The 55,564-nt window shown below is 47.6% G+C and carries 61 protein-coding genes and 3 tRNA genes (2 of these 64 cut by a window edge); 34 read left to right on the top strand and 30 right to left on the bottom strand.

The annotated features are described in order from the left end of the window. The 5 genes from QSJ47_RS02380 to QSJ47_RS02360 form a co-directional block, all read right to left on the bottom strand. A protein-coding gene (locus tag QSJ47_RS02380; RefSeq protein WP_285602297.1) for an efflux RND transporter permease subunit crosses the window boundary here: on the bottom strand, positions 1-1,499 show its 5' end (the start). The gene continues 1,552 nt to the left of window position 1, outside the view; only the first 1,499 of its 3,051 coding nucleotides appear in the window; its start codon is at positions 1,497-1,499; the stop codon falls past the left edge of the window. A 9-nt stretch (positions 1,500-1,508) separates the two neighbouring features. Then, the gene (locus QSJ47_RS02375) at positions 1,509-2,207 is read right to left on the bottom strand and encodes an efflux RND transporter periplasmic adaptor subunit (RefSeq protein WP_430886781.1); all 699 of its coding nucleotides are present in this window, start codon (positions 2,205-2,207) and stop codon (positions 1,509-1,511) included. Between the two features lie 6 nt (positions 2,208-2,213). Next, positions 2,214-3,581: a TolC family protein gene (locus tag QSJ47_RS02370; protein ID WP_285602296.1), complete on the bottom strand. Its 1,368-nt coding sequence runs from the start codon at positions 3,579-3,581 to the stop codon at positions 2,214-2,216. A 26-nt stretch (positions 3,582-3,607) separates the two neighbouring features. Continuing rightward, positions 3,608-3,684: transfer RNA gene (locus tag QSJ47_RS02365), tRNA-Arg, on the bottom strand. A 68-nt stretch (positions 3,685-3,752) separates the two neighbouring features. Further along, on the bottom strand, positions 3,753-4,073 hold the full coding sequence (locus tag QSJ47_RS02360) for an HU family DNA-binding protein (protein WP_285602295.1): 321 nt from the start codon (positions 4,071-4,073) through the stop codon (positions 3,753-3,755). Between the two features lie 182 nt (positions 4,074-4,255). Between QSJ47_RS02360 and gap the strand changes: the two genes are divergently transcribed. The 3 genes from gap to corA are packed head-to-tail and all read left to right on the top strand — an operon-like array spanning position 4,256 to position 7,460. Continuing rightward, on the top strand, positions 4,256-5,263 hold the full coding sequence (gene gap, locus QSJ47_RS02355; RefSeq protein WP_285602294.1) for a type I glyceraldehyde-3-phosphate dehydrogenase: 1,008 nt from the start codon (positions 4,256-4,258) through the stop codon (positions 5,261-5,263). Further along, positions 5,247-6,467: a phosphoglycerate kinase gene (locus QSJ47_RS02350; RefSeq protein WP_285602293.1), complete on the top strand. Its 1,221-nt coding sequence runs from the start codon at positions 5,247-5,249 to the stop codon at positions 6,465-6,467. The genes gap and QSJ47_RS02350 overlap by 17 nt, the downstream gene beginning before the upstream one ends. Positions 6,468-6,506: 39 nt before the next feature. After that, entirely contained in the window at positions 6,507-7,460 is a 954-nt protein-coding gene (corA, locus tag QSJ47_RS02345; protein WP_221272111.1) for a magnesium/cobalt transporter CorA, read from the top strand. On the opposite strand, the gene QSJ47_RS02340 is transcribed toward corA, so the two are convergent. From QSJ47_RS02340 to QSJ47_RS02330, 3 genes are read right to left on the bottom strand one after another with little or no spacing between them, the layout of a single operon-like run. Continuing rightward, positions 7,457-7,981 carry a PepSY domain-containing protein gene (locus QSJ47_RS02340; RefSeq protein ID WP_285602292.1) on the bottom strand — a complete coding sequence of 175 codons (525 nt, stop codon included), beginning with the start codon at positions 7,979-7,981 and terminating at the stop codon, positions 7,457-7,459. The two genes, corA and QSJ47_RS02340, sit on opposite strands and share 4 nt — an antisense overlap. Beyond that, the gene (locus QSJ47_RS02335) at positions 7,981-9,153 is read right to left on the bottom strand and encodes a glutathionylspermidine synthase family protein (RefSeq protein ID WP_221272109.1); all 1,173 of its coding nucleotides are present in this window, start codon (positions 9,151-9,153) and stop codon (positions 7,981-7,983) included. The genes QSJ47_RS02340 and QSJ47_RS02335 overlap by 1 nt, the downstream gene beginning before the upstream one ends. A gap of 9 nt (positions 9,154-9,162) precedes the next feature. Further along, entirely contained in the window at positions 9,163-9,885 is a 723-nt protein-coding gene (locus QSJ47_RS02330) for a UPF0323 family lipoprotein (RefSeq protein WP_221272108.1), read from the bottom strand. Between the two features lie 54 nt (positions 9,886-9,939). On the opposite strand from QSJ47_RS02330, the gene rnhB reads away from it, so the two are divergent. Beyond that, positions 9,940-10,515 (top strand): ribonuclease HII, encoded by a 576-nt coding sequence (gene rnhB / locus QSJ47_RS02325; RefSeq protein WP_285602291.1) that lies wholly within the window; start codon positions 9,940-9,942, stop codon positions 10,513-10,515. Here the strand turns inward: rnhB and QSJ47_RS02320 are convergent. Continuing rightward, positions 10,493-11,275, bottom strand: coding sequence for a sulfite exporter TauE/SafE family protein (locus tag QSJ47_RS02320; RefSeq protein ID WP_285602290.1), 783 nt, complete (start codon positions 11,273-11,275; stop codon positions 10,493-10,495). The genes rnhB and QSJ47_RS02320 overlap by 23 nt on opposite strands. A 52-nt stretch (positions 11,276-11,327) precedes the next feature. Here QSJ47_RS02320 and QSJ47_RS02315 point away from each other — a divergent pair, with 52 nt between their 5' ends. From QSJ47_RS02315 to rpe, 3 genes are all read left to right on the top strand, one after another. Next, positions 11,328-12,464 (top strand): FtsW/RodA/SpoVE family cell cycle protein, encoded by a 1,137-nt coding sequence (locus tag QSJ47_RS02315; RefSeq protein WP_285602362.1) that lies wholly within the window; start codon positions 11,328-11,330, stop codon positions 12,462-12,464. Beyond that, positions 12,426-12,502: transfer RNA gene (locus QSJ47_RS02310), tRNA-Ile, on the top strand. Before QSJ47_RS02315 ends, QSJ47_RS02310 begins: the two co-directional genes overlap by 39 nt. A gap of 21 nt (positions 12,503-12,523) precedes the next feature. Next, entirely contained in the window at positions 12,524-13,156 is a 633-nt protein-coding gene (rpe, locus tag QSJ47_RS02305; RefSeq protein WP_285602289.1) for a ribulose-phosphate 3-epimerase, read from the top strand. A 389-nt stretch (positions 13,157-13,545) separates the two neighbouring features. Here the strand turns inward: rpe and QSJ47_RS02300 are convergent, their stop codons facing one another. Both QSJ47_RS02300 and QSJ47_RS02295 read right to left on the bottom strand, forming a co-directional pair. Further along, positions 13,546-13,716: a hypothetical protein gene (locus QSJ47_RS02300; protein WP_285602288.1), complete on the bottom strand. Its 171-nt coding sequence runs from the start codon at positions 13,714-13,716 to the stop codon at positions 13,546-13,548. A 45-nt stretch (positions 13,717-13,761) separates the two neighbouring features. Beyond that, the gene (locus QSJ47_RS02295) at positions 13,762-16,422 is read right to left on the bottom strand and encodes an ATP-dependent Clp protease ATP-binding subunit (RefSeq protein WP_285602287.1); all 2,661 of its coding nucleotides are present in this window, start codon (positions 16,420-16,422) and stop codon (positions 13,762-13,764) included. Between the two features lie 193 nt (positions 16,423-16,615). Between QSJ47_RS02295 and QSJ47_RS02290 the strand changes: the two genes are divergently transcribed. The 10 genes from QSJ47_RS02290 to QSJ47_RS02245 all read left to right on the top strand — a co-directional run bounded on the left by QSJ47_RS02290 (position 16,616) and on the right by QSJ47_RS02245 (position 25,541). Then, entirely contained in the window at positions 16,616-17,656 is a 1,041-nt protein-coding gene (locus QSJ47_RS02290; protein ID WP_260321622.1) for a SurA N-terminal domain-containing protein, read from the top strand. Positions 17,657-17,668: 12 nt separating this feature from the next. Then, positions 17,669-18,715 carry a tetratricopeptide repeat protein gene (locus tag QSJ47_RS02285; RefSeq protein WP_221272103.1) on the top strand — a complete coding sequence of 349 codons (1,047 nt, stop codon included), beginning with the start codon at positions 17,669-17,671 and terminating at the stop codon, positions 18,713-18,715. Positions 18,716-18,724: 9 nt separating this feature from the next. After that, positions 18,725-19,162 carry a ribonuclease HI gene (gene rnhA / locus QSJ47_RS02280; protein ID WP_221272102.1) on the top strand — a complete coding sequence of 146 codons (438 nt, stop codon included), beginning with the start codon at positions 18,725-18,727 and terminating at the stop codon, positions 19,160-19,162. Further along, on the top strand, positions 19,156-19,824 hold the full coding sequence (gene rnc, locus QSJ47_RS02275) for a ribonuclease III (protein ID WP_285602286.1): 669 nt from the start codon (positions 19,156-19,158) through the stop codon (positions 19,822-19,824). Before rnhA ends, rnc begins: the two co-directional genes overlap by 7 nt. Next, complete coding sequence (gene aroC / locus QSJ47_RS02270; protein WP_285602285.1) at positions 19,821-20,897, top strand: chorismate synthase; 1,077 nt, start codon at positions 19,821-19,823, stop codon at positions 20,895-20,897. The genes rnc and aroC overlap by 4 nt, the downstream gene beginning before the upstream one ends. Positions 20,898-20,932: 35 nt before the next feature. Continuing rightward, on the top strand, positions 20,933-21,433 hold the full coding sequence (locus QSJ47_RS02265) for a DUF2603 domain-containing protein (protein WP_221272099.1): 501 nt from the start codon (positions 20,933-20,935) through the stop codon (positions 21,431-21,433). A 2-nt stretch (positions 21,434-21,435) separates the two neighbouring features. Further along, a complete protein-coding gene (gene hemN / locus QSJ47_RS02260) occupies positions 21,436-22,803 on the top strand; it encodes an oxygen-independent coproporphyrinogen III oxidase (RefSeq protein ID WP_285602284.1) in 1,368 nt (455 codons plus the stop codon). Positions 22,804-22,813: 10 nt separating this feature from the next. Continuing rightward, positions 22,814-24,112, top strand: a complete 1,299-nt coding sequence (locus QSJ47_RS02255) for a (Fe-S)-binding protein (protein ID WP_285602361.1) — start codon at positions 22,814-22,816, stop codon at positions 24,110-24,112. A gap of 80 nt (positions 24,113-24,192) precedes the next feature. Then, entirely contained in the window at positions 24,193-24,921 is a 729-nt protein-coding gene (locus tag QSJ47_RS02250) for an outer membrane protein (RefSeq protein WP_221272097.1), read from the top strand. 32 nt (positions 24,922-24,953) lie between these two features. After that, on the top strand, positions 24,954-25,541 hold the full coding sequence (locus QSJ47_RS02245) for a hypothetical protein (RefSeq protein WP_221272096.1): 588 nt from the start codon (positions 24,954-24,956) through the stop codon (positions 25,539-25,541). Positions 25,542-25,611: 70 nt separating this feature from the next. Here QSJ47_RS02245 and ccoG read toward each other — a convergent pair whose 3' ends face one another. Next, positions 25,612-27,045 (bottom strand): cytochrome c oxidase accessory protein CcoG, encoded by a 1,434-nt coding sequence (gene ccoG, locus QSJ47_RS02240; protein WP_221272095.1) that lies wholly within the window; start codon positions 27,043-27,045, stop codon positions 25,612-25,614. Between the two features lie 159 nt (positions 27,046-27,204). Between ccoG and QSJ47_RS02235 the strand changes: the two genes are divergently transcribed. From QSJ47_RS02235 to QSJ47_RS02220, 4 genes are all read left to right on the top strand, one after another. Further along, positions 27,205-28,374 (top strand): MFS transporter, encoded by a 1,170-nt coding sequence (locus QSJ47_RS02235; protein WP_285602283.1) that lies wholly within the window; start codon positions 27,205-27,207, stop codon positions 28,372-28,374. Positions 28,375-28,409: 35 nt separating this feature from the next. After that, positions 28,410-30,014: an ABC-F family ATP-binding cassette domain-containing protein gene (locus tag QSJ47_RS02230; RefSeq protein ID WP_285602282.1), complete on the top strand. Its 1,605-nt coding sequence runs from the start codon at positions 28,410-28,412 to the stop codon at positions 30,012-30,014. A 12-nt stretch (positions 30,015-30,026) separates the two neighbouring features. Then, on the top strand, positions 30,027-31,142 hold the full coding sequence (locus QSJ47_RS02225; RefSeq protein ID WP_285602281.1) for a metallophosphoesterase: 1,116 nt from the start codon (positions 30,027-30,029) through the stop codon (positions 31,140-31,142). A gap of 110 nt (positions 31,143-31,252) precedes the next feature. Beyond that, a complete protein-coding gene (locus QSJ47_RS02220) occupies positions 31,253-32,047 on the top strand; it encodes an HpaA family protein (protein ID WP_221272091.1) in 795 nt (264 codons plus the stop codon). 531 nt (positions 32,048-32,578) lie between these two features. Here the strand turns inward: QSJ47_RS02220 and QSJ47_RS02215 are convergent. The 13 genes from QSJ47_RS02215 to QSJ47_RS02155 form a co-directional block, all read right to left on the bottom strand. Continuing rightward, positions 32,579-33,031: a DMT family transporter gene (locus QSJ47_RS02215; protein WP_221272090.1), complete on the bottom strand. Its 453-nt coding sequence runs from the start codon at positions 33,029-33,031 to the stop codon at positions 32,579-32,581. 62 nt (positions 33,032-33,093) lie between these two features. Further along, positions 33,094-33,414: a single-stranded-DNA-specific exonuclease gene (locus QSJ47_RS02210; RefSeq protein ID WP_285602280.1), complete on the bottom strand. Its 321-nt coding sequence runs from the start codon at positions 33,412-33,414 to the stop codon at positions 33,094-33,096. Continuing rightward, entirely contained in the window at positions 33,411-34,715 is a 1,305-nt protein-coding gene (locus QSJ47_RS02205; protein ID WP_221272088.1) for a DHH family phosphoesterase, read from the bottom strand. The genes QSJ47_RS02210 and QSJ47_RS02205 overlap by 4 nt, the downstream gene beginning before the upstream one ends. Then, complete coding sequence (locus QSJ47_RS02200) at positions 34,715-35,443, bottom strand: 7-carboxy-7-deazaguanine synthase QueE (RefSeq protein ID WP_285602279.1); 729 nt, start codon at positions 35,441-35,443, stop codon at positions 34,715-34,717. Before QSJ47_RS02200 ends, QSJ47_RS02205 begins: the two co-directional genes overlap by 1 nt. Then, on the bottom strand, positions 35,440-36,066 hold the full coding sequence (locus QSJ47_RS02195; protein ID WP_285602278.1) for a 6-pyruvoyl trahydropterin synthase family protein: 627 nt from the start codon (positions 36,064-36,066) through the stop codon (positions 35,440-35,442). Before QSJ47_RS02195 ends, QSJ47_RS02200 begins: the two co-directional genes overlap by 4 nt. A gap of 1 nt (position 36,067) precedes the next feature. Further along, positions 36,068-36,718, bottom strand: a complete 651-nt coding sequence (locus tag QSJ47_RS02190; protein WP_285602277.1) for a hypothetical protein — start codon at positions 36,716-36,718, stop codon at positions 36,068-36,070. 21 nt (positions 36,719-36,739) lie between these two features. After that, the gene (gene surE / locus QSJ47_RS02185; RefSeq protein WP_285602276.1) at positions 36,740-37,504 is read right to left on the bottom strand and encodes a 5'/3'-nucleotidase SurE; all 765 of its coding nucleotides are present in this window, start codon (positions 37,502-37,504) and stop codon (positions 36,740-36,742) included. Next, positions 37,501-38,415, bottom strand: a complete 915-nt coding sequence (locus QSJ47_RS02180; RefSeq protein ID WP_502875106.1) for a polyprenyl synthetase family protein — start codon at positions 38,413-38,415, stop codon at positions 37,501-37,503. Before QSJ47_RS02180 ends, surE begins: the two co-directional genes overlap by 4 nt. Then, positions 38,402-39,436 carry a DUF7488 domain-containing protein gene (locus QSJ47_RS02175; protein ID WP_285602274.1) on the bottom strand — a complete coding sequence of 345 codons (1,035 nt, stop codon included), beginning with the start codon at positions 39,434-39,436 and terminating at the stop codon, positions 38,402-38,404. Before QSJ47_RS02175 ends, QSJ47_RS02180 begins: the two co-directional genes overlap by 14 nt. Before the next feature lie 24 nt (positions 39,437-39,460). After that, positions 39,461-39,763, bottom strand: coding sequence for a YbaB/EbfC family nucleoid-associated protein (locus tag QSJ47_RS02170; RefSeq protein WP_221272082.1), 303 nt, complete (start codon positions 39,761-39,763; stop codon positions 39,461-39,463). Continuing rightward, entirely contained in the window at positions 39,757-40,116 is a 360-nt protein-coding gene (panD, locus tag QSJ47_RS02165) for an aspartate 1-decarboxylase (RefSeq protein ID WP_221272081.1), read from the bottom strand. Before panD ends, QSJ47_RS02170 begins: the two co-directional genes overlap by 7 nt. Beyond that, positions 40,116-42,344 carry an AAA family ATPase gene (locus QSJ47_RS02160; protein ID WP_285602273.1) on the bottom strand — a complete coding sequence of 743 codons (2,229 nt, stop codon included), beginning with the start codon at positions 42,342-42,344 and terminating at the stop codon, positions 40,116-40,118. Before QSJ47_RS02160 ends, panD begins: the two co-directional genes overlap by 1 nt. Next, the gene (locus QSJ47_RS02155; protein ID WP_221272080.1) at positions 42,344-42,760 is read right to left on the bottom strand and encodes a universal stress protein; all 417 of its coding nucleotides are present in this window, start codon (positions 42,758-42,760) and stop codon (positions 42,344-42,346) included. Before QSJ47_RS02155 ends, QSJ47_RS02160 begins: the two co-directional genes overlap by 1 nt. A gap of 114 nt (positions 42,761-42,874) precedes the next feature. Between QSJ47_RS02155 and bioD the strand changes: the two genes are divergently transcribed. The 4 genes from bioD (at position 42,875) to cmoA (ending at position 45,721) form a co-directional block, all read left to right on the top strand. After that, a complete protein-coding gene (bioD, locus tag QSJ47_RS02150; RefSeq protein ID WP_285602272.1) occupies positions 42,875-43,534 on the top strand; it encodes a dethiobiotin synthase in 660 nt (219 codons plus the stop codon). Positions 43,535-43,605: 71 nt separating this feature from the next. Beyond that, the gene (gene sodB, locus QSJ47_RS02145) at positions 43,606-44,247 is read left to right on the top strand and encodes a superoxide dismutase [Fe] (RefSeq protein WP_285602271.1); all 642 of its coding nucleotides are present in this window, start codon (positions 43,606-43,608) and stop codon (positions 44,245-44,247) included. Between the two features lie 2 nt (positions 44,248-44,249). Then, the gene (locus tag QSJ47_RS02140; RefSeq protein WP_285602270.1) at positions 44,250-45,026 is read left to right on the top strand and encodes a thiazole synthase; all 777 of its coding nucleotides are present in this window, start codon (positions 44,250-44,252) and stop codon (positions 45,024-45,026) included. Next, positions 45,023-45,721, top strand: coding sequence for a carboxy-S-adenosyl-L-methionine synthase CmoA (gene cmoA, locus QSJ47_RS02135; protein ID WP_285602269.1), 699 nt, complete (start codon positions 45,023-45,025; stop codon positions 45,719-45,721). The genes QSJ47_RS02140 and cmoA overlap by 4 nt, the downstream gene beginning before the upstream one ends. Here the strand turns inward: cmoA and QSJ47_RS02130 are convergent. After that, entirely contained in the window at positions 45,718-46,749 is a 1,032-nt protein-coding gene (locus tag QSJ47_RS02130) for a bifunctional 3,4-dihydroxy-2-butanone 4-phosphate synthase/GTP cyclohydrolase II (RefSeq protein ID WP_285602268.1), read from the bottom strand. The genes cmoA and QSJ47_RS02130 overlap by 4 nt on opposite strands. Before the next feature lie 97 nt (positions 46,750-46,846). Between QSJ47_RS02130 and modA the strand changes: the two genes are divergently transcribed. The 9 genes from modA (at position 46,847) to QSJ47_RS02085 (ending at position 53,711) form a co-directional block, all read left to right on the top strand. After that, positions 46,847-47,569 (top strand): molybdate ABC transporter substrate-binding protein, encoded by a 723-nt coding sequence (gene modA, locus QSJ47_RS02125; protein ID WP_285602267.1) that lies wholly within the window; start codon positions 46,847-46,849, stop codon positions 47,567-47,569. After that, positions 47,544-48,242, top strand: coding sequence for a molybdate ABC transporter permease subunit (gene modB / locus QSJ47_RS02120; protein ID WP_502875101.1), 699 nt, complete (start codon positions 47,544-47,546; stop codon positions 48,240-48,242). The genes modA and modB overlap by 26 nt, the downstream gene beginning before the upstream one ends. Positions 48,243-48,289: 47 nt before the next feature. Next, on the top strand, positions 48,290-48,961 hold the full coding sequence (locus QSJ47_RS02115) for an LPP20 family lipoprotein (protein WP_221272072.1): 672 nt from the start codon (positions 48,290-48,292) through the stop codon (positions 48,959-48,961). Between the two features lie 16 nt (positions 48,962-48,977). After that, positions 48,978-49,601: an HP0838 family lipoprotein gene (locus QSJ47_RS02110; RefSeq protein ID WP_260321618.1), complete on the top strand. Its 624-nt coding sequence runs from the start codon at positions 48,978-48,980 to the stop codon at positions 49,599-49,601. Positions 49,602-49,610: 9 nt separating this feature from the next. Beyond that, positions 49,611-51,329: an OmpP1/FadL family transporter gene (locus QSJ47_RS02105; protein ID WP_285602265.1), complete on the top strand. Its 1,719-nt coding sequence runs from the start codon at positions 49,611-49,613 to the stop codon at positions 51,327-51,329. Positions 51,330-51,395: 66 nt separating this feature from the next. Further along, positions 51,396-51,566: a hypothetical protein gene (locus QSJ47_RS02100; RefSeq protein ID WP_221272070.1), complete on the top strand. Its 171-nt coding sequence runs from the start codon at positions 51,396-51,398 to the stop codon at positions 51,564-51,566. 148 nt (positions 51,567-51,714) lie between these two features. Next, positions 51,715-52,506, top strand: coding sequence for a phosphatidate cytidylyltransferase (locus QSJ47_RS02095; RefSeq protein ID WP_285602264.1), 792 nt, complete (start codon positions 51,715-51,717; stop codon positions 52,504-52,506). Beyond that, positions 52,503-53,600: a 1-deoxy-D-xylulose-5-phosphate reductoisomerase gene (gene dxr, locus QSJ47_RS02090; RefSeq protein ID WP_221272068.1), complete on the top strand. Its 1,098-nt coding sequence runs from the start codon at positions 52,503-52,505 to the stop codon at positions 53,598-53,600. Before QSJ47_RS02095 ends, dxr begins: the two co-directional genes overlap by 4 nt. A 33-nt stretch (positions 53,601-53,633) precedes the next feature. Next, positions 53,634-53,711 (top strand) — tRNA-Pro (locus QSJ47_RS02085). 97 nt (positions 53,712-53,808) lie between these two features. On the opposite strand, the gene QSJ47_RS02080 is transcribed toward QSJ47_RS02085, so the two are convergent. The 4 genes from QSJ47_RS02080 to QSJ47_RS02065 form a co-directional block, all read right to left on the bottom strand. Beyond that, complete coding sequence (locus tag QSJ47_RS02080; protein WP_221272067.1) at positions 53,809-54,015, bottom strand: hypothetical protein; 207 nt, start codon at positions 54,013-54,015, stop codon at positions 53,809-53,811. Positions 54,016-54,166: 151 nt separating this feature from the next. Further along, the gene (locus tag QSJ47_RS02075) at positions 54,167-54,301 is read right to left on the bottom strand and encodes a hypothetical protein (RefSeq protein WP_260321617.1); all 135 of its coding nucleotides are present in this window, start codon (positions 54,299-54,301) and stop codon (positions 54,167-54,169) included. Positions 54,302-54,539: 238 nt separating this feature from the next. Next, on the bottom strand, positions 54,540-54,722 hold the full coding sequence (locus QSJ47_RS02070) for a hypothetical protein (RefSeq protein ID WP_285602263.1): 183 nt from the start codon (positions 54,720-54,722) through the stop codon (positions 54,540-54,542). Beyond that, on the bottom strand, positions 54,698-55,564 hold the 3' portion of the coding sequence (locus QSJ47_RS02065) for a class 1 fructose-bisphosphatase (protein ID WP_285602262.1). 9 nt of this gene lie beyond the right edge of the window; only the last 867 of its 876 coding nucleotides appear in the window; its start codon lies beyond the right edge, outside the window; its stop codon occupies positions 54,698-54,700. The genes QSJ47_RS02070 and QSJ47_RS02065 overlap by 25 nt, the downstream gene beginning before the upstream one ends.

Raw genomic sequence — 55,564 nt, 5'->3', positions numbered from 1 at the left:
TCCATTCTTTGGAAAAAGGGCTCGGTGCGCTTGTAAAGGGCGGATTGCTCGGGAGACACGATGAGCGAGCTAAGCATAGGGACCACGGTAACGACCACAAAATAAGAGATCGTGATGGCAAGCGCAACGGTGATCCCAAAGCTTTTGAACCAACGCCCCACCACCCCACTCATGTTGCCCACGGGGATGAACACCGACAAGAGCATGGCAGAAATGGCGATGATCGCAAAGGCGATTTCGTGCACCCCTTCGTAACTGGCGGTGCGTTTGTCCATCCCGGCTTCTAGCTTTTTATGGATGTTCTCGATCACCACGATCGCATCGTCAATGATGATCCCGATGGACAGAGTGAGGGCGACCATCGTCATCATGTTTAAAGAAAAGCCGATCCACTTAATGAGCGCAAAAGTCCCCATGATGGAGATGGGGATGCTCATCGCCGACACAAAGGTGATGGAGAAACTGCGTAAAAACACAAAGACGACCGACACCGCCAAAATCCCCCCCAAGATCAAGTCAAAACGCACATCTTTAATGGAGTGGCGGGTGTAGTCTGTGGTGTCTAAAAAGGGGCGCAACTCATAGCCCGGGCTCACGGCGCGCATGGCATCTAATTCCTTATAGATCGCGTCCACAATTTTGATCTCATTAGCCCCGGCGATCTTTTGCACTTCTAAAACAATGCCCTGATCGTGCCCGTAGCTGGCGTAAGTGATGTCTGGGTCGATGCCCTTTTCAATTGTGGCAATGTCTCTTAGGCGGACATGGTTACCGATTTGGATGTCGCCCAGCTCTTTAAGCGTGTAGCTGTTGCCGTCCACCAAGATCGCATAGTTTTTCTTAGGGCTGATGATCTTGCCCCCGTCCATTTCGAGATTTTGGGTTTTAAGGGTGTTGTAAAGGTCGTTGTAGGTGAGGCCGTATTTATTCATCAAGCTTGGGTCGGCGTAAATGCGGATTTGCTTTTCTTCATAGCCCTGCAGCTGGACATTACCCACACCCTCCACCTTTTGCAGCATGGGCTTAATGATGTTTTTGGCGTGGTCGTTTAACTCCGCTGGGGTTTTGGTTTTGCTGGTAAGAAAGATGGAGAGGATCGCCTGCCCGCTGGTATCCACCTTGTCGATGGAGGGGCGGCGGATGTTGGGGTCGTTAAAGCTCACCGAAGACACCTTATTGATGATGTCGTTTAAAGCGGTCATGATGGGCTTTTCAAGCACAAACTCCACCACCACAATGCTGACATTGCGTGCGCTGTTGGAGGTTACTTTTTTGATCCCATCCACGCTCATCACGGCTTCCTCGATTTTGTCCGTAACCTTGCTTTCTACAATGTCCGCACTCGCCCCGGGGTAGCTGGTTTTGACCACAATAATGGGGAAGTCAATGTTAGGGAAAAGTGCCACACTGATTTTTTTAAGTGCCATCGTCCCAAAGAAAACGATCATGCACGCAAACATTAAAGTCGTGATGGGCCGCTGTATCGCAAACTTATACACCAATGCCCCCTATTGGATGAAGCCGTCCCCAAAGACACCGGGGACTAAAGGGCTGTTTGCGGGCAACAAGGCTTCTGCGCTCACTTTGCGGGTGCTCTCATCAATGGTGGGGTAGATTTTGGTGATTTTGACTTTTTGTTTTTCGGGTTGGCCATCGATGCTATAAACGAAGATGTCGCCTACCTTGACGACGGGCAGGTATTTAGAGTCAAACTCGATCACCATTTTTCGCCCCTTACTCACGAGCCGAAATAAAATCGTGCTGTTGGCACTCATCCCATCGCCTAGCTCAATCTTTTTACTCGCAATCACCCCATCAAAGGGGGCGCGCAAAATGGTTTTATCCACCACCGCCTGCGAGTAATTGCGATCAAACTCGAGCTTGCGATAGTCAGAGTAGTATTTGTCTAGGGTGTTTCTGTCGATCGCCCGCCCGATTTTGCTGTAGCGCTCATACTGCTTGCGGCTGAAGTCGTATTGTTGGTTAATGGAGTCCACTTGCGACTTTTTGTCCTTGTTATAGAGGCTTAAAAGGATCTCGCCCTTTTTGACTTTGCTGCCCACATCTACATAGATCGCATCCACAATCCCGGCGGAGTCTAAGGTTAAATTCGCGTCTTGTAAAGCCCTAACATTAAAAATAGCATAAACTTCTTTGGCTCCTAGCCCCACTACAAAGAGCAGGGCACATAAAAAATATTTCATCATCGTCCTTTAGCGCACATAGTCTTGGATATGGTGTCCGCTGTAAAAAATGTAGTTGGCCTTTTGCATTTCGTAGTTGTTAAGCGATTGGTTGTAGACCACTTCAGCGTCAAAGCGGGTGCGTAGTGCCCGTAAATAGGTGGTGAAGTCCACGAGGTTAGCGGCGTATTTTTTCTTAATGCTCTCATAAGAGATGGTCGCCGATTTGAGGCTTGCCTCCGAGCTTCTAATTTTTGCCCGCGCCATATCTAAAGATTTGCGGTAAAGCTGCTCATCTTTGGCTTGTTCCATCCTTTTATACATCAAGCTTTTCTCTTGGGAGAGTTGGTTTAGGCGCAAATACTGCTTTTGTAAATTAATGCCTATGTCGCTTAAGATGTTTAAAGTCACGACCACACCCACAGTGTTTTGTTGGTCTGGATAGAGGTTGCCAAAGCGGTTGTCTTTACCCATCGCATAGGCAGGTTTTTGGATGTAGTATTGCCAGTCATCGTTGATGTCTACCGTGGGGTAGTAATTGAGCTCTTTGTTTTGGTAATGGATGGCGGTGATTTGCTCCCTTAAAGACCGAATATCCGCCCGCTCTTTTAAAGAAAGCGTGGGGGGTAGGATGGTCGTGCGCTTCAAAGAAGGGATTTTAGAGTTGGTCAAATACTCTAAAGTCAAGCGGTTTTGCTCAATGGAAAATTGCATGTCTGTGATGTCGTTTTCACTAAGCGCCCCTTGTGCTTTGGCACTCTCTAGGTCATCAATGGTCGTGAGCCCCTCGCTGTAAAGCTCGCTGATGCGCTTGATGTTCGATTGCAACTCAGCGAGTTTCTTTTTCAGGGCGACTAATTGCGCCATGTTGTTGAAGTATTGGTAATACTGTTGCACCACTTGTAGATAAATGTTTTGCTTGGTGTATTCCATGTTTGCACTGTTGGAGCGGTAACTCGCCGCCTTTTCACGCACATTGTTGATGTCGCTAAAACCGTTGAAAACATTGAGCTTTAAATTTGTGTTGAGCATTTGCATGTTGTAGTTGGGGTAAAAGGGTGTGTCCCTATCCCTGCGGTTGAAGGTGTAAGTGCTTGTCATGGAGGGCAAGAACTTTGCCTTGGCGATACTGTGGTTTTTTAACGCCTGCGCCACCTGCAGACGGGCGGCTTGCAAAGAGTAGTTATTGTCGGCGTTTCTAATCAAATCGGCTAACCCGAGGGCGTGCCCTTGCGTGGTATCGCCCTTGTCTTCTAGCCGCTCTAGCCTCTTTAAATTTAAGCTGAAATCATCATCAGCAGGGGCAGGGGCGTATTCTTGTAACTCTAAAGCCTGTAGACCTAAACTAAAAAAAATTGATAAACCAAAAAAAAGTCGTTTCCTTTTTGATAAAAACATATTGAACTCCAAAGCTTAAAAAAGCGTGGTGTCCTTGGCGGGATTTGAACCCACGGCCTCACGATTAGGAATCATGCGCTCTATCCAACTGAGCTACAAGGACACTGAAAAAACTAAAACCCGGGAAGTCTGAGTTGTGCAACACAACTCAAAGAAAAAAAAGAACTTAAGCTACTTCTTCTTGCTAGATTTGGCGGCTTTGCCTTTGGCTTTTTCTTTCACCACCATGTCTTTTAAAACCTTGCCGGGTTTAAACTTAGGCACCATTTTATCCGCTGTAGCGTAGGTTTTATCGCTGCCGGGCACCTTACCGCTCTTGCCTTTTTGCAACGCCACTTCAAATTTGCCAAAGCCCACGAGCTCCACACTTTCGTGTTTGGCTAGGGCTTGTTGCACGGCTTTGACAAAGCCATCTAGGGCAAACTCCGCGTCTTTACGGCTCTCAAAGCCCCCCTCTTCCTTCATCAACTCCAAAAACTCCGCTTTTTTCATAGACACCCTTTCCAAATTTTGCTCCAAATGTGGCGCATAAGTCGCCATTATACTACAAAAATTGCAATCTGCGCCCTATTTTGCGTTTGTGCTCTTTAAACCTCCCAATTTTGCGCCCCCCTTAAGAGCGATTCAAGCTAGCTATTTGTATGATAAAAGCTTATTGTGAAACTAAGGGGTTTATGTTGCGTGTCGCTGTAAATGGAGTCGGGCGGATTGGTCTGTGTGCGTGCCGCATTGTGGGGGCAAGAGAAGATTTAGAATTGGTGGCGATCAACGCCACTTATGGGGTCGAAACCCTAGCGCATCTCTTGCGCCACGATTCGCTGCATAAGCACGATCTAGCCATTGAGATTTTAGACCAAGAGCACTTACGCATCGGGCATAGCCAAAAAGTTAAAGTCCTTAGTGAGCGCGACCCTGCTAAATTAGATTTAAGCCCCGCACAAGTAGTTTTAGAGTGCACGGGCAAGTTTAACGAAGCCGCTTTAGCCAAGGCGCACCTTAAAGGGAGCGTGCAAAAGGTGGTGATCTCGGCTCCAGCCAAAAACACCCCGACTTTTGTCTATGGGGTCAACCACACCAGCTACAAGGGCGAACCCGTCATTTCCAACGCCTCTTGCACCACAAACGCCCTAGCCTCGCTTTTAAAGGTGCTCGATGAAAACTTTGGCGTGCAACACGCACTGATGACCACCATCCACAGCTACACCAACGATCAAAATCTCTTAGACTCTAAACACAAGGACTTACGCCGGGCTAGGGCGGCTGCTTTGAATATCATCCCCACCAGCACGGGGGTGAATAAAGCCATTGCCCTAGTCTTGCCCCATTTGGCAGGTAAAGTAAGTGGGCTAGCTTTAAGAGTGCCCACCCCCGATGTGAGCTTGGTGGATTTAAGCTTTGACACTAAAGAGCCCTTAAGCCTAGAAGCCTTGCATGCGTGTTTCAAGCAAGCCAGTCGACAAGAGCTTAAAGGGATTTTAGGCATAGACAAAGAAAAACGGGTGTCTAGTGATTTTATTGGATCGCCCTTTAGCGCTATTTACATTGAGGATCAAAGCTTGGTTTTAGAGCAACACCACGCCAAAGTTTTAGCGTGGTATGACAACGAAATGGGTTATAGCCACCGCTTGGTGGATATGGCGGTTTATATTTGCCAAAAGGATGAACATGCTAGCAGGGATTAAGCGCATGCAAGAGGTCGTGGGGATACAAGATGTCAGCGTAAAAGATAAGCGGGTTTTAATACGGGTGGATTTTAATGTCCCCCTTGACAAGGATTTTAATATCACTGAAGACACCCGTATGCGTGAGAGCATCCCCACGATCAATTATTGTATCGACAATGGGGCGAAGTCCGTGGTCTTGGTGGGGCATTTAGGGCGGCCTAAACCGCAAATTGAAGGGCAAAGAGAAGAGAAGTATTCTTTTAGGCATTTGTTAAAAAGGCTTGAAAGACTGCTCAATAAAGAAGTGCTCTTTGCCAGCTCCCCGCAAATGGCTAAAAGTTTGCAAGAGAGCCAAGAAAACCCCATTATTTTAGTGGAGAATTTGCGTTTTTACAAGGGCGAAAAGGAGAACAACCCCGAGTTTGCCAAGTGCCTCGCCGACTTGTGCGATGTGTATGTCAACGATGCGTTTGGCACGAGCCACAGAAAGCATGCTAGCACCTATGGGATCGCCGCCTTTGTCCCCGTGAAAGTCGCCGGCTTTTTACTCAAAAAAGAGATCAACTCTTTTGCTAAGGCTTTGGCTAACCCCTTGCGCCCTGTGCTCTTGGTGGTGGGGGGGGCTAAGGTGAGCTCAAAACTCACTTTACTTAGCAACATTTTAGATCGGGTGGATAAAGTGATCATCGGCGGAGCGATGAGCAACACCTTTTTAAAGGCATTAGGCTATAACATGCAAGCATCCTTAGTGGAAGAGGATTTGATCCAAGATGCTTTAGACATTCTTAACAAAGCCAAACAAAAGGGCGTGCATGTCTACTTGCCCGTGGATGTGGTGAGCAGCCCGCATTTAGAGCACACCGATCAAGTGCAAACCACCCCCGCCCAAGACATCCCCCTAAATTACATGGCGGTGGATATTGGTCCGGCCACTTCTAAGCTCTTTTCGTTGGTGATCCAAAGCAGCCAAACGATCATTTGGAATGGGCCGCTTGGGGTGTATGAAGTGCCCCTATTTAGCCGTGGCTCTAGCCAAATTGCGCACAGCATTTCAAACACCTATGCCTTTTCACTCATTGGCGGGGGGGATACGATCGATGTCTTAACTAGGGCAGGCTATAAAGATAGTGTGAGCTTCATTTCTACGGGCGGGGGAGCGAGTTTGGAGCTTCTTGAGGGCAAAATTTTAGTCGCCTTTGAAGTCTTGGATCGCCGCCCATGAGAGATAGCGCACCATGCCCATCGGGTTATAGGAGTGGGCATGATCAATGTCTTTACAAAAAATGCTGAATTAGTTGAGGTTTTTTCTTTTAAGGATTTTGAAGACTTTCCTTTTGAAGAGAGAAATATCTTATGGTTTGAGCTCATCAACCCCACTTTTGCCGAGCTCTATTGTATCGCCCAAAACTACGATTTAAACCTCTATGAAGACCCCGAAAAAAGCGCGGTGGTGAAATATTGGGAGAACAGCACTTCCATCACGATCAACACCTATTTTATCTACAAAGACACCCCCCTAGCCTTCCACACAGAAGCCGTAACCTACTTCATCGCCAATAATATCCTTTTCACCCTCTACTATGGGGATTTTCCTATTTTTAAAGAAGTGCAGGGGCGGGTGCTGGCTAGCCCTAAGAAGTTCTATGACGGCTTTGACATTTTGGCAAAGATTTTAGAGCTTTACTTTGAAAAGGGGGCAGATTGTTTAGAAGAAGTCAACCGCGAAACTAGTGCCTTAAGAAAACAAATTGTCTTTGATTTAGAAGCTTCTTCGCATGAAGAAACCCTCATCTCTCTCTCTTTCTTGCAAGAGTTTAATATGGAGCTTAGAGACTCTCTATTTGACAAACGGCGGATCATCACGGCACTATTAAAAAGCAATAAAGTGGACAATGAAACCAAAAAAGATTTTAACATCATCATCAAGGACTTTAATTCTTTAGTGGAGTTTAGCACCGCAAACCTCAACGCCCTAGACAACATCCAAAACCTTTTCACCTCCCAGGTCAATGTGGAGCAAAACAAGATCATCAAGCTTTTTACCGTAGCGACTATGGCGATGATGCCTCCCACCTTGATCGGCACCATTTATGGCATGAACTTTGAAGTGATGCCAGAACTGCGTTGGGAGTTTGGCTACCCTATGGCGGTGCTTGCCATGATCGTTTCTACGATCTTGCCTATCTTGTATTTTAAAAAGAAGGGCTGGCTCTAAAGGGCTAGGGCTAAAAGCACGCCTAGGACAATTACCCCTAGCAAAAATGCGCTTAAAATCGAAGCTGTGTTTTTGCGCTTAAAGCCCATGAGTAGTCCACTCACATAAAAGAAACACAAGAACACCCCAAAGATCACGCCAAAGGCTTTTAAAGCCACCCCTGCATGCCCCTTATGCACCTGCATTAAAACTCCCAAAAGTGAGCGTTTAATGCTGACCACTTCGCCCTTTTTGGGGTTAAACGCAATTTCATAGGCGGGTGTGCCGATGATTAGGTCTTCCTTATGTGTCCTAGGCTCCAACTTGCTAGGCAAGGCGATCTTTTGTGCCTTTAAAAACTTAAGTAAAAACTCTAAATCCCCCTTAGTCCCCTTCTCTACATGCCATTTTTTGATCTTTGCCCCGCTATTGGCATTCACGCCAAGTAAAAACGCCACTCCGCTTAGAACAAACAGCAAGGCAAAGGGCAAGAAAAACACACTCGTAAGTGCGTGGAATTTATAAACGCCCTGAAGACGCACTATTGGATGATGTGGCTCACAAATTTAGAAAAATTATCCATCACCAGCCCACCCTTTCTAAAGCCCAGCCCGCACGCCTCGTAGGCATAAAAGACATTGGGTTGGTAGTAAAACTCGCCGACTTTATTTAAAGGGGCAAATTCTTGGTAAATGGGTTTGTGGTTGCCATAAATGCCCTTAGTTTCGTAAACCACGCTCAGATCGGGGTTTAAGATCTGTGTGTTCGCCCCCTCTCTGCCAAAGGCGACTTTGCGCACTTGCTTTTTATTGCGTAAAGGCTCGTAGCTTGTTTCTAAAAGCAGGGGGTGATTAGGGTAACGCTCCCAAAGCAATTTTAAAAACCGCTTGCTTTGGAAAATCAAGGTGTAGGCAGGATTTAAAAAAATCGTGTTTTCATTCTCCATCATGCCTTGCATGAGCAGTGCTAGCTCGGGCTCATCTATGGCGATGTTCTCCCAGGGGATGAGTTTAAAGAGAAACTCGTAATTCACGCCCTCATAAAACACCCCCGTTTCGGCGTTAAACTCCACTTTATCAATGTAGCCAAATTGTGTGTTAAAGCCCGCACTCTTAGCGCACTCTTGTAAAAACCTCGTGGTGCGCTCCTCCTCACTGCTCCCTTGCACGCAGGAGAATAAAATCTTCCAGCCCTCATACTCTTGGCTAAACGCACTAGTGTCTTCTTGCAAGGTGACTAGGCGTTTAAAATTCTCCCCCAAAGCCTCAAAGATGTTGTTAAATTGCAACTCGGCGTTAAAGCCGTTGTGCTTGAGTAACGCCCACTGCACTAAGGCACTCTCATAAAGCATGGTGGGCGTGTCGGCGTTAAACTCCAAAAGTTTAATGGGCTGCCCTTCAAGCCCGCCGGCTAAATCAAAACGCCCGTAAATGTGCCAATGGATGTCATTTTCCCAGCTTTGCTTAATCATAGGCACAATGCTATTAGGAATATCCAGCTCAAAGAAGCGTTCTTGATCGATCACCATTTGTGCCGTTTCCACGCACATGTCATAAAGCTCATTGCACGCCCCGTAGTAAGCGTCTGCCTGTGCTTGGTTGATGGTGATTAAATCCGTGCTGATGTAATCCGTGTTGTCCGGGTCTGTGTGCCACTCTAGCCCGATTTCCTCTAGGGCTTGTTTGCTTAGGGGGTTTAAAGTTTTAACTTGCATGGGTGTCCTTTAAGAGATGTGAGAGCTTCTATGTGAGCCAAAAAATCCGCTTTGCCCGTGCGTGGTGGTTTGTGTGGGAGCGGGAGTTGTGTGTGTGGCTATGGGTCTGGTTTGACTAGAACTGGGGCTTGTGCTGTGGGTTGTGCCGGTGCTTTGGTTTTGGGGACTAAAAAATCCGCTGTGTGTGGGGCTAGCAGGGGGGGGTGATCTAAAGCTGTTTTGGCTACGTTGGTAGGCTTGGGGGGAAGTGTAGTTTCGTTGGGCGTTTTGGTTGTAGTTGGGGTTGTTGAAAAGCTTGTTGCCAATATAACTACCCAAAATCGCCCCGGCGGCACTGCCTAAAATCGCCGCCCCGATGCCAAGCCCAGAGCCACCACCCTCAGCGGGGGGTTTAGTGAGTTGGCTTGTGCCCTTGTCAATTTTCACTTCCTCGTCTTTGATGAGCTTTTGGATCTCCTCATCGCTTAACATGCGCTCTTTGCCTTGTAAGTCGCGCACCACGACCCTAGTTTTATCGCTGGGATATTCCTCAGCGACTTTATAACTCTTGTCCGCCTGCTCTTGCAAAATCACAAACGCGCCTTTTTTAATGGGCGTGCCGCTGTTGTTGCTCTGGGGCTTTTGCTCTTGGTTGTTGTCCCCCCCCTTGCACCCGACGAGGGTTACAACCACGAGCGCACTAAGCCCCCCCACAATCGCATAGTCTGAAATCTTTCTAAAAGGTTTTTGCATAGCCATCCTTACTTGTCATAAAGTGCTATGATAGCATGTTTAAAGGGGTTTTCCATGTTGCTAGGCATTGATGAAGCGGGGCGGGGGTGTTTGGCAGGGGCGTTATTTGTGGTGGGGGTTGCTTGCCCCGATAATCTCGCCAGCGATTTTTGCAAACAGGGCTTAAAAGAGAGCAAGCAACTCAGTAGAGAAAAACGCTTTGAGTGGGCGGATAAAATCCAGGCGCACGCAGAGATACAAAATCTTGTGGTGTCTAAGAGCGCACAAGAGATAGACGCTAAGGGTCTCAGTTTATGCATGCAAGAAGCCATTAAAAAGATTATTTTAAGCCTATCTGAGATTTTAAATGTTTGCATTGATGGCAACACGCTTTTTAAACTCCACTTCCACCACTTAAAACACTTTCAAGCGGTGGTAAAAGGCGATGATAAAATCCCCCAAATTGCCATGGCTTCTATCCTAGCTAAGGCGCATAAGGATAGAGAAATGCTAGAACTTGACAAACTCTACCCCGCGTACGGCTTTGCTAAAAATTGCGGGTATGGCACGCGCGCCCACGCTGTGGCTTTAGCTAAGCACGGCTACACCCCAATCCACCGCCGCAGCTTTAAGCTAAAAGCTTGTAAGTAGAAATAACCAAGGACAGAGCGTAGGCGCTGATGAGCAAGTAGCGGTGTAGTTGCGCGCTCACTCTGGTGACTAACTTCACACCCACAAGCACGCCTAGCACACTGCCCACCCCTACTAACAGCCCCCATTGCAAGTATTGCCACTCCAAAATGTGGCTTTGGTAAAGCGAAGCCACCCCACTAATAGAGGAAAACACCACAAAAAACAGACTCAAAGGCACGCTTTGCTTGGGGCTAAGCCCTAAGTAGTGGGACAAGAGCGAGACCATCAGCACCCCCCCGCCAATGCCAAGGGAAATGGCGAAAATGCCCGTCAACGCTCCGATCGCCACTAAAATGCACTTGCTTTTGAGATTGAGGACAAAGCCCCTAGCCCGTTTGTCCGCCTCTTTGGATTTTTTTGACTTGAGAAAGAAGCGCAAGAGAGAGTAAAAGGTCATTAAAATAAAGAGCCCGAGCAGGATTTTATGCGGAATGTGGGTTAAAATCACTCCACTAAAGCCCGCCCCAAAAAGCCCGCCAAGCCCCACCCAAAAGCCCACATGCAGGTCCAACAACCCCTTTTTGAAGTTCGCCACACTCCCCACCACAGACGAGCAAGCCATTTGCAAAATGGAAATGCCCACTGCGCTGTCGTAGCCATAGCCAGACAAAAGCATGGCAGGCACAATCACCATCCCCCCCCCGATGCCAAAAAACCCCGCCATCACCCCCGTAACGCCACCAAGCAATAAAAACAACGCATGCATGACAATGTCCATCTCTAAGCCTTTAAGTTTGTGCTAAAATAACCAAGTACAAAGAAGCGAGCCTATGGTTAACAGAAAGATTTTAACACACTTTGATTTTTTATTGCTTTTTTTTATTGTTCCCCTCATGGGGCTGTCTTTCTTTTTGATTTACGAAGTCAACACCGCCTTAAGCCTCAAGCAAATCCTTTACTTCAGCATGGGGTTTGTGGTCTTTTGGGTGATTTTTTTTATCCCGTTTCGGCAGTTTGACCGCCTTTTCCACTTCTTTTATTGGTTTTGCGTGTTCTTGCTGGTGCTTGTGGCTTTCTTTGGTTCGGTCAAACTGGGTGCCAAACGCTGGCTTACCCTCCCGGGCACTTCCCTTTCTTTACAACCCAGCGAGCCCGTAAAAATCGCCATTTTATTGCTCTTAGCCCATCTAATCAGCACCCACCCCATTCCCCCCGGGGGCTATGGGTGGAAGACCTTTGGCAAGCTCAGTTTGTATATCATCATCCCCACCCTACTCATTTTAAAACAACCCGATTTAGGCACGGCTTTGGTCGTGTTGATTATGGGCTTTGGGGTGCTGTTTTTAGCCGGGGTGCATCCTAAAATTTGGATCACCATCGGTTTGGTTTTTGCGATCGCCTCCCCGCTCATTTACAGCTCATTACACGATTACCAAAAAAAACGCCTCCACGACTTCATCGCCGAAAAGCCCAACTACCATGTGCGCCAATCCATCATCGCCATAGGCTCGGGTGGGCTTTTAGGTAAGTCTAAAGAAGAATCCACGCAAGCCAAGCTAAAATTTTTGCCCATTGCCACAAGCGACTTCATCTTTGCCTACTTCGTGGAGCGTTTTGGCTTTTTGGGGGCGTTTTTTCTTTTGGCGTTTTACATGGGTTTTATTTTACACTTCCTCTCGTATTTTAACAGCGACCCCAACGATCGCTTTTTGCAGACCATCACGGGGGGCATTGCGATTTTGCTCTTTGTCTACACGAGCATAAATGTCGCTATGACTTTGGGTTTAGCCCCCGTCGTGGGCTTGCCCTTACCCCTTCTTAGCTATGGTGGGAGTAGCTTTTTAACTTTCATCACCCTCTTTGCGATCTTTGAAAATTTGCTTGCTTTTAAGTTTGGTTTTGGCTATAATCGCCCCTCTCGCAGAGACGGATTCTTAGCTCAGTTGGTCAGAGCATTCGGCTCATAACCGATTGGTCGTAGGTTCGAGCCCTACAGAATCCACCACTTTTTAAGTATAATCCCCCTATGGAAATAGCAGCGAGTATTTTAAGCGCGGATTTTATGGACTTAAGGCAAAGCCTTAAGCAAGTCGACAGTGCGGACTTTTTACACGTCGATGTCATGGACGGGCATTTTGTGCCTAACCTCACCTTTGGCCCCTGTGTCTTGCAAAATTTGAGTCAGTACACAAACACCCCCCTAGACATCCACTTAATGGTGGATAACCCCACCTTTGGCATTGAGCTGTTTAAAGAGCTAAAGCCCGCCTACATCACCATCCACCTAGAGAGCACCCCCCACCTACATAAGATCATCCACTACATTAAAAATTTGGGCTTTAAAGCGGGGGTGAGCTTGAACCCTGCCACGCCTTTAAATGGGCTGGAATATATTATTGCAGATTTGGACTTGGTGCTGTTTATGAGCGTGAATCCTGGATTTGGGGGACAGAAGTTCTTGCCCCTAGTTCTGGATAAAATCACCCACTTTAAACAAAAATTCCCCACCTACAGCGGCAAAATTGAAGTGGATGGGGGCATCAACGCTAAAAACGCTCTCTTGCTTGCTTCTTGCGGAGCAAATTTATTGGTTGTGGGGAGTTACCTTTTTAACCACGAAAACCCCACTTTAGCGTTGCAAGAATTGAAAAGGGCATGAGCCCGAAAGACTTGTATAGTTCTTAAAACAAGCCATGCCCTAGAAGTCTTGGATTTGCCCTTTAAAGACTCTTTGCTCTCTTACGAATACCTCAAGGCGTGTGGCTTTCCCATCGCCTACACCACACATTGGAACTCAGCACTGGTGTTCCTTGTGTATACATTAGAAACAAATAAGGTTGTTCCCAAAATCTCTCATTTCGGGCACGGTGCTTAAAAGTTTTTCGAGTCTAGTTTACTGTGAGTATGTCCCCCAAAAATCACCGAGTTAACGGACATCAGCGAGCAGCACCTACGCCACACCCCTTGAGTCTTAGCTGCAAGAGCATTTTAAACCCTAAATATGAACTGGAGTTTTTAAACGCATTTTTGGGGATCAGCATTCCCATCTCACACCGCGCTGATCGCCCGACTCAGTGCCTGCGTGTCGCTCTCAATCCTGCCCAAAGATTTTTGTGTGCGCTTGGTAAGTTTGCACACTTCATTGGACACCGCAAAGCCTCGCTCGTGTTCTTGCACTCTAGCTACCCCAAAGGTGGCGTTTAGGGCCAACAATCGCAAACGACCAAAACGCCCCCACTTGTTTGCCTAAAGAAAATGAATGCATTAATGTTCCTCAACCATAATTGAGCCGTTTTTCATAACAAACTCAAGGCTTTTGCCTGCCAAATGGGAACTCTCTGCCTCTAAAAGAAACACCGCCAACTTGTCCTCCACTTCCTCATACAATGTTCTTTTGAGCGGACGCGCCCCATAAATGGGGTCAAACCCGCTTTTAGCGATGTATTCTTTTGCCTCGGGGCTTAGGTTAATGCTGATCTCTTTCTCTTTGAGCCGCTCGGCAATTTGGGCAAAGAGTAAATCCACAATTTCAACAATACTTGCCATTTCTAACGGGCTGAAGATCACGATGTCGTCCAAGCGGTTTAAAAACTCGGGCTTAAAATACGCCTTTAAAGCCTCATGCACGATTTTTTGCAAATCGTAAGCCTCGCCCAGCTCTAAAATGTCCTCGCTTTCAATGCCATTGGCTCTTAGTGTTTCTTGTTGCTCTTTTATTTTGGCGTGCGCACTCTGTTGCTCTAAAATCTTGTCGCTGGCGATGTTGCTCGTTAGAATGATGATTGTGTTTTTAAAATCCACCACCACGCCCTTATTGTCGGTCAGTCGCCCCTCATCTAAAATTTGCAAGAGCATGTTAAACACCTCCGGGTGTGCCTTTTCAATCTCGTCAAAGAGCACCACGCTATAGGGGCTACGCCTAACGGCCTCAGTGAGCTGCCCCCCCTCTTCATAGCCCACATACCCGGGGGGTGCGCCCACTAAACGGCTGGCGGCGTGTTTTTCCATGTATTCGCTCATATCCAAGCGGATCAAATTTTTTTGGCTGTCAAATAAGAATTTCGCCAAAGTTTTAGCACTCTGGGTTTTACCCACCCCCGTAGGGCCTAAAAATAAAAAACTCCCTATAGGTTTGTTGGGGTCGCTAAGCCCGGCTTTATTGCGCTTGATCGCCCGTGCAATGGCTTTAATCGCATCCTTTTGCCCCACCACGCTTTTAGCTAACTCGTCTTCAATGTGTAAGATTTTTTCTTTTTCCTCTTGCAACATTTTTTGCACGGGGATTTGCGTCCATTGGCTCACCACCCGCGCAATGCCCTCTTTAGTAACTGCCGACTCTAACAAGCTGCCATTGGCTTGCATTTGGGCGAGCTTTTGCTCTAGGGCTGCAACTTCCTTTTCTAAAGTGGGGATTTTGTCGTGGTCGATCTCAGCGGCTTTTCTAAAGTCGGCTTGCTGTTTGGCTAGGAGCGACTCGCGTTTTAAATTCTCAATGGCGTTCTTGCTGGTAGCGATGTCTTTAAAAACTTTCTGCTCGTTGCTAAATTGCACCTCTAGGCGTTGCTTTTCCTCTAGGGCGTTTTGCAATTCTTTTTGAACCACCTTTAAACGCTCGGCATTTGCGCTGCTCTCCTCCATTAAAAGGGCTTGTTTTTCCACTTCTAATTGTTGGATCAGTCTTTTGGTGTGGGCTAGGGCGTAGGGTTCGGATTCAATTTGCATTTTTAACGCTGCCGCCGCCTCGTCGATGAGGTCGATCGCCTTGTCGGGCAAAAAGCGATCGGGGATGTAGCGGCTAGAGAGCTTGGCACTTGCTACTAAAGCACTATCTGTAATGCTGACATTGTGGTGCGCCTCTAGGGTTTCTTTGATCCCCCTTAAAATTTGCAGAGTTTCATTAATGCTAGGCTCGTTTAAGGGGATGGGCTGAAAACGCCGGGTCAGGGCACTGTCCTTTTCAAAGTATTTTCGATATTCTTTAAGCGTGGTCGCCCCGATGGTGTGTAACTCGCCCCTAGCCAAGGCGGGCTTTAAGATATTTGCCGCGTCCATGCTCCCCTCGCTTGCGCCCGCCCCCACGATGGTGTGGATCTCATCAATGAATAAAATCACATTGCCCGCCTTTTTGACCTCTTCGACCACTTTTTTTAGGCGCTCTTCAAACTCCCCCCGATACTTCGCCCCGGCAATGAGCATGCCCATGTCCAAAACCACCACCCGCTTGTGTTGCAAGGATAGGGGGACTTCCTTTTTAGCGATTCTTTGCGCTAGCCCCTCCACCACTGCGGTTTTACCCACGCCCGGCTCGCCTAATAAAATGGGGTTATTCTTGCTCTTGCGGATTAAAATTTGCATCATCCTCAAAATCTCTTCATCCCGCCCAATCACGGGGTCTAGGGCGTTGTCTAGGGCTTTGGCTGTTAAGTCAATCCCATAGGTTTCAAGGGCTTCTAAAGTCGCGTCGTCATTAGGCTGTTCGATCTTCGCGCCTTTACGCAAACTCTCAAAGGTCTTTACGAGCTCGCTCACATTGACAAACTTGCCAAAATAATTTCTAAACAGCTCTTGATTGGCTTCTATGAAGGTGTCGATCGCTACATAGCTATCCCCCTTTTGCACGGCTAGCCCTAGTCCAGCGTGCAAGGCGTCTAGCAAGGATTTACTAACCCCTAAGCCCTGTGCGCTGACATTGGAGCTTTTAGGCAATTTATCCACCAAACTTCTAGCTTCCAACTCTAGGGGGGACTTTTCTACACCCATTTTTAAAAGGGCTTGGCTCAACAAAGAGTGGGTGTTGGTCAGCAGTGCCCAAAATAAATGGATGGGCTCGATCTCGGGGTTTTTGGCGTGCAAGGCTAAGGAGAGGGCTTGATCTAGGCTCTCTTTTAAATGGTTGGTGAGTTTCTCAAAAACATTAGCAGGCATGTTTGTCCTTTCTTTATTTTGCTTTCTTATTTTAATGGGGTTATTATAACGCCCTTGGGTAATTTTGCGCCTAAACCTTAATCTTGCTCTTAGCCCCACTGCATTATACTTGCCCCTATCATAAAAAAATAAAGAGAAGAATTTGGCCCTTTCACGCAGAAAACACACCCTTAGACCTTTAAAACGGGTTTTTATGTGTCTGTGCCTTGTTTTTTTAAGCCTACACGCTGCGGGTTCTGGCTCGAATGTGGAGTCGGTTACGGGCAAGGGGGTGGGTGGTGCTAAACACAATGCCAAGAGCCTAGATGAGCAGATCAAAAAGGCGTTAAAAAAGCCCGGTCAAGCCACGCAAGTTGCCCCCCAAACCCCCGAAGAGCAAAAACGACAAGAAAGATCCAAATCTATCCAACCTTTTAAAAAACTCCCCCCTGAGGATTTAGTCGAAGAGCGCAAAGACGGCATCGTGGGCGGGATCGCTGTAACAGTGAACAACGATCCAATCACACTTTACCAAATAGAAACCCAAGAGAAAGAAAACCATATCAGTCGGCAGCAAGCAATCAATACCCTAATTATCCAACGCATTCAAGCCCAAGAGATCAAACGCTTGAAAATCGACATCGAGGACGATAAAATTGACGCTGAGATCGAAAATATTGCCAAACATAATGGTATGAGTGTGAACGATTTTATGCGTACTCTAGCTAATGAGGGGATCGACCCCATGCGCTACAGGAAACAGCTCAAAAAACAGCTAGAAACTAGGGAACTTTTGCGCAACATCCTACTTTTCAATGTCAACACGAATAGCGAAACCAAAATGCGTGAGTATTACAACGCCCACAGGGAAGAGTTTAGCGTGCCTAGCGAGGTGTTAACCACCCGTTACACCGCTAAAGACACCAAGACCCTGACCCAAGCCCTAGAGAATAAGGACATTGAAGTGCCCGGGGTGTCTAAGGGCGAGGAAAAGATCAACCTAAAATCCCTAAACCCCCAAATCGCCCAAATGTTTTTATCTACCAAAGAACACACCTTTACGCCTATTCTCAATGCGGGTGGGGGCGATTATGTGTCCTTTTATATCCAGAAAAAACTCGGTAAAGAGGAGGTGTCTTTCAGCCAAGCCCGTGGGTTCATCGCCAATAAGTTGATTGAGGAACAACAAGATAAAATCCTCGCCGAATACTATGAAAAACTACGCGTCAAAGCCAAGATTAAATTTTTGCGTTAGGGCTTATAGGCTGTGGAGCAATTAGCCTTTATCTATAAGGATTCGCTCTTCAGTGTCGCTATTTTGGCGTTTATCATCGGGGGGGTGATTTTAATCGATTATTTGCGCTCTACCCTCACCCATAGACGCAATTTAAAAGCCCTAAATGTCCTGTCCCACTCTTACGCCCAAGTGGAGTTAGCCTTTGAGGTGCAACAACTCTTGCAAAAAGAGCAGGAAAGCCCCCTAGAGGTCTTGGGCTTTAAGACATGGTTCTTTTTAGCTAAACACTACGCCAAGCATGGCAGCAGCGAGCAAGCGATTAAAATTTACCTAGCCTTATTGCCTAAATACCAAGACGAGCGCATCGCTTTGTTGGGGAGCCTTGCCAAGGCGTACATCGATTTGGGCTATGTACAAAAGGCGCGCGACATTTTAACCGAGGTGCTACGCATAGACCCACGCAACACCCACGCCTTGCACTCCATGGTGCAAGTCTATGAAACCTTGTGCGAACCGCAAAAAGCCCTAGAAACTTTGGAGTGTTTGGACGCATTGGGCGAGAGTGGATTGTTAGACAATTACCACTACTTGCAAATGCAAATCCTCATGCAAGAGGATTTGGGCTTGAAAGATCAAAGTGAGGCGATTTTAAAGCTGGGCAAAGAGCAGAATAAACTTTATAAAAGTGCGCTAAAGCATTTAAAAACCCACCACAAAGCCCTTTTTTTGCAAGAAATCGCAGAGGCGACAGAGGGCAGGGCGTTGGTGGATTTGCTTTGGGACATCAAAGAAGGCGAAATCGCCCCCTATTTAGCCAAGTTGCACCCCAGCGTGTTGGAGGTCTTTATCGCCAAGGGTTATGCTAGGGGGCGGTGTGAAACCTTAGAGCTAGAGGTGTTTCGCACCTTGCACGCCGATTACCATTTGGATTTAGATTTTAGCTACCAGTGCATGGCGTGCAAGAGTGTGTCGCCCTTTGAGAGTTACCGCTGTTTGGTGTGCGCAAAAATCGGACCTAAAGAGGTGGTCCTAAATTTAGACAAGCACCTTAGCGACTACAGCGACAATTTAAACTAGGAGGTTCAAATGAAAAGCATTGAAATTTTTTGCGATGGCTCGGCTTTAGGCAATCCCGGCTTTGGGGGTTACTGCTCCATTCTGCGCTACAAGGGCATGGAGAAAATCATTAAAGGCGGGGAGCTTTACACCACGAACAACCGCATGGAACTTAGGGCAGTCATAGAGGCGCTCAAAGTCTTGAAAGAGCCTTGCAATATCCACCTTTACAGCGACTCTATTTATGTGTGTAAGGGCATTAGCGAGTGGCTGAAAATGTGGGTGGCTAAAAAGTTTGCTAAGGTGAAAAATGTGGATCTGTGGCAAGAGTTTTTAAAATTTAAAGGTGCACACGCCATCACCACGCATTGGGTCAAGGGGCATGACGGACACGCCGAGAACGAGCGTTGCGACAAGCTTGCCAAAGAGCAGGCCCTAAGCTACAAACAAAAGGCCAAAGCGTGCTGAAGTTTGCCAACCTAAACTACCACTTCAAAAACGAGGGACTCTTGCAACAAGCCCTCACCCACAGAAGCACGCAATCGCCCACGAACAACGAGAGACTAGAGTTTTTGGGCGATGCCGTCTTGGATTTGGCGGTGGCGCAGATTCTTTTTGAACGCTTTGAAGACTTGCAAGAGGGGGACTTGTCTAAAATGCGTGCATCTTTAGTCAATGAAAAGGCGTTTTATGAATTAGCGTTGCTTTTAGACTTGCAAAAACACATTGTGGTCTCCCCCGCTGAGGCGCACAACCACGGGCAAAGCAAGCCCTCTATCCTCTCTAGTGCTTTTGAGGCACTGATGGGGGTGGTTTATTTGGAGAGCGGGCTAGAGGTGGTGCGTGCTTTAATGCAGGATTTATTGGATTTGGCTTATCCCGATTTGTCCCTGCAGGCTCTATTCACGGATTATAAAAGTGCCTTGCAAGAGCTCACCCAAGAACGCTTTAAAACCATCCCCACCTATGTGCTCAAAAGCGAAAGCGGGCCCGATCACGCCAAGCAATTTGAAATGCAAATTTTCATTTTAAGCAAGTTGTACGCCACCTGCACGGCTAAGAGCAAGAAAGAGGCACAACAACTCTGTGCCAAAGAGGCGTTTGTCCAGCTTGCAGGGGGCATAGGGTGAACACGCTTGGGCGTTGCTTGCGCTTAAGCACCTTTGGCGAGTCGCACGGGGTGCTGATCGGGGGCGTTTTAGAGGGTGTGCCTGCGGGGCTAAAGATCGATTTAGATGCTTTGCAGGCGGAGGTGAATCGGCGTAAGAGCACGAACGCCTACACCACGCCTAGAAAAGAGGAGGACATGGTGGAGGTGGTGAGTGGAGTCTTTGAGGGGGTCAGCACGGGCGCGCCCATTGGCTTACTCATTTACAACCGCAATGTCAAGAGCAAGGATTACAGCAACGTTAAAGAGGCCTTTAGGCCCGGGCATGCGGATTTTACGGCCTTAGCGAAGTATGGCGTGCGCGACTACAGAGGTGGGGGGCGCACCTCAGCCAGGGAGAGCGTGGCACGGGTTGCGGGGGGGGCGATCGCCAAAATGCTTTTAAAGGAACTGGGCATTGAGGTGTTTAGCGGGGTTTTTAGTGTGGGTGGCATTGAGGCGCAAAATATAGACTTTAGCCACGCCAAAACCAGCCCCATTTTTAGCCTAGATAAAGACATAGAGCCTACACAACAAGAGGCGATTTTAAAGGCAAAGGCTGAGGGTGATAGCGTGGGGGGTGTGGTTTTGGTGCAAGCCAGCGGGGCGCATTTACTCGGGCTTGGCGAGCCCTTGTATGATAAATTGGATGCACGGCTGGGGGGCGTGTTTATGGGCTTAAATGGGGTGAAAGGGGTGTTTATCGGCGAGCCTAGCGTGGCTAGCTTAAGGGGCAGTGCCTACAACGACCCTTTAAGCCCCACAGGTTTTCAAAGTAACCACGCCGGGGGGGTGCTGGGCGGCATAGGTAGTGGGGCGGATTTAGTTATTTGGGTGCATTTCAAGCCCACAGCCAGCATTGCTAAGGCGCAAGACACCATTAATACAAACAACAAGCCCCTAAAATTAGAGTTAAAAGGACGGCACGATCCGTGCATTGCCATTAGGGGGAGTGTGGTTTGCGAGAGTTTGTTGGCGTTGGTCGTGGCGGATTTTGCGCTTTTAAACATGCCCACCAAGCTCTCAAGCGTGCGGGCTTTTTATCGGCAAAGGTGAATTTATGCTAAAATAGCCCGAAAAGAGAGGTGCGCATGGCAAGAGCAAAAAGCAAAAAAACCACTGAGGCAGGCATGCAAGACATTTACAGAAGTTTAGAATCCGGGCAAAATAAAGTCCAAGCCAAGCAAATTTCTGCCAAAGAAGTGCTTTTGGAGTTAGAAGAGGGGAGCTTTAACGCCAAAGAGGCGTGGTTTGTCAAAGACGAGCAAGACCAAAAATTCGTGGTGATCCCTGAAGTGCTGTTACAGCACATTGTGCAAGTCATCCAAAGGGCGTATGAGGACAAGGTCATGGTGGAGTTGGAGCGCGACATGGCGACTTTAACACCCATTGACTTTGCGGATGCGATGGCGGTGGTGTTTAAGAAGTTAGAGGACTTGAGAGGCAAGGATGGGAGTTTGCCCAAAATTAGCTCGCTTGACTTTGTCAAACAAATTAAAAAGCAACACCCAAATTTGTTTTTCAACCTGCCCGAGTTCTTAGAGAGCAAACGCCAAGAGCTAGACCTTGACAATTTGGCCTTGCCCTTTTAGCCGTGCAAGAGTTAGACTTTCACAAATACGCTTCTTACTCTAAGCCCGGTCCGCGCTACACGAGCTACCCCACCGCCGTGGAGTTCAACCCGAGCTTTCAAGAGGCGGAACTCTTAGAGGCGTTTAAGCGGGCGGATAAACAAATCCCTCTGTCTTTGTACTTCCATTTGCCTTTTTGCAAGAGTGCGTGCTATTTTTGCGCTTGTAGCGTGATTTACACGAATAGCCAAAGCAAGAAGGAACGCTACATTGGGTATTTGGCTAAAGAGCTGGAGCTATTAAGATCCCATTTAGACACGCATAGGGAGGTGGTGCAGCTGCACTTTGGCGGAGGCACGCCCACCTTTTACAACGCCGAGCAGTTAGATCGCATCATTGCAAACATTAAAAATACCTTCTCTAATTTTGCCAAAGACGCGGAACTTAGCTGTGAGATCGACCCGAGGCATTTTAGCCTAGAGCAAATGCAGGTGTTAAAAAAGCACGGCTTTAACCGCTTAAGCTTTGGAGTGCAAGACTTTGACCCACAAGTGCAAGTGGCAGTGAATCGCTTGCAAAGCGTGGATTTGGTGCAAGAGAAGGTGCAAATCGCACGGGATTTTGGGATCACTTCTATTAACTTTGACTTGATTTATGGCTTGCCCTTGCAGACCATTAAAAGTTTTGAAACGACCTTGTTAGAGGTGCTAAGGCTCAACCCCGATCGTTTGGCAGTCTTTAATTACGCCCATGTCCCCTGGGTGAAACACACCATGAAAATCGATCCCAAAACCCTACCCAGCCCACAAGAAAAGCTAGCCTTGTTGCAATTTTTAATCGGGTTCTTAAAAGGGCATGGTTATGAAATGATTGGCATGGACCACTTCGCCAAAAAGGACAACGAGCTGTATTTGGCTCTGCAAAATAAGCAACTTAGACGCAACTTCCAAGGCTACACCACGAAAAAGTTCTCCCAAACCATTGGTGTGGGGGTTACGAGCATTGGCGAGGGGCAAGACTACTACACGCAAAACTTTAAAGACCTAAAGCGCTACGAGCAGGCCCTAGATAGCGGGCATTTGCCCGTAGAGCGGGGGGTTAGGCTTAGTGGTGAAGATCGCCTAAGAAAAGAGGTGATCATGCATCTCATGAATAACCTAGAGCTAGATTTTCACAGTATTGAAAAGGCGTTTAACATTGACTTTAAAACACATTTTAAAGACGCGCTAAACGCCCTCAAACCCTACGAACAAGAGGGCCTGGTGGCGATCAGTGAGGGGGGGCTAAAGACCAGCCCCACGGGGGCGATGCTTGTGCGCAACTTAGCTATGGTCTTTGATGCGTATTTGGGGGCGCAAAGTGGCGCACGCCGATTTAGCCAAACACTCTAGCCCTTTTGATATTAACGCTTCTGTTCAAGAGGTTACACAAAAATGCGTGAAGTGCGCTAAATGCGTGCCTAGTTGCACCATTTATCGGGTGCATAAGGATGAGAGCACTTCGCCTAGAGGCTTTTTAGACCTCATAGCGCAGGTAAAACAAGAGAGCCTAGAGCTGGATAAAAGCCTTAAAAAAATCTTTGAAAGTTGTTTCTTATGCACCACTTGCGTGCAAGTTTGCCCCTTCCATTTGCCCATAGATTTGATGATTGAAAAAATCCGCCTAGAGAGTGCGCACAAACACGGGATCACTTGGCATAAAAGGACCTATTTTTATTTGCTAAGACACCCAAGGCTCATGGACATCGTCTTTAGGCTCTGCTACGCCCTATCGCCCTGCGCCTTTAAACAAGAGGGGGATAAGCTAAAGTGGCGTTTTAAAGGTTCTTTTTCTTGGCAAAAGCGCGCGTTTTTCCCCTTTGTGGCTAAGAGTTTTTTACAAACCCATAGGGGCATTATTGTGCCTAAAGCCCCCCTAGAGCCCAAAGAGCCTTTAAGAAAAGTTGGGCTGTTCATCGGCTGTTTGGGCAATTACAATTACCCGCAGGTGGGCGAAAGTCTGTTGTCTTTGCTAGACAAACTCAATTTTAGCGTGGCGATCCCCAAACAAGTTTGTTGCGGTGCGCCGGCGTATTTCACGGGGGATTTTAACACCGCTTGGTTTTTAGCCAAACAAAATATAGAGAGCCTAGCCACTTTAGCCGCTGAGGTGGAGGCGATTTTAGTCCCTGAGGCGACTTGCATTAGCATGCTTAAGAAAGACTACCAACATTTAATCGAGAGCCTAAAGGACAGCCAAGAGTGCGCCCTTTGGGCTGAAAGGTTTGAGAAGATCCAAGCCAAATTACAAATGGCATCGCATTTTTTAGCCACACAAACACCCTTAAGTAGGCATTTAGAAACCAAAGCGCAAAGCCCCATGAGCGTAACCTATCACGATCCTTGCCATGCTAAAAAGGTGCTGGGTATCTACAAAGAGCCTAGAAGTTTGCTTAAAATCAACCACAAAATTGTAGAAATGCGAGAGAGCGACCGCTGTTGTGGCTTTGGGGGAGTTACGATGCAAAGCGAGCATTACAAGCTCAGTTTAAAGGCAGGTGCGCCCAAAGCCCTAGATATTGTCGGCACCAAGGCGCAGGTGGTGAGCGCGGAGTGTTCGGCGTGTCGGGTGCAGTTAAACAACGCTTTAGCACAAATCAACGCCCCCACGCAATTCCTACACCCCCTAGAACTTTTAGACAAAAGCCTAAGTGGAGCGTAGCTTTATTTTTTATAACAGCACATGTTAAAAAAATTATGCTAGAATAGCACAAATTATTTAACTTAAGGAAGAGGATTAAAATGAATAGAAAACTTTACGCCTTTTTGTCGAGTGCTATGGTCTTTGGCGCAACGGGACTACAAGCCGAGAGGAATGCGTGGTTCGTGGGTGCGAGTTATGAATTTGGACAGGTGGGGCAGAAAATCGGAAACCCCGCGCATGGTAAATACCGATTTAGCAGACTGCCCGCGCCCGCAGGCGGTTACTCCAACCTAGCTGTGATGCAAGGTTTGGGCATTAGTGTGGGGTATAAACAATTCTTTGGCAAAAAGAAATGGTTTGGGCTGCGCTACTACGGCTTTATGGACTACGGACATGCGGTCTTTGGGGCAAATGCGTTGGTTAATCAAGGGACACCTAGCAATCCCATATATCACACCTTTGCTAACATAAGCGACATGTTCACCTACGGCGGGGGCATTGACACCCTTTATGATGTCATCAATAAGAAAGATGTGACCTTTGGGTTTTTCTTGGGGGCGGCGATTGCGGGTAACTCTTGGGGCAACACCACAGGCGGGACGCTCCTAAACATCGCCTACCCCGCTACATCTAAACAAGTCCTAGACCCTGCCATTTTCCAATTTCTCTTTAATTTGGGGATGCGCACCACCATTGGCAAACACCAAGAGTTTGACTTTGGGATCAAAATCCCCACGATCAACGACTACTACTTCAACAAAAAGAACTTGTCTGTCGCTTACCGCCGCCAATACAGCTTGTATGTGGGCTACCGCTATAACTTTTAATGCTAAAATACCCCTAAAATAAAAGGGGTAAAATGCCAGAAACACAGCGGTTACAAGCGATCTTGGAAAAGGCTTTGACCGACATTAAAGAGGTCTTAGCCACTAGTTTTGAAGCCCACTTCAGCACTTTGTTGGAAAAAGAAAAACTTGAAATCGAAAAGCAGTTTGCCGCAAGGTTGCAAGAGAAAGATAGGAAAATCTCTAACCAACAAAAGGCATTGTGCGACATCACGACTAAACTCAAAGCCGTGAAAACCGAGCTAGGGCAGCTCAAACAACAAAACAACGAGAAGCAGCGAAATGAGAGCCCCAAAGTGGCGGGCTTAAAAGTCGCCCTAGAGAACCAAAAAAAGTGTATAGAAAGGCTCAAAGCCCGTTTAAAACAAACGGGATTAGAGGGCGAGAGTGCGGAGGTTGAGGAAAGTGCCTCTAATCTTTTAGAGCTACAAGAGCGCATCGCCCACTTGGAGCAGACCATCAAGGCGCAAAACTATCACATCCAAAGCCAACGCAATTTGATCTTGGGCTATCAAGAACAATTTGAAAATGCCAACCTGCCTTGGGACACCAAAGAATCCCTAAAGGACAAAACAGAGGGCGAAAAAGAGGATAAATCTTAACGCCACCTTGTAGGGGTTTGCCCCACTTAAAAAGGGTCTTTGAATTTACCTTAGTTGAGCCACTAGCCCCCTAGTGAGCTTTAGTTTTAGTGAGCTTTAGCGCACTAGGAACAATAAAAATACTCTCTCGTTGCACGGAGATTTGGGGGTTATCCACGCTGTAGGCTTTCACCACAATGGGTAAAATCTCTTTTTTGGCATGTGTTACATCGTGTTTCTCGTAGGCTTCTTTGGCAATTTTTAAAGGCATGCGCAGGATCACCACGACCTTGAGTTTGCCCTGTGGCTCAATGCTTAGAGTGTTTTTGGGGCGCACGATGCTGATGTTTGGATCGTCCACATTAAAGGTATAGGCATGCGCTCTATTGCTTGTGTTTTGGAACAAAAAGACATAGCCATTGTCCACAAAATCGCTGTGGATCGCATAAAGTTGCCCCCCATGCGTGATATCTAAAAGCATGGAAGCCTTTTTAAACGAGCCGACAATCAAAGCCCCCACGACCATTAAGAGCACGCCCACATAGGCGATGGTCTTTGACCGCCATAACTTCACCTTGCTATGCGTGTTTGTGGCGTTTGTGGAAGACCATTGGATCAAACTCGGCTTGTTTAATTTATCCATCGTTACCGTGCAAGCGTCCACGCACTCTAGACAGTTAATGCACTCTAATTGCATGCCTTTTCTAATGTCAATGTGCGTGGGGCAGACCAACACGCAGTGGTTGCAACTCACGCATTCGTTGGTTTTGTTGCGCTTTTGGGGCAAACTGGGGATTTTGACATTGTTTTCATCGTAAATCGCCCCGCCCCTTGTGCTGTCGTAAATAGGATTAAGCGTATCATCATCAAATAGCACGCTTTGCACCCGTGCATAGGGGCATAGATAGATACAAAAACGCTCTTTGACCACCACAATGTCAAAGAACACCACCGCACTTAAAACCGCCCAAATGCCAATGAGCAGGGCGTTGTCGGCAGGGTGGGCTAGGTGGCTAAAGAACTCATGGGGGGGGACAAAGTAGAACAATAACACTGCCATCGACATAATGGGCACGGGGGCAAAGAGAAAAAGCCCAACAATCTTTTTAAGCCGATTGCTCGGGGTTTTGGGCGTGGGGCGTTGCTTGTTGCTGATCTTAGCGTGCAAGCCTAGAATCTTAGTTTCAATCAAATCTCTGTGGATCGTTCTAAAGATCGTTTGCGGACAACCCCACCCACACCACACCCGCCCAAGCATAGAAGTGATGAAAAAGATGAATATAAAGAGAAAAATCACCAAGAAAGGCATTAAATACATTTCTTGTGCGCTGTAAATCTTGCCAAGCAAATGGATTTGTCTATGCTCGAAAGAGATTAAAAAGACTTGCCCCTCACCTATATGGATAAAGGGCACACCGATCGCAAAAATAGTTATGACGATCGCCACTATATAGCGTTTTAAACGGAAAGACTGGCGGAAATAATGGCTTTTGTCCGCCCCTTTTACAGAGTTCTGTAAATCCATTGTATAAAAATCCTTATTGGAGCAATAGGCGCATGGTAGCAAAGATTGTTTAAGGATGATTAAATATTTCGGGGTGTTTCTTAGGATCAGCTAGATTGTGTTAGAATGCCCGCTTATCCATCTATTCAATTTATCCATCGATTTTTTTGGAGGTGTGCGATGCGGCATTATTTGAGGATTGTGTCTTTACTTGCCCTCTCTAGCTTTTGCTTGGGTGTGGCGGAGTTTTTGGTCTCAGGGATTTTGCCTAAACTTAGTAGCTTTTATGGGGTGTCGGTGAGCGAGGCGGGCAACTTAGCCACGCTTTACGCCCTAGGTGTGGTGATCGGTGCGCCCATTGTGAGCGTGCTCATCTCGCGTTTCAACTACCGCAACCAACTCATTTTCACCCTAGGGGTTTTTGCCCTCTCCAACGCTTTAATGTTCTTTAGCCACAGCTTTATGAGTGCGCTCATCGCCCGCTTTATCGGGGGATTAATGCACGGCTTGTTCTTTGTGATCGCCACGCTTGTGTGCCTTAAAGCCGCCCCCAAGTCTAAAACCAGCATGGCGATGAGCCTTATGGCAAGCGGGCTCACCGTGGCTTTAGTTACGGGCGTGCCTTTGGGGATTTTGGTGGCAAAGCACTTCGGGCTACTAGCCCCCTTTCTCTTGGTGGCTTTTTTGGCTGCTGTGGCTGCGCTTTTGGCGTTGTTTGTCTTGCCCAAATTTTCTAGCAAGCCGGCTAACTTTAAAAACCTGGGGGTGGCTTTTAACTTCCCTCCCCTATACAAGGGCTTTTTAGTTACGGCTTTTTCGTGCGGGTCTATGTTTGTGGTCTATATCTACATGCGCGTTTTGCTTGAAAAGCACGGCTTTAGTGTTGAAAGCATTACCAATATTTACCTTTACTACGGCGTGGCGGCAATGCTGGGCAATCTCTTTGGGGGCAAGCTCACGGATTTAAGGGGCTCGTTTGCCGCCCTGCGTTTTTTGCTTAGCATGCAAGTGTTCGCCTTGGTTGCGATGAGTTTTAGTTACCATTTGCCTAAGCCCGTTGTGGCGTTTAACGCCATGGCCTTTGGATTCTTTGGCTTTGCGTGCATTGCGCCTTTAAAAATGCTAAGCGGTCATTTAGCCCGCACCTTCACGCCGGACACGCCTAACAGCACGATCGCGCTCAATGAAGCCTCGTTCAATGTGGGGATCACCTTTGCGTCTTTGATGGGCGGACTCGTGGCGCGCTATATCAGCATTGACATGAACGGCATTTGCGCCGCCTTGTTTGCTTTAAGTGCCTTTAGTTTCTTAAGTTTTGGGCTCAAAAAAGCCTATTTTCACCAAAAATAGCTATACTTGAAGCAAAAATACACAGGACTTTATTGATGTTACAAACAACCCAACTTGGCATGCGTTATGCCACTAAAAAACTTTTTGAAAATGTCAATCTCAAACTAGACGCACACAAACGCTACGGGCTCATCGGGGCAAATGGGGCGGGCAAAAGCACCTTTTTAAAGATTTTAGCCGGACAGATCGAGCCTAGCAGCGGAGAAGTGAGCGTCAATGCGGGGCTAAAATTAGGGGTGCTAGGCCAAGATCAATACGCTTTTGAAGAGTTTAGCTTAAAAGATGCGGTTTTAATGGGGAATAAAATTTTATACAACGCCTTAAAAGAGAAAGAAAAACTCTACACAGAGGCGGATTTGAGCGATGATAAGGTGAATGAGAGGCTAGCCGAGCTAGAAATGATTTGCGTCCAAGAAGACCCCTTGTATGAGTGCGAAGTGGTGGTGGAGAAAATCTTAGAGGATTTAGGTATCCCCGCCAGCCGCCACAACGATTTAATGAAAAGCCTGCCCAGCAGCGATAAATTTAAAATCCTTTTAGCCCAAGTGCTCTTTCCAAAGCCCGATATTTTACTCTTAGATGAGCCCACCAACAACCTAGATTTAAACGCCATTGCGTGGCTAGAAGAGAATTTAAAACGCCACGAGGGGACAATGGTCATCATCAGCCACGACCGCCACTTTTTAAACGCCGTCTGCACCCATATTTTAGATTTAGACTTTGGCACACTTAGGGAGTTTAGCGGAAACTATGATGATTGGTACATCGCTTCTACACTCATTGCCAAACAAAAAGAGGCGGAGCGCAACAAAAAGCTTAAAGAAAAAGAGGAGCTAGAGCGATTCATCGCCCGCTTTTCAGCCAATGCGAGCAAGGCGCGCCAAGCCACCAGCCGCCAAAAGCAATTAGACAAGCTAGACATCCAAAGCATAGAAGTTTCTAGCAGACGCGATCCGAGCATTCTTTTTAAGCCAAGCCGCACGATCGGCAACGAAGCTTTAGAGTGCAACCACGTTTCTAAGGCCTATGGGGATTTAGCGGTGCTTAAAAATGTGAGCCTAAAAATCGCCCCTAAAGATAAAATCGCCTTGATCGGGCCTAATGGCGTGGGTAAAAGCACGCTGTGTAAAATTTTGGTGGAGGAAATGCGTCCAGATAGTGGGGGCGTGAAGTGGGGGGCAACGGTGCAAAGGGGCTACTTCCCCCAAGATGTGAGCGAGAGCATCCAAGGGGAGGAAAGCCTATATCAATGGCTCTTTAACTTCAATAAAAAGATTGAAAGCGGCGAGGTGAGAAACGCTTTAGGGCGGATGCTCTTTAGTGGCGCGGAGCAAGAAAAAAGCGTGAGTGCCTTAAGCGGGGGCGAGAAACACCGCATGGTTTTATCCAAACTCATGCTAGAAAAGGGCAATTTTTTAGTCTTAGACGAGCCCACAAACCACCTAGATTTAGAAGCAATCATCGCACTAGGCGAGGCGTTGTATAAATTTGAGGGGGCGGTGATTTGCGTGAGCCACGATAGAGAGCTTATCAGCGCTTATGCGAATCGAATTATTGAGCTTGTCCCCACAAACAAGGGCGCAAAAGTGATCGACTTTAAGGGGAGTTATGAAGAGTATTTGGCCAGCAAGGGGGCTTAGTGCGGTGATTAAATGCACACCTCTTTTACAATCATCTTTTTAGCTGTCTTTTTGTTGCTCAATAGCTTTAATTATGTGCGTTTAAGGAAATTTACATACCCCTCTTTACGCTTGATCCCCATTGCCTTATATGTTTTTGAAATTTTCTTTTTATTCATACAGCGCGGGATGATCCCTAATGTCTTCGGGGAATTTAGGATTGTCTTGTATGCCATAGGTGGGATTAGCATGGCCACCAGCTTTATCATGGCGTGCCTCTTGCTCTTACATCTGCTGATCCTCAAAACCACGCCCCAAAATACCGACCTTAAGAGGCGACAAGCCATTAAAAAATTCTTTGATCTAGGCGTGATTTTTTGGCTCTTTAGCTCAATCACTAAGGGCTTTTACAACGCAACCCATCTTGCGATCACAAAACGCCGTGTCAAGCTTAAGAATTTAAAACAAGCCCTCCATCTAGCCATGATCAGCGATGCACATATAGGTCCGTATCTTAAAAAAGATTACTTGCGACAAATTGTCGATCGCATCAATGCCCTTAACCCAGATATAGTCGTGATTGTGGGGGATTTAGCGGATTTAAGGGCTAAGTTGGTGCAAGAGGATTTAGCGCCGCTTAAAGACATCCAATCCAAGCACGGCGTGTATTATGTGCTAGGCAACCACGAGTATTACCACGGGGCGACCGCTCTCATTGAGGTGTTTAAAAGACACCATATACGCGTCTTGCAAAATGAGAGCGTCCAAGTAGCTGGGCTTAATTTAATGGGGGTGAATGATCTCATGGGGTATCGCTTTAAACATTTTGAGCCCGATTTTAAGACTCCATTTACCCAAATCAACCCCAATCTACCCAGTGTTTTACTCTCCCACCAACCCAAATCCCTCACACATTTAAAGCAAAAACCCGACTTGCTTTTATGCGGACACACCCATGCAGGGCAAATCTTCCCCTTTAGCCTCTTGGTGTGGCTGGATCAAAAATATCTCTACGGCCATTACCATTTAAAAGATTGCCAGATGATCGTGAGCAGCGGTTGTGGCTTTTGGGGACCCCCTGTGCGTATCCTCACCAAGAGCGAAATCGTGTCCATCCATCTAGAACCTGAAAATCAAGCTAGGGTTTAGAAGTTGTGCGGCAGCCCGGCAAGTCGGGGCTTTTTAGCCCGGTTTAAACTTAAATTATTGATTAATAACTTACAATATCTAGTTTCTAACCATCTCAAATGGGGGATTTTATGCAAAAACACATAAAGGGCATTTTATCAACACTCATGGGGATCTCCCTAGCACTCTCAGGCTGTGCAACAGACACGGGAACACAAGCCGCAAGCAACCAACCACACGCAAAGAGCGCAACTCCTATCAACTTTAACTACCCCATCCACATTGGCCAAGAGCCTCCAAATGACCACATCACCGCCATTTTAACCCCGCATATCCAAGCTGATGAAAATGTCCAACCTTACATCGCAAAATTCCAAAACGCCCTAGCCACACAGGTCCAAGAGATTCTCCAAAGAAAAGGCTACACCGTTATACGCATTGCATCCGCCAAGGATTTTACACCCACACAAAAAAATGTCATCTACTCTCTATTAAAAATCAAGGGGTGGATAGGCATTTTAGAAGAGACTAACATTGACACCAAAAACCCACAAGATCCCAACACGCAAACACAAGCAGCGCAGAGCGCGGGGGCGGTGATTTTACAATTCATTGAGCCCAAAACAGGGCGCACAACCCACAATATCGCCATCAATATCGGCGCAGAACACGCCATCACTTACTCCAACTTTCAAGAATCGGTCATCTTAAGTGGGTTTGCGGGGGCTGGCTCTGTCAGTCTCGGCGACACTGCAAACAATGCAAACGATGCCGACTTGGGTGGCCCTATGGATAAAAATCATGACGATGCTGTCCATAGGATTCTCAATAAGGTGTATAAAGTGGTGTTAGAAAGAGTGATCTCTTGGGCGCAACACTCTAATCTAAAGCAATACAGGCAAGTGATCGATCAGATTAGAAAATAAATTGAGCCAACACAGCTAAACCAAGCAGGTTAAGCAAGGCGCAAGCCGTGCCAAAAATCCTAAAGTCCCTACTTGCCATGCTAAACCCCCAAAACCCTTAATAAGCCATGTTTACCCCTTTAGATGTTATTGTCCGCCCACAACAAGGATATAAAAGTGATGGTTTCTAAGGAGAGTCTAGGGAGTGTTAACAAGTCTTGGGGTTTGACAAGGCTTGTCTTTTTTGAGTATTTACATTATGGCAAGTTAGGTTGGTGGCGGCGGTGGATTTATCCCACTTGGCGGCTTTTATTTGTATGGTCCAATAGGACACACAAGTTTTTCCAAAGAAGAGACGGATTTATGGTTAAAACTCCGTTACCAAGCCATGCAACACAAATTAGTGCCATGTAGCGTTTTATGCGCTTCAATGAGTGTCGGGCAATTTTAATTTTGTCCTATATGTGGTGTGCTAGCACTAAAAGCATAGATAACCAAAAGGCGATTAATTCGATTGGGCTCAAAGTTGGAGATTTGCAAATCTAACCCCCATTATTTAAAAATATCCTTATAAAAAAAGACCACAATCCCAGAAATGATGAGTGTGAGGCCTAGAAGTTTAAATAGGCTGATGGTTTTTTGCGCCAAGCCAAAAGCCCCAATGGAGTCTAAGAATAAGCCCATACACAACTGCCCCACGAGTAAAAAGACGAGCATGGGGGCTAGCCCAATTTTGGGTGCGCTGGTGATGGTCGTAAACACCACAAAAGCCCCCAAAAGACCACCGATAAACTTCCACCACTCTTGATGGAATAAGAGTTTTAGAGTATCGCTGCCCATTTGGTGAAACACCCTTACTAAGACTAAGAGACATAAAGTCCCCACCAAAAACGAAAAGAACGCCGCAAAGACACTTACACCCCCCATATCTCTAGCTAAAGCCGCGTTGATGGGGGCTTGCAAAGCGAGGGCCATGCCGGCTAAGAGTGCAAAAATATAAAACATTAACAACCCCTTAATTGTGTGTATAAGGAGACCTTAACATTTGAACTTTAAATAAATTTTAATCAAATTTTCATCTCTAGGCATTTTAATTCCTTGTCAAAGGGGTCAAATTCACCCACTAAAGTTAGGGGGCTTTGGGGGCGAAAGTGGATATGGTGCTCCTTAGGGCAAAACCACCACTTACACACCAACAGGGCGGTGTGATCCTCTAAGATGAGCTCTACATGCTGCTTGGTGCGCCCCAAAAAACGCCACGATTTTAAGGGGGCGCAAACCTCAAATAAAGGCGTGGGATTGCCCACCCCATAAGGCTCGCCCTTGGCATAAAGCTCTAAAAACTCAGTATTGAAAAACACTTCTAAATGGGGGGCTTTAAAGGTCATAGCGTGCTTAAAATCTCTAGGGCGTGCTTAAAGTCATCTTGGGTTTCAAACACAAGCCCGCAGGCTTGCTTATGCCCCCCGCCTTGAACGCTCACGCCCTGCTCTTTTAATTGGGCTAAGGCTTGCATTAAATCCGTCTCTTTAGAGCGCAAGGACACTTCTATGCTTGTGTTTTCAAACCGCCAACACAAAGACAGCTTGCCCCCCATTTCTAAGAATTGGTTAGCGAGCATGCCTAAAACCCCTCTAGGGATTTGCCCGCCCGCATAGATGAGTGCGCCTTTTTGTGTGGGTTGTAGGTTTTTTTTAATCTCTTGGATACACTCTTTGCGTTTTTGATTGGTCTGCACTAAAAGCACGGCGTAAGTAGGGTTAGCCTCCCTTGTGGCGAGTAAATCCACGACTAAATTGCAATGGCAAAAGCCCTCAATGCCATCGAGCCGCCCCACGGCATTGATCAAGGGGATGATGTCCCACGCTAGGGTGCTTAGTTTATAGGGGTTTTGGTATTTTTGGGCTAAGTATAGGGCTTTGAGTGAATTTGGCATGGCGCTCTTTAGGGTGTGGTCCATGCGCTGCACCAGTTGGCGGTTGTAGGGCATACTTAAATCCATCATGTCGCCTATGGTGCTAAGCCCGGCTAAGACTTGTAAATATTGCAAATGGTCTAGGCGCATTTTCACCTTGGTGTGCTTGGCATAGGCGAGCAAGAGCAAATACCCCACGCACGCCCCGCTAATGCCTTTAAAGGGATGCTTGTCGCCTAAAAGTGGATGCACAAAGGCATCGCAAGCGGGGATACGCCCCTCCAAAAATTCGTGGTGATCGCTTAAGATTAAAGGCGTGTTGTGGGCGTGTAAAAAGGCGCACACCTCATCGGGGATGGTTGCCCCATTGTCTATGGTGATGAATAGACTATCCTTAAAGTTTAGGGGCTTGCCCCCTAAGCTTTGCCCTTTAGCGTTGTAGTGGATTTTCACTAAGCGTTCTTGATGGGCGTAGGCTTGTAAGAGTTCTACGCTCATGCCATAGCTGTCTATGTTGCGTCTGGGGATGATGTAATTGACTTTGGGGTAGTGCAGCACCTCTTTAAAGAAGTATAGGGCTAGGGCTGTCCCGCTCATGCCATCGCAATCGTAATCCCCCCCGATAATGATTTGCCTTTGCTCTTTTAAGGCGTGGGCTAAAAGCTCTAACGCCTTGTGCCCCTCGCCCATTTCTAGCACACTATCAAGGCTAAATTTATGCGTGCCGTCCTCTTTGCTAATGCTCTCAATGTGCGCCCTAAATGCCTCTAACATTAGCGCCCCGGTGTGTTGCCCCAAAGCTGTATGTGTAGCCTTTGGCCTAAAGAGTAGCCATGCGCTAAACACACGGCCACTAAACTCTCTAAACCCTCTTGTAAGCTCTCTTGATCTGTGGCTAGGGGCATGAGATAGACTAAGGGGGGCTTTTTAAAATGCAACCTTTTTAGCAAGGCTTGCACTTCTTGTATATCTTCAGGGCTTTTTAGCACGAATTTAAACACCACTTCTAGGGCGTTGTCTAAGATGTGTTGCAAGGGCTTTAGGGGGGTTTGCTCGCCACTAAAGGCCAACTTGGGGCTTAGGGTAAAGTGCAGAGAATCTAAGGGCGGGCTAAAGTCAAACAACACACTCCCATTACTCTCAACCCAAAGTTCATGCCCTTTTGTCTGCAAAATTTGCAACGCCTCTAGCAAAATAGGGTTTTTAAAATGCAGGCTTGGCTCACCCCCGGTGAGCACGATTAAAGGCAAGTGTTTAGAGTTAAAGGCGGGGAGTTTGTCTAAAAGCTCTTTGGCACTCTTTAGATATTGCCATTTAGAATTGGGGCGCACAGCGTAGATACTATCACAGCCCACAAGCTCTTGCCCCTCAATATTTGCCCGCACTCCAAAGCCCACGCATTTAAAATTGCACCCCCCTAAGCGGATAAACACACTCGGTTGCCCCACACAAGAGCCCTCGCCCTGCAAGCTGTAAAAGGTTTCGACTAGGGGTAGGCTCATATTTGGGCTAGGGGTAGGGGGCTAGAGAAGGGTTTTTTAGGCATGACTTGGGCGTTTTCTTTGGCTTGGTGGTAATTTAAAAGCTGCTCTAAGAGTTTTGGATTTGGCATGTCTTTTAAAACGGCGGGGGAAAACACCACGCCCTCTAAAGAGATTGCCCCCATTAAGTCGGGGTTACTTAAATCCTCTGCCTCACTTTGGGCGTAGCCATAGCTGGTTTCATGCACTCTCACAGAGCAGACTTTCACCGCCTCGTCGTTGTGTAGTTCTGTTGCCTCTAAAATCGCGCTGATGAAAAGGTGGAACATTAAAGCGTAATGCTCGGCACTTGGGTTAAAGCTCAGTTTCACATGGCGTTCGCAAGTGTCCATGATAAAACTTTGGAAGCCTACGGCTTCTTTGTCCCAAAAATGATGTGCGTGGTCAAATGCGTCAACGAAGCTTGCGATTTCATTTTTAAAAATCCCAAAATCTAAGGCCATGCCCGCTCTGTCTAGCTTGTGTGCTTTTAAAAAGACTTCCACTTGGTAGTTATGTCCGTGTATGCTCGTGGCGCACCGCCTAGAAGTGCAGTTACGCACGATGTGGCTCGCACAGAAGTTAAACAAACGGCGGATTTGCATTTTAACGCCTATAGCAGGGCTGGTAAATGGGGAGTTGGTGGTAGTAGCGGTAATGCTCCGACCTGGTGAAGTCTATGCGCCCGATGGTGTTAGAGATGAGCTCTTCATACAAGCGGTCATACCCGCAGGTGTTCCCGCTCACACTCCCGTCAATGTAAAGCACCCGCTTGTTTAAAATGTTGTCCCACCAGTCTAAAATGAAATGCGACCCAGCCAACATTTTAGAATACGCCGAAAAGCCATTGATGGCGTAGTAGTCTGTGGGGATTTTGGCGCAATAAAATTGCCCTTCATGCCAATAACAATGGTTGCTCTTAGCTCTGTCTATGAGGGTGTAGTGGTAGGCGAGCACAGGCACGGCAGAGATGTTACGCACCACTTGGGCGTAAATGACATTTTTGGCTTTAGCAGGGGGGTATTCAAGCATGCTAAAGACATTGTAAAAACCGAGCTCTTGCAAGTCGTAGATGATGAGCTGGATGTAAAAGGAGGTTACCATGTCCTCCTTGTTGTAGACCACCACCGTGGGCGAGCTGACATTAAAGATATACCCCCCACGCACCTCAGAGAAATAGCCCATGTTCAAGCGGTGGCAACCGCTAAAGAGAAAGACTATAGGCAACAACCACAAAAAAAGGTGTTTTGTTTTCATAAACCCCATTCTACTATAAGTTTAGGCAAACCAGCCTTGCAAACCCTCTAAATCGGCGTAACTTGTCATGTTCAGCGTGATGGGTGTGATGGACACAAAGCCCTCTTTTAGGGCTTTAAAATCGCTCATTGTCCCCTCTCTTTCCTCCCAACGCAAGGGATTGACCCCCATCCAGCAATACTGCTTGCCCTTGGGATCTTGCTTGCAGTGGATATTGTTGGCATACAAGCGGATGCCCTGCTGTGTGATTTTCACCCCCTTAAAATGCGGGCTTTGGGGGACATTGACATTTAAAAACTTACGCCCCTTTAGGGGGTATTCTTTTAAGCAATGCTCTACAAGTTTTAAGGCAATTTCTTTAGCTAGGGCAAAATCAAATTGGCTAAAGAGTTTGCGCTCTTTGATGTATTGCGACAAGGCGATGGAGGGGATGTTGTGGATCGTGCCCTCAATCGCCCCGGCAACGGTGCCTGAGTAGAGCACATCCTCGCCCATGTTCGAGCCGTGGTTAATCCCTGAGATGAGTAAATCAAAGGGGCGTTTGGCAATGGATAAAGCCAAACACACGCAATCTGTGGGCGTGCCATCGTCCACGCGGTAATACCCATCCCCCATTTGCTCCAAGCGCAAGGGCAGGGTGGTTGTAACCCCATGTCCGCAGGCGGATTTTTCATTTTTAGGGGCGACCACCAAGATCTCAGCGATGGGTTCTAGCGCCTCCTTGAGTGCTAAAAGCCCCCTTGCCTCATAGCCATCATCGTTTGTGAGTAAAATATAAGGCTTCATGCCAAGCTCTCCAGCAAATGCGTTAAATACCCTTTCAGGGCGGGGGGCAGCTGTGCTAGCCTCTCTAAAAGTTGCGCTTGTAAAGTGCTTAAATACCCCCTAGCCCCCTCTAGCCCGAGCAAGCGCACATAGGTGTTTTTCAAGCCATCAGCATGCGTGCTTTTGCCCGATTGCTCAGGGCTTTGGGTGGCGTCAATGATGTCATCGCGCACTTGGAAAAACAAGCCCATGTGTAAACCCAAATCAAAGAGGGTTTGGGGCAAGTGTTGGGGGGTCTTGCTAAACTCTTTGGCAATGAGTGCGCCCATTTTAAGGCTAGCGGCGATGAGTTTACCCGTCTTTAGGGTGTGTAATTTCTCTAATTGTGCTTGCTCCAACTCCTGCCCCTCAAAGTGGCAATCTAGGGCTTGGCCTAGCACCATGCCCCTAACCCCCCCACATTGTGCTAGAGTCGCCACTAAGCGCACCTTTAGGGGGCTTGAGAGTTTGGCACTTACGATGAGCTCAAAGGCGTAGGTGTTTAAACCATCGCCCACAAGCGTAGCTGTGGTTTCGTTGTAGGTGGTGTGTAGGGTGGGATGACCGCGACGCAGGGGGGAGTTGTCCATGCAAGGTAAATCATCGTGGATAAGCGAGTAAGTATGCAATACCTCTAGGGCTAGGGCGATGGGGTGGGCTTGTTGTATGCGCTTACTTGAGCGCACAAAGGCGCACACAACAGCTAATAAAAGCTTGGGTCTAAAGCGTTTGCCCCCATTTAAAAGCATCTCCCAAAGGGCGGTTTCAAATTTAAAAGAGGGATCAAAAGGAGGGTCAAAGTCTTGTAATTTTGGTTTTGGCTTACTCGCGACAAGATACGCCTCAAAGGCGGCGCACACCTCGTTAAACAAGCGCAAATCACAAGCGGACATAGAACTCAAATCCATTTCTTAAAACTAACATTTCAATCCTCCCCTGCATGTAGGCGTGGCTTAAAGCGCGGCGCAGAGCGGCAAGCTTAGCACTAAAGCTCACGCCGGCGGGGGCTATGGGTCTGCGGTTGATCCACACGAGCTTATCGCCCACATGCAAGAGCTTAAAATCGTGGGGGCGGCTCTTGCTGATGGTTTGGATGACAAAATGTGGACTTAGCCGGATGCCAAAGCGCTCTAAAAAACTATCGGGCAGCAAAAACCCTCCATAGCGTCTATCCACCCGCACGCTTAAAGTCTTGTAACGCCCCCTTCTTAAAACCTGCACGCTGGCGCGCTCCTGGTAGGCTAAATTACTCACCACCCATTCAAACTCCCGCACATTGTTGATGTTGCGCCCATTGATATTGGTGATTTTGTCCTGCTCTAAAAAAGGGTTGTTTGGAAAAAAAGGATCGATGCTCTCGACCACCACGCCCCCCCTTTGGCGCACCCTCACCCCGATGTCGCCATAGTAGGGCGACTTTTGGCGTAAAAAGCGTTTGATGTAGCGCGCCTCTATAAAGCCTCCACCCACCCCCACGCCATAAATTTGATAGCAAATATTGCTCACCACCCCATTAGCCGCCACAAGGGTAGAGAACTTAGCAAAGTCTAAAAACCCCTCTTGGCGTTTGACAATGCGCCCGGGAGTGGCTCTGTCTACGCTGATACTTGCTAAGGGGTGGGTGTAGGCACGCTCGTCGATGTCTAAGAGATTGTAGGCAAACTCGGTAGGGGGGGTTTTGAGTAAGTAAAAGCCGATGAAGGGGTCTGCTTTTAAAATTTTCGCCCCCTTGGGGAGTTTGCCATGGGCAAAGGACACTTGCCCACCTTTCCAAAACAAGGACACACTGCCCGAATGGCTCGCCCTTTTGTAATAGCCCTCACAATGCGAGAAGTCATAGCCTTGAAGGGCATTTAAAAAGAGAGCCAGCAGCCCTAAAAAAGCAAGCAAAAAGCGTTTTCGTGCGTGGGGCATGGGCGGCTAAATCAATCTAAGACCCTATTTGGCAAAGGGGTTGATCCCCCCGAGCATGCCAAAGGCGGCGTTTTTTCTTGCGTCCTCCACTTGTTTATACGCCTCATTAAGCGCGCTCATTAAGTAGATTTGCAAGGCTTCTTTATCCTCAAGCAAACCATCGTCTATAAAAATGTCTAAGAGCTCGCCCGCCCCATTAAACTTCACCTTCACAAGCCCGCCCCCGCTCTTGGCCTCAAAGGTGGTTTCCTTGCTCTTGTTCTCCATTTCTTTAATCTGCTCTTGCAAGCTGGAGAGCAAACCGCCAAATTGGCTAAAATCTAACATGAAATATCCTTCTTGGGGGCGTTGTTGTGGTCCACAAACACGATGTGAGGCTTGTGGTTTGGTAAGTCCTCTAAGGGAAGCGACACATAGGCGACAATGATCACAAGGTCGCCCTTTTGCACTAAGCGGCTTGCCGCCCCATTGATACACACTTCATAGCCCGCGCCCTCAATGACATAGGTGCTAAAGCGCGCTCCGTTGTTGATGTTTAAAATATCCACCTTCATGAAGGGGGCAAGTTTAGAGGCTTTTAACAAGTCCGCGCCTAGAGTGATCGAGCCTTCGTAATTTAAATTCGCATCCGTAACCACCGCGCGGTGGATTTTGCTATACAGGGCTTGGATGAGCGGCATTAGGGCGTTTTCGTGGTTTGGCGCAGTTTGCGGGTTTTGCTCGTGTTTTTGAGCGTCAATTGCATTTCTTGGTTGCGCCATGTGAATTTCGCACTCCCCCCCTCTTTAAGCCCACCAAAGAGCAGCGCATCGCTCAGTTTCACCTTGATATGCTGATGGACTAATTTTTCCACAATGCGTGCGCCTAGGGGGTCTTTTTGGCATAAAGTGGCGAGGTAGTTAATGGCGGATTTATCCACCGCAAGGCTGATGTTACGAGGGGCAAGCATGGCCTCGATTTTCTTGCACTCTTTTTGCACCACGCATTCCAAATGCGCCAAGTCTAGGGGTTTGAAGGTTAAAATCGCATCCAGTCTTGAGCGCAGTTCAGGGCTTAAAATTTCTTTGAGGGCGTTTTGGTAGCGGTGGGCGTTGTCCTCTAAAAAGCCCAACTTGCCTAAAGCTTGGCTGCCGGCATTGGAGGTTAAAATTAAAATGGTGTGGCTAAAGTCGCTCTTGCGCCCGGTGTTGTCGGTGAGGGTCGCATCGTCTGTGATTTGCAAAAGCAGGTCGTAGACATTGGGGTGCGCCTTTTCGATCTCGTCTAAAAGCAGCACACAACGAGGGTGCTTTCTAATGGCATTCACCAACAGCCCGCCCTGCTCAAAGCCCACATACCCCGAGGGCGCACCGATGAGCTTAGAAATGCTGTGCGGTTCTTTATACTCGCTCATGTCAAAGCGTTCTAAATGCAAGTGTAGGTGCTTGGCTAGGGCTTTGGCTAGCTCGGTTTTACCCACCCCACTAGGGCCTACGAATAAGAAACTTGCCACGGGTTTTCTTGCCCCCGCCAAACCCGAAGCGTGGATTTTAATGGTTTCCACCAAGCGGGCGATCGCCTGATCTTGGGCGAAGACTTCTTTTTTGAGTTGGTCCTCTAGCCCTTTGAGGCGGTTTTTCTTCTCGGGGCTGATGTGGGCTTTGGGGATGTCTATTTTAAAAGACAGCACATTTTCAATGTCGTTTTTAGAAATGGTGGGGGGGGGGCTGCTTGGGGCGTAGATTTTCTTAAACGAGCCGGCCATGTCCATTAAATCGATCGCCTTGTCGGGTAAAAAGTTTTCGTGCAAATAATGCACGGACAAATCCACGCAAGCCTTTAGGGCTTCTTTGCTGTATTTGACCTTGTGGTGGCGCTCGTAGTAGCTCGAGATGTCCTCTAAGATGCCATAGCAATCCTCTTTAGAGGGCTCTAAGATGTCAATTTTACTAAAGCGGCGGCAAAAGGCTTTGTCCTTTTCGAGCACCGCTCTAAACTCGTCAAAGGTGGTCGCGCCAATGCAGCTTAAAGAGCCATCAGCGAGCATAGGCTTTAAGATGTTTGCCCCATCAAGTGCCCCTGCGCTTGAAGCCCCCGCCCCTAGCACGGTGTGGATTTCATCGATGAATAAAATACTTCCCTTGTCCCGTTGTAATTCTTTTAGGGTCTTTTTGAGGCGTTTTTCAAATTCGCCTCTATACTTGCTCCCTGCGACCATCGCACTCAAATCTAGGGCGTAAATGGTGCGCCCTGATAAAAATGGGGGGACTTCTTGGTTGGCGATTTTCAAGGCCAACCCCTCAGCAATGGCGGTTTTGCCCACGCCCGGCTCGCCCACCAAGAGGGGGTTGTTTTTCTTGCGCCGCCCCAAGACCTCGATGACTTTTTGGATCTCCACTTCTCTATGTGAAACGGGGTCGATGGCGTGCTTGGAGGCGAGGGCGTTTAAATCCCGGGCGAACTTCCTTAAAGCGGAGGTTTTCTCTTTGGAGAAGGTTAAGGGGGGTTGTTCTAGGATTTTAGGGCCATCAATGCCATAGGTTTTTAGGATTTCGGTGGCATAGCAAGGGATTTTCTCCACCATGAGCCACAGCAAATCCTGCACATCTAGCACCTTGTGGGGCATTTCTTTGGCGTAGCGGCTTAGGGCCTGAAGCAGGCGGTTTAAATGCTCGTCATTTACGGGAGTTTTGCCATGCCCCTCTGGGGCGTTTTCATAGGTGGGGATGTTCTCGGTGAGGTGGTTTTGGGTGAGTTGCTTCGCCTCCTCTATGTCTAAATCCAAACGCCTTAAAAAGCCTTGCACCTCTTTGTCATTGAGCATGATAAAAAACAAATGCTCGGGGGTGATGTAGCGGTGTGAGAGCTTGCTCGCTAGGGCCATCGCCGCATTTAATAAGCGGTTGAGTCTTGTGGTGATGGGAGGCATTACTTTGCCACCAACACAGGGATGGGGGAATTGTCAATGAAACTATTTTGGTGTGAGCCAAAGAGGCGGTAGAACATGGACGACTCGCTCGCCCCGATGACGAGTAAGTCAAAGCTAGGTGCCATTTCTAGGATAATATCCACGGGGTTGCCCATTTTCAACGCTGTCTCGCAAGAAATGCCCTGTTGGGCGAACAGCTCCGTGAACTCATCGATAAGGTGTTTGGATTGCTCGTCCTCAGCCACCTCGGTTTGGCTGTAGTTCATGATCCCACTCTCGGGGTAAATCAACACTTCGGGACTGACATGCACCAAGGTGAAATGCACTTCCTTCATCTTAGAAAACAGCCTAATTGCCGCATCCACCCCGCTTCTGCACTCTTGCGTATCGCTGATCCCAAAAAGCACTCTAAGCATGGCAAATCCTCACACAGAATTTAGCTCCATTATAGAAAAGTTAAGCTAAAAGTATCGTTATGAGCATTTGTATTATAATACCCCACTACCAAAACCCACAAACAAGGATACCCAATGCATCGCCCAATTTTTATTAGCGCCACCAATACAGATGTGGGCAAGACCACCATGGCCCTTAAACTCGCTCAACTTTACAACGACAAAGGCATTAAAACCCTACTTACCAAGCCCATTGAAACAGGCATCAACACCCAAGAAAAAAGCGATGCCGACTTATTCTTAGAAACAAACCAGCAAATCGACCCCGATTTAATCTTAGACGACATTAGTTTTTACCGCTATGTGCTCGCGGCTAGCCCCTTTGTAGCGACGCGCTTTGAGCCCCACCTACCCCTCATAGAGTTTAAATACATTGAAAAAAGGCTTAAAACCCTGCAAGAAAGATGCGACCTGCTCATCATTGAAGGTGTGGGGGGCTTGCTCGTGCCCCTAGATGAAAAGGTGCGGATTGTGGATTTAGCCCTCTACCTTAAGGCAAAATTGCTACTAGTGAGTGGAAGCAAACTTGGCATGTTAAATGACCTCTTGTTAAACCTGCACTACCTCAGCGCAAATAAAATCCCTTGCCAAATCGCCATCAACATGCGCGACAACCGCGCCTACTACCAAACCAGTAAGCCCTATGTGGATTATCTTAACAACAACTTAAAAGAACCCATTTTAGTTTTTCAAGAGCAGCAAGACCTGCTTTTAAACCGCCTCTTAGAATCTTAAATAAGCCTTGTTTATCAAAATGTTATGAAAATGACTATAATAGCCCCCTAACTCAAATTCAAGGAGAAAACATGTTTGTTTTAAGAGATTTGCCCTACAGCAAGGATAGCATGGGAGATTTTCTAAGCCCCACCGCTTTTGACTACCACCACGGTAAGCACCACCAAGGCTATGTCAATAACCTCAATAACCTTGTCAAAGGCACTGAGTTTGAAAACAGCTGCTTATTCACCATCCTCACCAAATCTAGTGGGGGGGTGTTTAACAACGCCGCACAAATCTACAACCACGACTTTTATTGGGACTGCCTAAGCCCAAAAGCGACCGACATGAGCGAGGAGCTCAAACACGCCATCACCACCGATTACGGCTCACTCGAAGCCTTTAAAGAAGCCTTTGTTAAGAGTGCGACCACACTTTTTGGCTCCGGGTGGAATTGGGCGGTATATAACCCCGCGACAAGCAAAATTGAAATCGTGCAAACCAGCAACGCCCACACTCCCGTAACCGAGCAGAAAGTCCCCCTTCTAGTCGTGGATGTGTGGGAACACGCCTACTACATTGACCACAAGAACGCCCGCCCCGTCTACCTTGAAAAGTTTTACGAACACATCAACTGGGCGTTTGTGAGCGCGTGTTTAGAGTGGGCAAAAAAAGAGGGTCTAGGCTCTGTAGATTATTACATCAACCAAATCGTGCATAAGAAAGCCTAGCTGTGCAAGACCCCCTCATCATCGGCCCTAAGACCTTTGCCTCCCGCCTCATTGTGGGCAGTGGCAAGTATAAGGACTTTGCCACCACTAAAGAGGCGACTTTAGCTAGCGGAGCGGACATGCTCACCGTAGCCGTTAGGCGGGTGAACATCACGGATAGGAGTAGTGAAAACCTGCTAGACACCTTCAAGGACACGCACATCAGCTTTTTACCCAACTCCGCCGGCTGTGTCAACGCTAAAGAAGCCATTGCGCTCTTTAGGCTTGTCAAAGAAGCGACCGGGATCGACTTCATTAAATTAGAAATCATCGGCGATTTGCGCACCCTCTATCCCGACACTCTAGAAACCCTAGAGGCGTGTAAAATCCTTGCTAAAGAGGGCTTTTATGTGCTCGCCTACAGCAATGACGACCCCATCATGGCTAAAAAGCTTGAGGACGCAGGGGCGAGTGCTGTGATGCCTCTAGCCTCGCCCATAGGTAGCGGATTAGGCATACAAAACCGCTACAACATCGGTTTCATCAAAGAAGCGGTGCGTGTGCCCGTGATTGTAGATGCCGGCGTGGGCTGTGCTTCGGATGCGAGCATTGCCATGGAGCTAGGGGCGGACGGAGTTTTAACCAACTCTGCCATCGCCCTAGCCAAAGACCCCGTTTTAATGGCACAAAGCATGAAGCACGCCGTTTTAGCCGGACGCCAAAGCTATTTAGCCGGGCGCATCCCTAAAAAAGCCTATGCCGACCCTAGCTCTCCTGTCTTTGGGCTTGCCCAACTTTGAAAGACGATCTTTTTTGCGCCCCCCTGCCTAAACGCTTTGAGTTTGACAGCCAGGTGGCGGGCATGTTTGATGACATGCTCGCACGCTCCATCCCCCACTACCAAGAAACTTTGAAACTGGCTAGCCACTTTGTGGCGCAGGATTTGGTGGGCGTGGTTTATGATTTGGGTTGTTCTACGGGCAATTTTTTAGCCACCCTTGCCCCCCTCTTGCCCGACAACACCCCCCTAGTGGGTGTAGACAATGCGCCTAGCATGCTAGAAAAGGCGCAAGAAAAATTAAAAACCTTTAATGTAATTTTGCGCTGTGAAGATTTATTAAGCACCCCCTTAGACAATGCGGGGGCGGTGGTGTTGCTCTACACTTTGCAGTTTATCCGCCCCTTGCAACGGCAAGCCTTGATTGAACGCATTTTTAACGCCTTAAAGCCCGGGGGGGTGATCCTTGTGGCGGAGAAAATGATGAGCTTGGATCGCATTTTAGACAAGCAAATGGTCGAACTCTACTACCTTTACAAGCAAGCACAGGGCTATAGCCTCAATGAAATCAGCTTTAAAAGAGAAGCCCTAGAAAATGTTCTTGTGCCTTACAGTCTGCAAGAAAACATGGCCCTACTAGAGCAAGCGGGCTTTAAACAACCCGAAGTGCTGTTTAAGTGGGTGAATTTTGGGCTGCTTTATGCGCGCAAAACTTAGGGGCAAATCGCCTCTAATAAATCCAAATCAAAGCCCTTTAGAGCGGTGTACTCGGGGCGATCTTGCGTGGTAAGAAGCCTAAAGCATTTGATGCCAAGGCTCTTTAGCACCAAAGCCCCGATGCCAAAGTTTTTCAGCGTGTCGTGCACTTTAGCCTGCGGGTCAATGAAGATCAGCACCCCGCCCTCAAGCTGCAGCCGCTCCACCACCCGCATAAAAAAGCCGTAGTTTGCTGCATGGCTCAAGAGCTCGCGATCGCTCCTAATAATGTGGAAGCGCACCAAAGGGGCATCGCTTAGGTTGCCAAATTGGTAGACAAAGTGTTTGCGCTTTAAATGGTCTAAAAACACCAGTCCCTTGCAAGCCACGCCCGCCAAATGGGCAGGTGCTTCTTCCATGAGATTTAATAAATTCTCGCTCTGCAGGCGGTAGCTCACAATGTCGGACACATATAAGATTTTTAGCTCGTGGGTTTTGGCAAAGTCTAATAAAAATTTATCCCCCCTTTTTGCCATAGAGCCATCCTCTTTCATGATCTCACAAATCACGCTCACCGGCTTTAGCCCCGCCAACTTACACAAATCCACACTCGCCTCTGTGTGCCCTGTGCGCACCAACACCCCCTCTTCTTTAGCAATCAAGGGGAAGATGTGCCCCGGGCGCACAAAGTCGGTCGGCGTGCTGTGCTCTTTACATAGCAGCTCAATGGTGAGCGAGCGCTCATAGGCGGAAATGCCCGTTTTGGCTGCCTTTGCGTCAATGGAAATTGTAAACGCCGTTTCGTGCTTGGAGTCGTTGTGGCTCACCATGGGCTTTAAATCAAACTTGCTTGCGATCTCTTGGGTGAGGGCGACACAAATGAGCCCCCTTGCGTATTTGGCCATAAAGTTGATCTTCTCGGGGCTGGTGAAAATGCCCGCCATCACCAAATCCCCCTCGTTTTCGCGGTCCTCATCATCCATTAAAATCACCAACTCCCCATTTTTGAGGGCGTTGATCGCCTGCTCCACTCTCTCTAAATTTGTCATGCGCTTCCTTTGATAAGGCAAACATTGTAGCACAATGCTTAATATTTAGTGGTATGGGTCTATAATAAGGTTTGTAATTTGGGTAAAAAGGATTTTGATGCGTTTTTTAGTTTTTGTCTTGGTGGTGGGTTTTTGCTTTGGAGAGCAGATCAAGGTCGCGGCGGCGGCAAATTTAAGCCAAGCCTTAGTGGCGATCAAAACGGCATTTCTAAGACAACACCCCAAAGACGAGATATTTTTAAGCTTTGGTTCCTCGGGGCACTTGTTTAACCAAATCACGCAAGGCGCGCCCTATGATTTGTTCATCAGCGCCGACAAGCAAAGACCCTCAAAATTAGTTGCAGACGGCATCACCTCCTATCCCGTGCGGGTTTATGCCCGAGGGATTTTAGTGCTTTGGAGCGCAACTAGACCCGTAAAGTCCTTAGAGGTTCTGCAAGGTTCTTACAACCACCTAGCCATCGCCAACCCTACCCTAGCCCCCTATGGGCGGGCTAGCATAGAAGTCTTGCAAAAGCTGCACCTAGTCGATGTCTTGCAGCTTAAAATCGCTGAAGCTAGCTCTGTAGCGCAAGCAAATGCATATGTCGCTAGCAAAGCCGCACAGCTAGGTTTTAGTGCCCTATCTTTAATGCAAATGGATAAAAAGGCACATTATTTAATCGTCCCGCAGGAATACTACAGCCCTATAGAGCAGGCAATGGTGCTCACCAAATGGGGGGGGACTAAAAAGCTTGCCAAGGATTTTGCGGATTTTATTTTAAGCTCGAGAGGGCAAGCAATCCTTAAATCTCATGGCTACTCAGTTGCTCCCTTTTGACACTAGTTTTACCGCCACTCTAGCCCTCACCTTTAAGCTGGCGGGCCTAACGACTTTGATTTTATGCCCCATAGGGTTGGCTTTTGGGGCGTATTTGGCGTTTAAAAATGGGGTGTTAAAACTTGTGGTTGAAACCTTGATTTGGATGCCCTTAGTTTTACCCCCCACAGTGTTAGGCTTTTATCTCTTAGTGCTCTTTGCGCCCACAAGCCCACTAGGGGCGTTTTTGCAAAAATTTCATATCCACCTTGTCTTTAGCTTTAGTGGATTGGTGCTGGCTAGTGCAATCTTTTCTCTGCCTTTTATGGTAAACCCGATCCAAAACGCCCTAAAGGGTTTGCCAAAGTCGCTAAAAGAAGCCAGCTACACGCTGGGCAAAGGCAAAATTTTTACTTTCTTTCGGGTGCTTTTACCCAACATTAAGCCCGCCCTACTCATGGCAGCCACCATGACTTTTGCGCACACCATAGGCGAGTTTGGGGTGGTCATGATGGTGGGGGGCGGGCTTGAAGGGCAAACAAAAGTGGCAAGCATCGCCATTTACACCCAAGCTGAAGCAAATAATTTTTCCCTAGCCAATCAGTATGCCCTCACTTTAAGCATTTTGAGCTTTATACTCCTTTTTGGCACACTCCTTCTTCAAAAACGCTGGCAAGCTTTTTACAAATTTTAGGGTTTTTGTGTTAGAATGGGGGCTTAAATCATTTAAAGGTTTGTGTGATGAAGCAAGAAGCGAATTTGGCGTTCGGCGTTGGTGCTTTAAAGAAAGCCGCCTCTTTGTGCCTATCCGTTGGATTGGTTGCAGGATTTGTAGGGTGTGGTTGGTTTAAAAAGCCCGGTGTTACGCAGCTCATCCCACCCTCAGCCACAGGCTTACAAGCCCCCATTTACCCCCCCACGACTTTTAACAATGGGCGCAGCCCCCGTTCCATGCCCGTTTTTCCCAAACCCGCCTCCTCTTCTCCACAGATCGAAACTCGCTTTGACAATTCCTCCCAGAGCGTTGCGCCTTCTGCTGGTGAGAGTGCCATGATCACCAACACTCCGATCCTCACCCCTACTAATATCATCGAACTTAGCGCAGTGGGGATGGGTGTCGCACCCGAATCAACCATTTCACCCTCTCAGGCTTTGGCTCTAGCCAAAAGGGCGGCGATTGTGGATGGTTACCGCCAACTAGGCGAAAAAATGTATGGGATCCGCGTGAATGCGACCGACACGGTCAAGGACATGATTTTACAAAACTCTGTGATTAAAACAAAAGTCAATGCCTTGATCCGCAACGCCGAGATCACCGAAACGATCTACAAAGACGGGCTTTGCCAAGTGAGCATGGAGCTCAAATTGGACGGGCGCATTTGGTATAATGTCTTTAACCGCGCACGCGGATAGGGCAGTGGGCTAGATTTTGCGCTGGGGTGCTTTGTGGGGGCGGTTGTTAGCCATTGGGTTTCTTGGCTTTCTTGTGAGTGCTTGCCACCACCAACCCAAACCTAAAAAACCCCATAGGTCTCATAAGTCCCATAAACCTCATAAGCCCCATAAAAAACTTTTCATTAAAAAGAGTTATGCCCAGCGCGAAAGAGAACAAGAAGCCAAGATCAAGCAAGAGTTAGAAAAATTCAAGCTCATTTACATCTACACGCCTGTATTGCGTTTTTATGACTACGGCACAATCGGGCGCACCAAAGAGGGGGATTTGGAGTTGGTGCTCTACAAACTCAGCCACCGTTTTGGCGACATTGTCATCAAAAAAAACTACATCTGTTTTTCGGGCACTTGCACGGCGAAGTGGAGCGCAGCTAGGGATATGTTTGGCAAGGTGAGCTATGGCGACCTTTTTGACGACATAGTCCTAGGGCGGGATATTTTTCAAGGCATCGGCAAGCAGATCGCCCCCAATGGCACGCTCATCCAACGCTTTGTGGAAAACGGGCAACTCATCTACTACGAGCGCACCTTTGGAAAAATCTTGTTCCAAAACATGACCACCGGCACGGCCGTGGTGATCGAGCAATACCACCCACAGTAGGGAGCTTGTTTGCGTTTACGCTTTTTATGCCCTCTTTTACCGGTGTCTTTGGTGGCAAATGGATTTCAAATCTCCGAACAAAGCCTCAATGGCACGGCTTTAGGCTCGGCGTATGTCGCCGGGGCTAGGGGGGCAGACGCGAGCTATTACAACCCAGCAAACATGGGCTTTGCCAACGATTGGGGGGAGAATCGTAGCGAATTTGAAGTAACCAGCACGGTCATTAATATCCCCGCTTTTAAGTTTATGGTGCCTAGCAGCAACCAAGGTTTATATTCCATCACAAGCCTTAAAATGGGGGGTCCGGAAAACTATGAGGGTATCATCAACATTTTGGGGGCTGGAGGGGTCGCCAAGTCAGCTGCTGACACGCTCATCAATGGGGGTTGGAAAGCCCTAAATGAATTTATCGGTAATCTAGAAAACCTCACTAAACAAAAAGTCTATACGGTGGCTTCCATGCCAAGCAACCAAGTGGTGCCCGGCTGGACAGGCACGACAAATTTTATCCTGCCTAAATTTTTTTATAAAAGCCGCACACACAATGGTTTCACCTTTGGGGGGAGCTTTACCGCCCCCTCAGGGCTTGGCATGAAGTGGCACGGACCCGGGGGCGAGTTCTTGCGCGATGTTTTTATCATGATGGTCGAGCTTGCCCCCAGCATCAGCTACACCATTAAAAACCGCTTTTCTGTGGGCGTGGCGGGGCGCGGGCTTTATGCCACGGGCAGTTTTAACAACACTGTGTATGTGCCCTTACACGGCGCATCTGTGCTTAAGGGTAGCCAAATTGTGGGTTTGCCTAACAATGTCTTTAGCCAGCAAGTGCCCGCTAGCATGCGCAATAAGCTTGCTAGCATTGGCTACCAACCTGCTATGGCTTGCACGGCTGAGATGAACCAAAATTCCCCCACCTGCGAGGCTTATTACTATGGGCTTAAGCAAATCATGGAAGATAGTGGGCTCACACAAGCCGACTCTAATCTCTATGGGACTTCTCAGGTCGTGCAACAGAGCAATGGCAGTGCGTGGAGCGGGGGCTATAGGGCAGCGGCGAGCATGCGCGTGTTTGACAATGGCATGTTCTCTGTGGTCTATAACAGCAGCGTTACCTTTAACATGTACGGGAATTTGACCGCCCTCACCGAGCTAGGTCCAAGTTTAGGGAATGTGCTCACACGGGGGTATTTAAACATCAATGTGTCCTTGCCCGAAATGATCGACATCGCCTACGCCCACGAGTTTTTTAAGCACCATTTGCGCCTTGAGGGGGTGTATCGGCGCACTTTTTGGTCGCAGGGCAATAAATTCTTAGTCACCCCCGACTTTGCCAATGCGAGTTATCAGGGCATCGGGGGCACCGTGCAATATCTAAATTCAGCCACCCTCAAAAAAATGGTCGGCTTGGCAGATTTTAGTGGGGTGATGAACATGGGGGCGGGCTGGCGCGACACCAACACCTTTAGGTTAGGGGCGACTTATATGGGGCGATCTTTGCGCCTTATGGGGGCGTTTAGTTACGACCAAGCCCCTAGCCCCCAAGAGGCGATTGGCATTCCCGACTCCAATGGCTACACCATCGCCTTTGGGGCGAAATACAACTTTAGGGGCTTTGACATCGGCTGGGGGGGGACTTTCACCTTTAAAAGCAACCGCAACAGCTACTACCAATCTAACGATTTAGGACAATTGCGTATTTTCTCCGCATCTTTAGGCTACCGCTGGTAGTTTTAAACAAACTACAAGTCCTTTTACTCTACAATGAAAATTTTATTTTATTTTTCAAGGATTGCTATGTCGCAGCCGAGTATCAGCCGCTACATCCCTTGGATAGGGTTTATGGGTGGTTTTGTGTTAGCGATGTCTGCCCATTTGGAGAGCATACAGCAGAGTCTAAATGCGCCCAAGCTAGACATTGCAGAGTTGCCTTTTGTTGCCGCCATTGTGTTTTTAATGGGCGTGTGATAGATGCGTGGGCGATTTAAGCTTGTTACCACCACTCTCAACACCACGACAGCGGTCGTGCTTCTAGCTATGGTTAAAGTGGGTTTTTGGGTTTTGATCGGTGCTTTTGATTATGTCTTGGTTTTACTTTTGTGTGCTAAGGATTGCCATGAAGCTTAAATCAAAATTTTTAGGGGAAAAGGCGCGTTACATCACAGGGGCGGTCTTACTTCTTTTAGCCATTGTGGTGCTTTCTTTAAACTCTATGTGGGTGTTTTGGGCAGTGCTTGGGATCGCCTATTTAATTGGGGGGCATGAGGCTCTACAAATTTACCAAAAAATTTATGGTTCTACGCCTAGTGTGTGGCACTATGTAGGCTTAATTTTTGTGTGGTTTTTAGTCTATTTAACCCCCCCCGTTGAAAGCGTGTTCTTTGTGGGCATGTTCATAATCGGGTATTTGGCTTATCGGGCTTTAGATGTGAGCCATGCCTTAGTCTTTCTTTACCCCACATTACCCTTTGTCTACATTTTGGCTTTGTTTAAAGGATTTGGGGTAATGGCGGTGGTGTGGCTCGTGGTGGTGGTGGTATCAACCGATGTAGGGGCGTATTTTGGCGGCCGGCTTTTTGGCAATACCCCCCTAAGCCCCTCTTCTCCTAAAAAGACTTTTGAGGGGGCGTTCATTGGGTTCATGTTGGCTAGTGTGGTGGGGGGACTAGTGGGGCTAAAGTATATGGGTTTTCTCTACGCTTTTGTTGCAAGTGCCATCATGGCAATCAGTGCGATTTGGGGCGACCTATATGAAAGCTCCTTAAAAAGGCGAGCCAACATCAAAGACAGCGGGAATATTTTACCCGGGCATGGGGGGGTGTTGGACCGCTTGGATGCCATGTTTTTTGCTGCTGTGAGTTTGCACTTTTTGCTGCACACCAAGGCAACCCTAGAAGTGTCTTTATGATCATTTTAGGTAGCACAGGCTCAGTAGGGCGACAAGCTCTAGAAGTGGCGCAATTTTTTAACTTGCCCATAGAGGCGTTAAGTGCGGGGCGCAATGTGGAATTATTAAATGCCCAAATCGCTACACATAAGCCCAAAAAAATCGCTATCTTAGATGAAAAAGACTACCCTCACCTAAAAGCCCCCACGGGCACAGAAGTCTTTATCGGGGCAGAGGGGATTGCCCAAATGGTGGTGAGTTCTAAAAGTGAACTCGTGTTGAATGCTCTTGTAGGCTTTGGGGGGCTTGAGCCTAGTCTATGCGCTGTGAGGGCAGGTAAAACTTTAGCTTTAGCCAATAAAGAATCGTTGGTAGTGGGTGGGTGGCTCTTAAAGGACGCACAAATTTTGCCCATTGACAGCGAACACTTTGCCCTCCACTCTTTGCTTAAAAACACGCCAAAAGAATGCATAGATGCTTTATTTTTAACCGCTAGTGGAGGGGCTTTGCGCGACACTCCCCTAGAGCAAATCGCACACCAAAGCCTTAGCGAAGTGCTTAAACATCCCAACTGGCAAATGGGAATAGACATCACAATCAACTCTGCAAGCATGATCAATAAACTTTTTGAGGTCTTAGAAGCATATTGGCTCTTTGGAGGACTCAAAGTGGAGGCATGCATTGAGCGCAGCTCTTGTGTGCATGCGCTTGTGCGCTTTAAAGACCAAAGCTGGCACGCCCAACTTAGTCAGCCAGACATGCGCCTACCCATTATCCATGCTTTAAGCCCCAAAAATGCTCTAAATGCCCCTATGAAACCCTTAGATTTATTTAACACTTCGCTAAACTTTGAACCCATCGATTTGATCAGGTATCCCCTTTGGGGCTTTAAAAATTTGTTATTACAACAGCCAAAACTAGGTGTTGTGCTGAATGCCAGCAATGAAGAAGCTCTAAAAGCCTTTAAAACGGGGGGCATTTCTTTTGGCAAAATGAGGACATTGGTGGCACAAAGTTTAGAGCACTTTAAAGACAATCTACCCCCCTTAGAGAGTTTAGAGCAAATCAAATCTTTGGATTTGCAAGTGCGAAACTTTGTGCGAAACTTAAGTTAAAGTTAATCTTGTTTGGATAGAATTAGCCCTTTACGGAGTATGGCGCAGTCTGATTAGCGCGCACCCTTGGGGTGGGTGAGGTCGTGGGTTTGAATCCCGCTACTCCGACCATTTTTCCTTCATAGACCCGTTTAAGATGTTTTTTAGCTATTCTTTATATGTATCAGTTTGTAAGGTTTATAATGCCTTTAACCCGGCTTGCATTGCCTTACTTTTTCCCTCTAATGAGAGGTCTTTCGTAGTTGATGTCATCGTCTTGGTCTTGCTGTGCACCTTGCTGTGCACTTTGTGTAGGGGCTTTTTTCGCTGTGGTAGATTTGCTAGGTGCTGCGCTTTTGGTGGGGGTGCTTTGGCTTGTGCAAGCTGTCATTAAAAGAGCGGTGCAAAAGGTAGCATACAAAATATGTTTTTTCATGATCTTTTCCTTTATCAATTTTAAACCCGCCATTATAGCACGCTTTTAGCCAAAGCCCTACCATTTGACTAGTTAGCAAATTATAAGTGTGGCAACTTTTTATACCGATATGTTTTTTATGAATCCTTCCACATTGGCTTGGAGTTCTCGTTTACTCCGGGGCATTAGGTTTTTGACATAGGAAGCCTACGAGTTGCTCCACGAACTGCCCGCAAGCACCAACCCCTAAAAAGCCCACCTGCATTTTGTATTTGTCAATGAAGTTAAAAAGGTAGTCTGCCCCCACTTACAGCCCGCATTGAGGCTAAAGCATGCATATTGCTCATCCCCGAGGTGTAACCGCTCAAGGCAAAAGGCCACGCCTCATTGGCATACACCTCCCAGAAATGGTGGTTTTTACTAAGGTGTATTGCAAACCGCCCGACACATACACGCCATTTCTCTTAGCCAACGCCACGCTAGCCAAAGCACACAACACCCCATACCAAGCCCGAACCTCTTCATAAACATCAAAAATCCTTTAACTAAAAATCAAAATTACCCTGCTGGCCTTTGTTCATGCTTGCATACACGCTGGCAACATAAGCTTTTCTATCCGCACACTCTAAAGTCAAGCTGCAACGCAAGCAAGAGCCCACGCCCTTACGCTCTTGGCAAGCCTGCACCTTTTGTTTCCATTCATCTAGTTTTTGTTCAAACGCATCCACTGCTTTAGTGCCTCCATTTCCTTTTTTGAGCCTAGAAAACACGGGCTTTTGTCGTGCAGGCTGTTTAAGGGGGCGTTTAAGATATTTTGCATGCCATCAAAACTAAGGCCTCCCGCCTTTTCTACGACAAAGGCTAGGGGATAGACCTCAAAGAGTTTACGCAACTTGCCTAGGGGAGCATCTGTAGTGGCTGGGTAGCAAAAGAGCCCCCCCTCTTTGCTGAGTAAGTGGTGTATGTCGGCAACCATGCTCCCGCTGTAACGCAGACGGTAGCCCTGCTTGAAAAACGACATTAAAAATTCCACGTAATCAGGGCTAAAGTGCTGCCAGCTGCCCCCTGGGGCAATGTTCTTGCCCTTGTCTTTCAACTCAAAGCATTTCTTGCTATGCCACGCGTGGCTACCTTCATCAAAAACCTCATGCACCACACCCTGTGTGCTTGCCACCACCAACTCTAACTTCGCCCCATACAGAATATACGCCCCCATTTGGATATGGTGTGCCATATTTGGCTCAGCAAAACCCAAAGCAGGGCGATCATACACCCCAAAAATGCTCCCCACTAGAAAATTTGCCCCCACCACGCTAGAGCCATCGAGCGGATCAAAGGCGATTAAAAAATCTCCCTGCTCTTTATACTGCGCCTCTTGCCTCTCCTCACTCATCACGCCCCCTATGCTTGGCACTTGCATCAGGGCATCAAAAATGAGTTGATCCACCGCCACATCCACGGCAAGCTGTAGATCCGCTGTGGGGTTTTTATGGGCAGTGTAATGGGTATCGCCCTGCTTGATTGCCTGATACACTTTGGGGGCGAGGGCTTGCAGAGCCTGCACAATCGG

It is taken from the genome of Helicobacter sp. NHP22-001, from assembly GCF_030270165.1.
Classification (GTDB): domain Bacteria; phylum Campylobacterota; class Campylobacteria; order Campylobacterales; family Helicobacteraceae; genus Helicobacter; species Helicobacter gastrofelis.
Note: the sequence above shows the minus strand (reverse complement) of the source record. Positions and strands in the feature narration are given on the sequence as shown.

Bases quoted from the DNA above. Each gene is read 5' to 3' on its own strand.
- modA (WP_285602267.1), top strand. From the start codon at position 46,847: ATGCGTTTTTTAGTTTTTGTCTTGGTGGTGGGTTTTTGCTTTGGAGAG.
- bioD (WP_285602272.1), top strand. From the start codon at position 42,875: ATGCATCGCCCAATTTTTATTAGCGCCACCAATACAGATGTGGGCAAG.
- surE (WP_285602276.1), bottom strand. From the start codon at position 37,504: ATGAAGCCTTATATTTTACTCACAAACGATGATGGCTATGAGGCAAGG.
- QSJ47_RS02215 (WP_221272090.1), bottom strand. From the start codon at position 33,031: ATGTTTTATATTTTTGCACTCTTAGCCGGCATGGCCCTCGCTTTGCAA.
- QSJ47_RS02220 (WP_221272091.1), top strand. From the start codon at position 31,253: ATGCAAAAACACATAAAGGGCATTTTATCAACACTCATGGGGATCTCC.
- QSJ47_RS02170 (WP_221272082.1), bottom strand. From the start codon at position 39,763: ATGTTAGATTTTAGCCAATTTGGCGGTTTGCTCTCCAGCTTGCAAGAG.
- QSJ47_RS02245 (WP_221272096.1), top strand. From the start codon at position 24,954: ATGCCAGAAACACAGCGGTTACAAGCGATCTTGGAAAAGGCTTTGACC.
- QSJ47_RS02175 (WP_285602274.1), bottom strand. From the start codon at position 39,436: ATGCCCCACGCACGAAAACGCTTTTTGCTTGCTTTTTTAGGGCTGCTG.
- dxr (WP_221272068.1), top strand. From the start codon at position 52,503: ATGATCATTTTAGGTAGCACAGGCTCAGTAGGGCGACAAGCTCTAGAA.
- rnhA (WP_221272102.1), top strand. From the start codon at position 18,725: ATGAAAAGCATTGAAATTTTTTGCGATGGCTCGGCTTTAGGCAATCCC.
- modB (WP_502875101.1), top strand. From the start codon at position 47,544: ATGGCTACTCAGTTGCTCCCTTTTGACACTAGTTTTACCGCCACTCTA.
- QSJ47_RS02330 (WP_221272108.1), bottom strand. From the start codon at position 9,885: ATGCAAAAACCTTTTAGAAAGATTTCAGACTATGCGATTGTGGGGGGG.
- corA (WP_221272111.1), top strand. From the start codon at position 6,507: ATGATCAATGTCTTTACAAAAAATGCTGAATTAGTTGAGGTTTTTTCT.
- QSJ47_RS02360 (WP_285602295.1), bottom strand. From the start codon at position 4,073: ATGAAAAAAGCGGAGTTTTTGGAGTTGATGAAGGAAGAGGGGGGCTTT.
- QSJ47_RS02250 (WP_221272097.1), top strand. From the start codon at position 24,193: ATGAATAGAAAACTTTACGCCTTTTTGTCGAGTGCTATGGTCTTTGGC.
- gap (WP_285602294.1), top strand. From the start codon at position 4,256: ATGTTGCGTGTCGCTGTAAATGGAGTCGGGCGGATTGGTCTGTGTGCG.
- QSJ47_RS02315 (WP_285602362.1), top strand. From the start codon at position 11,328: ATGGTTAACAGAAAGATTTTAACACACTTTGATTTTTTATTGCTTTTT.
- rpe (WP_285602289.1), top strand. From the start codon at position 12,524: ATGGAAATAGCAGCGAGTATTTTAAGCGCGGATTTTATGGACTTAAGG.
- QSJ47_RS02370 (WP_285602296.1), bottom strand. From the start codon at position 3,581: ATGTTTTTATCAAAAAGGAAACGACTTTTTTTTGGTTTATCAATTTTT.
- QSJ47_RS02130 (WP_285602268.1), bottom strand. From the start codon at position 46,749: ATGACAAATTTAGAGAGAGTGGAGCAGGCGATCAACGCCCTCAAAAAT.
- QSJ47_RS02290 (WP_260321622.1), top strand. From the start codon at position 16,616: ATGTGTCTGTGCCTTGTTTTTTTAAGCCTACACGCTGCGGGTTCTGGC.
- sodB (WP_285602271.1), top strand. From the start codon at position 43,606: ATGTTTGTTTTAAGAGATTTGCCCTACAGCAAGGATAGCATGGGAGAT.
- QSJ47_RS02320 (WP_285602290.1), bottom strand. From the start codon at position 11,275: ATGGACATTGTCATGCATGCGTTGTTTTTATTGCTTGGTGGCGTTACG.
- QSJ47_RS02350 (WP_285602293.1), top strand. From the start codon at position 5,247: ATGCTAGCAGGGATTAAGCGCATGCAAGAGGTCGTGGGGATACAAGAT.
- rnhB (WP_285602291.1), top strand. From the start codon at position 9,940: ATGTTGCTAGGCATTGATGAAGCGGGGCGGGGGTGTTTGGCAGGGGCG.
- QSJ47_RS02375 (WP_430886781.1), bottom strand. From the start codon at position 2,207: ATGATGAAATATTTTTTATGTGCCCTGCTCTTTGTAGTGGGGCTAGGA.
- QSJ47_RS02155 (WP_221272080.1), bottom strand. From the start codon at position 42,760: ATGCTTAGAGTGCTTTTTGGGATCAGCGATACGCAAGAGTGCAGAAGC.
- QSJ47_RS02210 (WP_285602280.1), bottom strand. From the start codon at position 33,414: ATGACCTTTAAAGCCCCCCATTTAGAAGTGTTTTTCAATACTGAGTTT.
- panD (WP_221272081.1), bottom strand. From the start codon at position 40,116: ATGCCGCTCATCCAAGCCCTGTATAGCAAAATCCACCGCGCGGTGGTT.
- QSJ47_RS02195 (WP_285602278.1), bottom strand. From the start codon at position 36,066: ATGCAAATCCGCCGTTTGTTTAACTTCTGTGCGAGCCACATCGTGCGT.
- QSJ47_RS02115 (WP_221272072.1), top strand. From the start codon at position 48,290: ATGAAGCAAGAAGCGAATTTGGCGTTCGGCGTTGGTGCTTTAAAGAAA.
- QSJ47_RS02160 (WP_285602273.1), bottom strand. From the start codon at position 42,344: ATGCCTCCCATCACCACAAGACTCAACCGCTTATTAAATGCGGCGATG.
- QSJ47_RS02335 (WP_221272109.1), bottom strand. From the start codon at position 9,153: ATGCAAGTTAAAACTTTAAACCCCCTAAGCAAACAAGCCCTAGAGGAA.
- QSJ47_RS02100 (WP_221272070.1), top strand. From the start codon at position 51,396: ATGTCGCAGCCGAGTATCAGCCGCTACATCCCTTGGATAGGGTTTATG.
- QSJ47_RS02095 (WP_285602264.1), top strand. From the start codon at position 51,715: ATGAAGCTTAAATCAAAATTTTTAGGGGAAAAGGCGCGTTACATCACA.
- QSJ47_RS02080 (WP_221272067.1), bottom strand. From the start codon at position 54,015: ATGAAAAAACATATTTTGTATGCTACCTTTTGCACCGCTCTTTTAATG.
- QSJ47_RS02205 (WP_221272088.1), bottom strand. From the start codon at position 34,715: ATGTTAGAGGCATTTAGGGCGCACATTGAGAGCATTAGCAAAGAGGAC.
- QSJ47_RS02225 (WP_285602281.1), top strand. From the start codon at position 30,027: ATGCACACCTCTTTTACAATCATCTTTTTAGCTGTCTTTTTGTTGCTC.
- QSJ47_RS02180 (WP_502875106.1), bottom strand. From the start codon at position 38,415: ATGTCCGCTTGTGATTTGCGCTTGTTTAACGAGGTGTGCGCCGCCTTT.
- QSJ47_RS02230 (WP_285602282.1), top strand. From the start codon at position 28,410: ATGTTACAAACAACCCAACTTGGCATGCGTTATGCCACTAAAAAACTT.
- ccoG (WP_221272095.1), bottom strand. From the start codon at position 27,045: ATGGATTTACAGAACTCTGTAAAAGGGGCGGACAAAAGCCATTATTTC.
- QSJ47_RS02265 (WP_221272099.1), top strand. From the start codon at position 20,933: ATGGCAAGAGCAAAAAGCAAAAAAACCACTGAGGCAGGCATGCAAGAC.
- QSJ47_RS02235 (WP_285602283.1), top strand. From the start codon at position 27,205: ATGCGGCATTATTTGAGGATTGTGTCTTTACTTGCCCTCTCTAGCTTT.
- QSJ47_RS02295 (WP_285602287.1), bottom strand. From the start codon at position 16,422: ATGCCTGCTAATGTTTTTGAGAAACTCACCAACCATTTAAAAGAGAGC.
- QSJ47_RS02200 (WP_285602279.1), bottom strand. From the start codon at position 35,443: ATGAGCCTACCCCTAGTCGAAACCTTTTACAGCTTGCAGGGCGAGGGC.
- QSJ47_RS02190 (WP_285602277.1), bottom strand. From the start codon at position 36,718: ATGAAAACAAAACACCTTTTTTTGTGGTTGTTGCCTATAGTCTTTCTC.